This window comes from Paeniglutamicibacter sp. ZC-3, assembly GCF_025847175.2.
GTDB lineage: Bacteria > Actinomycetota > Actinomycetes > Actinomycetales > Micrococcaceae > Paeniglutamicibacter > Paeniglutamicibacter sulfureus.
In genome coordinates this window covers 1-41621 of sequence record NZ_JAOYTG010000023.1, presented here as the reverse complement: position 1 = coordinate 41621, position 41621 = coordinate 1, and the positions used below count along the sequence as shown (strand labels likewise).

Sequence of the window (41621 nt, the reverse complement as noted above, 5' to 3'; positions counted from 1 at the left end):
TTCAGTTTTGGGTTCACATACGAGACTTAGCACTCTCCGCCAGCGATTAACAGGGTCCGGGAACAAGTTCCCGGACCCTGTCTCGTTCCAAGCGTCAATTAGGACTGACTCATCTAGGCGTTGCGGAACCTTAGGTATGAGTCCATCCGGGCGGCGACCGCCCTGGCGCGGGCAGGAGTCGGTTCCCCGGCGAAAGGCACGAACCTGGCATAACGTGCCTTCCCGGAATTCTCCACTTCCCAGGTGCCAATGGTTTCCCCGCCTGCTACCACGGTGCGCAGGAAGATCCCGTTCTTCCCCGGCGTCACCACCTGCGTGTGTTCCTCCGGCAGGGTCACCGAGCGGTCCCGGTAACCGAGCAGGAACTCGTCAAACCCGGGCAGCGCGAGAACGCTGCGTGCCCCCGGCGGATGCTCCCAGCGTTCCCGGTGCCGAGCGGCAAAATGGAAGGTGTCCCCGCCCAGCTCCGCACTGCCCAGCACCGGGTCCAGCGCCGCCACGGCGGCACGCACCGGGGTCAGGGGCAGGCCGAGCCACCACGCACAGTCGGCAACGGTCGCGGGGCCGTGGGAATCGAAGTAGCCGCGCACCAGCATCGCCAGTGCCGCACCGGCGTCGGGATGTGGCTCTGTCTCCGGAAGCCAGGACCCGGCGGCCATGAACAACTGCCGGGTCTCGCTTCCGGGTTCCATGGGGCCCTGGACGATGACCCCGCGCAGGCTCACGGCCACGATCAGGTGGTAGCCGCGCTGCCCCTCGATGCTCGACCCGGCATCCTCGAAGGCACGGAGCAATTCGGCACGCGTGGCGCCGGTCCCTGCGCAGCGCTCACGGGCCACATCGGCCAGCCTGCCGAGCTCGGCCTCGGTGATGTCTTCCTGCGCCCGGGTGCCGGCCATCTTGGCGTTCATCCGCTGCGCGGTCACGGCCAGCAGCGAACCGTGCAGCCGCGGATCGATGAGCATCAGCGTACCGCGGGCGCCCCAGCAGCGGATGACCGACCCGTCGGCCAGGACCGCGTGGATCCGGCTCAGCCCGGCGCCGGGCAGGCGGACCCCCACGGCCCAGCAGGCCTGGGGCAGGTCTTGGGCCTGCATCATGCCCAGCGCGGCGACCACGTCCGCGGGCGTGGTTGCCGGGACCGGCAGGGTCGCGGCCGGGATTCCGGGCAGCAGCCCCTGGGCGGCCAGGCGCAGGCGCGCCACGGCGTTGCGTTGCACAGGGGTGGGGTGGTGCGGTGGGGCTGCCATGGTGAACCCAACGATTCCCTACAGGGCGCAGCCGATCAAGAGCGGCTCGTTGTGCAGCTCGATGCCGAAGCGTTCCTTCACGCCGGCGCGCACGGCGCGGGCGATGGCCAGGATGTCGGCGCTGGATGCCTCCCCGCGGTTGGTGATGGCCAGGGTGTGCTTGGTGGACAGGGCCGCCCGGCCGCCGGCCAGCTGCTCCCCGGCGGTGCCCTCCAGGCCGAAGCCCTTGGAGAATCCGGCCTTGTCGATGAGCCAGGCCGCCGAGAGCTTGACCATGCCGGGGGTGTCCACCGGGAAGTTCGGGGCTCCTTCGGGCAGCGATTCGAGCACAGCGGCCGGCACGATCGGGTTGGTGAAGAAGGAGCCGGTGGAGAAGGTGTCGCGATCCGCGGCGTCCAGCACCATGCCCTTGGAGGCACGCAGTTCCAGGACCGTGGCGCGCACCGCGGCGGCATCGGCGCGTTCGCCCACCGCGACGCCCAGGGTGCGGGCCAGCTCCTTGTAGCGGATCGGCGCGGAGTCGCTCCGGCGTTCCAGCGCGAAGGTCACCGCGAGCACCACGAATGCGGGCGAGCCGTTGACGGTGGTGCGCTTGAGCAGCGAGTCGCGGTAGCCGAACCCCAACCCGGCATTCCCGAAGTGGCTGGTGGTGCCGGTGGCGCGCTCGAAGACCTTGGCCTCGAGCAGCGTGTGGGCCACCTCGGATCCGTAGGCGCCGACGTTCTGCACCGGGGTGGCCCCGGCCGATCCGGGGATCCCGGACAGGGCCTCGAGCCCCGAGAGCCCGGCGGCCAGGGTCTGGGCGACCGCGTCGTCCCACGGGTGCCCGGCGGCGATGTCCACGCGGATGCGCCCGTCGGAGAGCTCCTTGCCGATCGAGACCCCCTGGTTGGCGATCTGCAGCACCGTGCCCCGATACCCGGCGTCGTCGATGACCAGGTTGGAGCCGCCGGCAATGATCAGCACCTCTTCCCCTGCCGCGTCAGCGGCGGACAGCGCGGCGGTGATCCCCGCCTCGGTGTCCGCACGGACGAAGGTGCCGGCGGGACCGCCGACGCCGGTGGTGGTCAGGGGTGCGAGCAGCTGGGTGTTCACGGTGGTTTGCGCCTTAGGGTTCGGTGGTGGTGGTTGCGGGTGCGGCCGCTTCGGCGGCCCTGCGGGGACCGGCGGCCGGGGCCAGGAAGAAGGAGATGACCACGAGGATGCCCACGTAGCCCAGGGCGTGCAGCAGCCCGACGCGGTCCGCCAGCAGGCCCAGCAGCGGCGGGCCGCCCAGGAAGGCGCCGTAGCCGATGGTGGAGACCACCGAGACCCGGGCCGCGGCGCGCATCGGGTCATCCGATGCCGCGGTCATGGCCACCGGGAAGCTCAGCGCCACCCCCAGGCCCCAGAACACCAGGGCCGCGAAGGCCGTGTGCAGGGACGGGCCGAAGACGAAGAGCAGCAGGCCGGCCAGCGTGGAAGCAGCGGAGATCCGGATGACCACCACGCGTCCCAGCCGGGCCAGGACGAGCCCGCCGCCGAGGCGGGCCAGGGTCATCGCGGTGACGAAGACCCCGTAGCCGATGGCGCCCACGGAGTTGATGGCCCCGTAGCCGTCGGACAGGGCCAGGGCCACCCAGTCCCCCGCGGCGCCCTCGGCCAGCGCCATGCCGAGGACCAGTACGCCGAGCACCAGCGTGCGCGGTTCGCGCCAGGCGTCGGCCAGCAGCGACCTGTTGGAATGCCCGGACCCGGCGTTGGTGGCGTCGGGCCTAAAGGCCCTGGTGCCGGTGAAGATGATGGCCAACACGGCCGCGGACATGACCGCGAAGTGCCAGGAAATGGACAGCTGCAGCGCCGCTCCCAGTGCCCCGGCCGCTGCGCCCAGCACGGTGCCCACGGAGAAGAAGCCGTGCAGCACCGGCATGATCGGCACGCCCAGGGCCCGTTCCATGGCGGCTCCCTGGACGTTGGAGGAGACGTTCCAGGCGGCGTTGCCGGCACCCAGGAGGCCCAGTGCCGTCCCGGTGAGCACCAGCGAGTGGAACCCGGCCGCCGCGACGCCCACCACGGCAAGCGCCACGGCGGTCAGCGAGGCGGCGAGCACCAAGGTCCTCTTGGACCCCAGGCGCATGACCACGAACCCGGAAACCGAGACCGAGGCGAAGGAGCCGGCCGTCATGCACAGCAGCAGCAGGCCCACCTCCCCGTGGCTCAGCCCCAGCGCGTCGCGCACCGAGGGCAGCCGGGAGACCAGCGTGGCGAGCATCAGCCCGGAGGCCAGGTACAGCGCCAGCACGCCGTTGCGCCAGGGCCGGACCTCGGGGTTGCCCCGACGCCCGGCGGGGGCGGGCGATGCGGGTTGGGGTGCTGGTTTCAGAGTTGCACCACGGCCTGGGCCTTGACCAGCACCTTGGTGCCATCGACGCTGACAGTCAGGTCCACGCGCGCGGTGCGGGCCTCGGCGTCAAGAGCGCCGATGGTGCCGGCGATCTCGATGGCGGTGCCCTCGAAGTCCGACGGGTTGGACCCTGCAGGGTCTGCCACGGGGACTGGCTTGGTGAAGCGGGTCTGGTAGTCGATGACGGCTCCGGGGTCCTGTGCCCAGTCGGAAACCAGCTGCACGGCCGATCCCATGGTGAACATGCCGTGGGCGATGACCCCCGGCAGCCCGACCTCGGTGGCGAAGCGCTCGTTCCAGTGGATGGGGTTGAAGTCCCCCGAGGCCCCGGCATAGCGCACCAGGTCGGCGCGGTTCACGAAGATGGTGGTGGTGCCGATGGGCTGGCCCTTTTCAAGGGTGTCAAAGTCTGGCATTACTGGTCCTCTCCGCGTACCAGGAGCGAGGAAACGGTGGTGGCGACCTTTTCGCCGGCCGCCGTGCTGATTTCGGAGCGGGTGGTGATCATGGCCCCGCCACCCATGGCGCGCACGGTGTCCACGTGCAGTTCGGCCAGCAGCTCGTCGCCGGCGACGATCGGGCGGTGGTGGGTGAAGCGCTGGTCGGCATGGACGACGCGGGAGAAGTCGATGCCGCTGGCGGGATCGGCGATGAGCTGGGCATCGGCCTGCTGCGCCACGATGATGGCGAAGGTCGGCGGGGCCAAAAGGTCCTTGTGGCCGAGTTTCGCCGCGGCGTCCAGGTCGTAGTGCGCCCGGTGGGTGGCCTTGACCGCTGCCGCGAATTCGCGGATCTTTTCGCGGCCCACCACGTAGGGGTCCTGGGCCGGGTAGATCCGGCCCGCCAGTTCGGGATTGATGCTCATCTGTTGTGCCGCTCCTGTGTGGGACGAATTGGGGCTTTGGTGTCTGTGGGGGACGCTAGGGGGTGTCCCGGGGTGCTTGCTTGTCGCGCTTGGGTCGCTTGGCCGGGACCAGCCCCTGCGACACGCGCCAGGCGCGGGCGTCGCGGGCCCGCACCACCAGCCCGATGACGTGGGTCACCAGTCCGATGCCGATGATGCCCAGTGCCGTGTACATCAGCGGGCGGTTGTGGGTGTTGGCCCCGATGACGGCCAGGATGATGCCCGTGCCGGAAACCGCCATCGATCCGAAGGTCAGCTTCTTGTAGAGTCCGGACGATGCTTCCCAGGGGGTATTGGTCATGAGTCAATCCTAATTCAGCACGGCAAATCGATTCAGAACAGGGCCCCTTGGACCGGCGGCGAATCGGTCACATGATCGCCCGGCACGAGCTTGAGCCCCTTGAGCAGTGCTGCATTGGCGACGAAGATTTCCGGTTGCCCGCCCAGCCTCACGCCCAGGGCCTGGCCGCAAACCGCGGCGACCTCGAAGCCGTGGGCGGCTTCGCCCAGGAAACCGGGATACGGCTGAAGGTCCTGGGCGTCGAAGCCGGCAAGCAGGACCCGTCCCTGTTCCGGGGCGTTCCAGGTTTCCTCCACGACGCGGGAGCCGGCCAGGATGCCAGGCGCGAGTCCGGCCACCAGCGCGCGAACCGTGGTGGCGGCCTCGTCGTTGAGCTCATCGAGGCGCCCGGTGGTGTCATGGTTTTCCAGCAGGCCGCGCACCTTGGAATTGGCCCGCACCTGTTGGGTGAACCCGAGCTCTGTGCTCACCAGGTCCTCGAGGTGCCGCACGCTGGCCCCGTCGGGGCTCCAGGCAACGTAGCGGGCGGTGATCGCGCCCTGTTCGGCCAGGCGCCGCCACTTGCTGGGATCTGCCGCCGTGCCGACCTTCGTGGTCCCCGTGGCGAAGGTCGCCACATAGAGCCAGTGCGGCTGGTCCAGGTAGTCGCGCAGGCCTGCGCCGGCGCGGCCGCTGCGGTGGAAGTCGTGCATGGCCCGGGACTGGTCGGCGGCCTCGCAGGCTGCGCACTGGGTGCCGTTGGCGATCAGGGCATCCTGCGGGCAGGGCACCAGCGTGCGGTGGTGCCGGTCGCGGATCAGCTGGTGGCCCAGGCACCAACGCCCGGGCAACACGTTGAAGCCCAGCCGCGTGCCCGGTTCCAGGGCGACATCGTGGCCGTGGTGCTCCGCGTCATCGAGCACCAGACGAGGGTTGCCCGGGGTGGAGGGCCACCGGATGCCGCGGCAGAGCAAGGCAGCGCTCTCCACCTCAGTCGTGCAGTGCCCCGGCCACCGCGGCGGTGGCGTGCAGCCAGGCGCGGCGCGTTGCCGGACGCAGTCCCTCGAAGCGGATCTGTCCCTTGACCAGTGCCGCGTCGTAGGGAACCGTCACCACGGAGCGGGCCAGGCGGCGGAATCCGTGGGCAATGCGGTCAAGCTGTTCGCGGTTGCCGTGCGGCTGGTGCTGGGACACGATCACGACGGCGTTTTGGGCCAGGTCGGCGTAGTGCCCGCCGCGCTTGGCCAGTGCCTCGAGCAGCAGGGCCCCGGCCTCGGCGTGTTCCTCCACCGTGGTGCTGGCGATGACCAGTTGGTCGGTGTGGTCGATCATGCGCATCCAGCGTTCGGCCGATTCGTCGTTCCCCGAGTCCACGATGGTCAGGGCGAAGAAGCGCGAAACGACTTCGTGCAGGTGGTCGAAGTCGGCGGCGTTGACGAATTGCTCGCTTGCCAGCAGCGTGGGGTCGGTGCGCAGCACGCTGTAGCAGTCTTCGGGCTGGTAGTGCGTGTAGTCGTGGATGATGGGGTCCCCGACCTTGATGTCCTTCAGCCGCGGGGCGGCCGAAAGCAGGTCCATGGAGTGGGACGCGTGGGGCCCCTGGACGGTGCGCCAGCCCAGGGTGCCGCGGGTTCCGTTGTTGTCCCAGACCAGGACCGGGTCCCCGGTGTTGCGCCCAAAGACCGCCGAAAGCAGGACCGCCGTCGGGGTCTTGTTGGCCCCGCCCTTGCCATTGACCACCGAGATGGTCTTGGGCTCGGTCAGGCGGGTGCCCACCGTGCGGCGCCAGTTGCGCTCTTCGACTTCCTCGGCGGAGGGTTCCATGTTGAAGCCCAGGCGGGAGAGGAAGCCGCGGAAGCCGCGCTCGGCACGGAACGTCGTTTCGTCCTCCGGGCGCAGGAACGTATCACGCGTTCCTGCCGCGGGGTTCATTTCGCGGAAGGCCTGGCGGCGGCCTTCAGGTGTCGACAGGTCTTCGGCAGCGGAATCGGCCGATGTTGCATCCGGTGCCGGTGCGGTTGCAGCGGGCTTGGGAGTTGCAGGCTTCGCGGTCTCTACTGCTGCGGCGGGCTTTGCCGGAGCCGCTGCGGCGGGCTTCGCGGCCGGAGCGGCTGCAGGTTTCGAGGCTTCCGGCTTGGCTGCGGGTGTGGGCTTGGCGCCAGCGGCAGCGGCCGGCTTGGCGGCCGGAGCGGCTGCAGGTTTCGAGGCTTCCGGCTTGGCTGCCGGTGTGGGCTTGGCGCCAGCGGCAGCGGCGGGCTTGGCCGGAGCCGCTGCGGCTGGCTTCGCGGCATCCGGCTTCGCAGCGGGTGCCGGCTTGGCCGTCGCGGCGGCGGGCGTCGCAGCGGGTGCCGGCTTGGCAGCCGACGTGGGCGTCCCGGTTTTGGCCGGTGCCGGGGTCGGAGCAGGCTTCGTTGCCGGTGCTGCCGCAACGGGCTTGGCAGGAGCCGTCGCAGCAGGCTTGGGGGCCGGAGTCGGAGTCACGGTTTTGGCTGCGGGGCTCGGAGCAGGCTTCGCCGCCGGTGTAGCCGCAGCAGGCTTCGCAGCAGGTGCCGCGGGCTTGACGGCTGGAGTCGAAGTGGCGGCAGGCTTGGCGGCCGGCGTGGTCGCAGGCTTGGAGGCGTTGCCTGGCACCGGGGTGGCGGTGGGCTTGGCCGACTGCTGCGGAGCGGGTTTTGCCGGTGCGGGAGCCGGCTTTGCGTGGCCCGGCACCGTTGGCGCCGGCTTGGCCGCTGCCTTGTTGGAGCCGTCTGCGACCGATGCGGCCGTGGGAGCGGTTTTCGCATTTGTTGCGGCCGTTGGCTTCACCGGGGTGGCCGAAGTCGCCGGGGCTTGTTTGCCCGGAGCCGCAGGGGTGCCGTCGGCTATGGTTTCGGGAACTTCATCGAATTCATCGACTGGTCCAGGCTTCGTGACAGCCTTCTTCGCTTCATCCTTGGTCGTTTGCTGCGCGTCCAGCTCGGCCTGGCGCGCGCGCCGCAATGAAGCACGGGTCGGGAACTCTTGGTTGAAGTCCGCTTTCGGCATGTGCTTCGTCCTCTCCTGAAGGTTCGTGGTCTTCGTGAGCGAATGACCTCAACGAGTCCCGCCCAGGAGGTCGGGCACACAGGATTGCGGCTTCGCACTTTATCCATCCTATCGGGCACCCCATGTGAACCGCCGGATTTGAGCCGGATTGATCACAACCGGCCCCGAAGTAGGAAATGCCCGATGTCGTCGTTAGCCTTGAACGAGGGCTCTTGGTTTCTCCCATCGGGGCCGAACATTGAACGAACAGGAACGCTCTTGGACTTTATTTCCACCGCTTTGGATGCGCTGAGCAACTTCATCCTGTCCGCTGCCGGAAACCCGCTTTCCTATTTGATGATTTTCCTCTTCTGCGCAATCGACGGTTTTTTTCCGCCGGTCCCCAGCGAATCGCTGGTCGTGGCGTTGGCCTCCTTGGTGCCCACCCAGGGAAATCCGAATCCCTGGATCCTGGGTGCGGTGGCCGGGATGGGCGCCTTCGTCGGTGACAACGTGGCTTACCTGATCGGGCGGGCCATCGGCACAGACAGGTTTGCCTGGATGCGCCGAAAACGGCTCCAGCATGCCTTTGCCTGGGCAGGCTATGAATTGCGGCTCCGCCCGGTCTCGCTGATCCTGGTTGCACGATTCGTTCCCATTGGCCGCGTTGCGGTGAACCTGGTGGCCGGGGCAACCGGTTTCCCCCACCGGACCTTCGTCATCCTGACCTGCTTTTCGAGCGTGGGATGGGCAACCTATTCGGTCCTGATCGGGGTACTGGCCGGACGCTGGTTCGAGGAAAATCATCTGCTGGGAATCGTGGTCGCCGTGGCAGTGGCCATCGGCCTGGGAATTCTCATCGACCGGATCGTTTCACGCGCCAGTGGAAACACGTCGCTGCGGAAGTAGTTGCCTGCACGGCAAATAAAAACCGCGGTTGCCCCCATTTTCTGGGGCAACCGCGGTTTTTTCTTCGAGCCCCCCACCGGAATCGATCCGGTGACCTCGTTCTTACCAAGAACGCGCTCTACCACTGAGCTAGGGGGGCAACGAGAAAATACTCTACCCAATAACCGCCATGAATTGCACATCGAACACCGCCGACATGACCAACGCCACACCCGCCCGCGTGCGCGAATCACCCGGCGCCCTTCGGCATCCGGCCCGGTGTTCAGCCCGTGGGCCGCGGATGCACGGGCCGAACAACGTTCCCGCAGCCCGCGCTAGTCGGCGGCCCTCCGTCGCCGTCCGCCCAGGAGGAGTTCAAGGCCGATGGGAATCACCGATAGAAGCACGATGACCAAGAAGATCAGGTCGATGTTTTCACCCACCCATTCATACTGCCCGAGCCAGAAGCCCAGCAGGGTGACACCGACGCCCCATAACAGGGCTCCGAGCAGGTTGTAGAGGACGAAGGTCCTGTAGGTCATGTGGGCGACCCCTGCAGTGACCGGCACGAACGTCCGCACAATGGGGATGAAGCGGGCCAGCACCACCGCCCTGCCGCCAAAGCGTTCAAAAAACGCATGCGCCTTTTCGACGTACTCCTGCCGGAAGAAGCGTGAGTCGGGCCTCTTGAAGATCGCGGGGCCGGCCTTGCGCCCAATCAGGTAGCCCGTCTGGTCCCCGACAAACGCTGATACAAATATCAGGGCAGCGAAGAGCGGCAGGTTGACATCCAGCGCCCCGGTGGCGATCAGCAGCCCGGCGGTGAAAAGCATGGAATCGCCCGGCAGGAAGAATCCGACGAGCAGGCCGGTTTCCGCAAAGACGATGCCGCAAATCAGCAGGATGATCCACGGGCCGAGTGCCGGATCGCGCAGGAAGACATCGGGATTCAGCCAGTCAGGCAGAAAGCTGGCGGTGGGTGGCCACACCAGTGCCGCGGCGAGCGTTGACGGCAGGTTTGCAAATGGACTCACCGCACAACCCTATGGCATCGTGTTTCAAATACGGCCGGGTCGGGCCCGGATCCACGTCCCGCCGGGAACAAGAAATCCCCGCCCTCACAAGGAAGACGGGGATCAATCTGTAGCGGCTCCGGGACTCGATCCCGGGACCTCACGATTATGAGTCGTGCGCTCTAACCAGCTGAGCTAAGCCGCCACGAATGGTAAAACCCGCGTCCGCGTCCGATTCTCTTTCGAGCCGACTAAGACGCGGGCCATTCCATTCAGAGCCCCCCACCGGAATCGATCCGGTGACCTCGTTCTTACCAAGAACGCGCTCTACCACTGAGCTAGGGGGGCAACGAGTAAGAACTCTACCAGCAATTTTCTGCGCTGTGAAATCGGAATGGCACTTTGTGACCGAGCACACAAAAACGGCCGGAAGGGGCAGGTCAGGCATCGATTGGCGCCCGCTTCCGGTGACCTAAATCACCGGGTGATTTTGGGTCTTCGGGCGGCCGGCTGCACCGCTCTTCAGGACAATGCCCGCAAAGGCCACGGGTGCCAGCCACCGGGCACTCGTTCCAGCATGGTCCTGGCCTCGTCAAGGTCCTTGTTCGGGTCGGCGGATCTTTCCCCGCCGCGGGACGAGTTCCCGTCGGGCGCCGTCAGCCGGAACTGGATCCACGGCTGGCCGCCGACGTCGTAAATGCGCTCGGCGAATCCCCCGGCCGCGACTCCGAGCACCAGGTTCTCCAGTTCGTCTCCGGCACTTTGCAGCGTTTCGTCGCAGGCATCGCAGCCGCATGGGGGGACGACGAGGTCGTGCGCGGCGCCGGCGAAGACCCGCACGGTCGGTTGCCCGCCTTCGGTTCTCGATTCGAGGCGCATGGTTGCGGCCAGGGGGTCTGCGGGAACCAGGGTGATGCGCGTGCCGTCCTCCAGTTGCGCATCCTCGCGCCGCACCTGGTAGTTGGCCTCGAGGTGTGCGGCCAGAGCCCGCACAAGCTGGCCAAGCCCGGCAAAGCGCTCGGGGTGGCTGATGCGTTCGTAGCTGTCCTCCGGGGTTTCCCCGCCCGCCCAACGGCGTCCGTAGTTGATGGGAACGTCGTCCTCGTCGCGGTAGACGGCTTCCTCCAGCAGCGGGCGCCGGTATGGGGCGGGCACGGCCTCGGAAGGGCGCGGAACCGGGTTCAGCGGCGCCAGCTTGGGCACCACCTGGGCAAGCCACTGCTCCAGCAGCGCCGCGGCCCGCTCCACCGCCTGGCCACCGCCACGGGTCACGGCATCGATCATCATCCGCGGGTCGTAGTAGCGGTCGAACGCGCCGACCATCATCTGCCCCGGAGCCGTTGATTCCCACCGGACATCCTCCCGAGCCTGGGCCACGGCGTTGCCCAGGAAGATCTCCGCGGCCAGCCGCAAGCCGCCCGCCGGCTCCAGTGCCCGCCGGTGGTCGTGGATGAAATGCAGCAGTGCCGCCATGTCGCGGGCCAGCCGCACAGGCTCCTCGCCGTGCTTCCGGGCATAGGCGGCGAAGTCGTCCCAGCCCGGATATTGCCTGATGCCCACCAGTTCGACATCCGCTGCAAGATCGGCTCCGGGGCCCGGGACCATGCGCGTACCGGGCCGGGACCTGGCCGGTGCATCGAAGATCGGCGGTTGCGTGTCCATGCCCGCATCCTACCAACGAGTGCGGTTTCCGGGGGGGAATGACAAAACCCCCGGCGGCGGCGTGCCCCCTGTCTCCAGGAACACGCCCCCACCGGGGGTCATTGTCTCTTTAGTGCTTAGTAGTCGCGACGACGCGGGCCACCGGTGCCACCGGCGGTGCGGGGCTTGCGCGAGGAGCCGCCGAAGCTGCGCTCACCGGCACCGGCACCGGCGTTGCCGCGGTAGCCACCGCTGCGCTCGCCACCGGCGTTGCGGTCGTAGCCGCCACGGCCGCCTTCGGAGGAGCCGCCTTCGGTGCGACGGTCGTTGCCACCGCGGTAGCCACCGCCGCCACCGCTGCGTGCGCCACCCTGGTAGCCGCCGCCACCGCCACGGCCTCCGCCGTAGCCGCCGCGTCCGCCACCCTGGTAACCGCCTTCGCGGCCACCTTCGCGGTCGGACTTCGGGCTGCGGCCGTTGTCCAGCTCGAGGTGGATCAGCTCGCCGCCGATGCGGGTGCGGGAGAGCGAGCGGAGCTGGTCCGCGGAAAGATCTGCCGGCAGCTCGACCAGGGTGTGGTCGGCACGGATGTCGATGCCGCCGATCTGGGCGGAGGTCAGGCCGCCTTCGTTGGCCAGTGCGCCAACGATGGAGCCGGGCATGACGCGCTGGCGACGTCCCACCGCGAGGCGGTAGGTGGCGTTGCCTTCGGTCAGGGCGCGGGACGGGCCGCGGGAGCCGAAGCCGTCCTTGCCGCCGCCTGCGAGGCGGGCCTGCTTGGCCGGGGCCACGGGCAGTTCCTGCATGAGCAGCGGGCGGCCGCCCTGTGCCATGTGTGCCAGGGCCGCGGCGATCTCGACCTCGGTGATGTCCTCGTGCTCGGCTGAGTACTTTTCCACCAGGTTGCGGAAGACGGTCAGGTCCTGCGAGGAGATGGTCTCACCGATCTGGTCGGCGAACTTGGCCAGGCGCTTGTCGTTGACGGCGTCGACGCTGGGCAGGTGCATGTGCTCAACCGTCTGGCGGGTGGCCTTCTCGATCGCACGCAGCAAGTACTTCTCGCGCGGGGTCATGAAAAGGATCGCGTCGCCCGAGCGGCCGGCACGGCCGGTGCGGCCGATGCGGTGGACGTAGGACTCGGTGTCGTGCGGGATATCGAAGTTGATCACGTGGGACACGCGCTCAACGTCGAGGCCGCGGGCCGCGACGTCGGTGGCGACCAGGATGTCGATCTTGCCATCGCGAAGGTTCTCGATGGTGCGCTCGCGCTGCTGCTGCGGGATGTCGCCGTTGATGGCAGCTGCGGTGAAGCCGCGGGACTTGAGCTTGTCGGCCAGGTCCTCGGTTGCCATCTTGGTGCGCACGAAGGCGATGACGCCTTCGGACTTTTCCGACTCAAGGATGCGGGTCATGGCATCGAGCTTGTGGGCTCCCATGACCTGCACGTAGCGCTGGCGGATGTTGGTGCCGGTCGAGGTGTTCGACTTGACCGAGACTTCCTGCGGGTTGCGCAGGTACTGCTTGGAGATGCGGCGGATCGAGGACGGCATGGTGGCCGAGAACAGCACCACCTGCTTCTCTTCCGGGGTGGCCTCGAGGATCTTGTCGACCTCTTCGGCGAAGCCCATGCGCAGCATCTCGTCGGCCTCGTCGAGCACGACGTACTGCAGGTCCGAGAGGTCCAGGGAACCCTTGTTGATGTGGTCGATGACGCGGCCCGGGGTGCCGACGACAACCTGGGCGCCGCGGCGCAGGCCTGCAAGCTGCGGGCCGTAGGCGGATCCGCCGTACACGGGCAGGACGGTGAAGTCGCCCATGTGCTTGGCGTAGGAGGTGAAGGCCTCGGCGACCTGGAGCGCGAGCTCGCGGGTCGGGGCCAGGACCAGGACCTGGGTGTTGCGGGCGGTGCCGTTGAGGTCGGCCAGTTCGGCCATCTTCGACAGGGCCGGAAGGGCGAACGCGGCGGTCTTGCCGGTGCCGGTCTGGGCAACGCCGACGACGTCGCGGCCTTCGAGCAGCAGCGGGATGGTGGCTGCCTGGATCGGGGAAGGCTTTTCGTAGCCCAGGTCGGAGACGGCGGCGAGAACGCGGCCGTCAAGACCCAGGTCGGTGAAGAGAATCGAATCTTCTTCGGTCTTGGCTTCGGCGGTGGGCTGGTTTTCGGACATGTCGGTAGACACGGAGAATTACCTCATTCATAGGGGCGGAATAGACCCCGTATCAACGAGGTTCCGCAGCACAATCGGACGCAATCACTTTGGTCCGGCGACTCCCCTATGAAAGCAACAACCCGCAAGTATTTGGCGGGCTCACACACGACGAGCTTCTGCCTCAAGAATTGGGCAGAATGCGAGGGAAGCCGGATACAGTGAACTCCCTAATACTATCGTCCTTCGCGTAACTTGGGGGACTTGATCCCGGTGAGGTTGCGCACACGGGCCTTCCCTGCCGGTCGATGATGTGCCTTGCATGGCCCCCCTTCGACTCCGCCGGTCACTGCCCCGGCTCTCTCCGTGGCAGTGCGCGCAAGACCTTGGCAGGCAGCTGTCTGCCGCTGGCCTGTTGGTGTTCCAACAGCCGCCGGGCCTGTTCCAGGGTGGGCCCGACGAAGATGTCGCGCACCCGCACCCCGTGTTCCGGACGCGAGATCACCGCGATGCCGTCCCCGGCGGCGATCTTCCCGGTCCTGACCACCTTCAGGAAACAGCCGACGTCGCCGCGATCGGTGAACCGGCGCACCCAGTTCTCCTCCCCCAGGTGCCGGGCGAATGTCGAGCAGGGAATCCGCGGGCTGGTCACTTCCAGCACCACGGCCTTGCCGATGGCCCAGCGCTCCCCCACCACCGCGTCGGTGGTGTCGATCCCCGAGACCCGCAGGTTCTCACCGAACAGGCCCGCGGGGATGTCCCGGCCCAGCTCGCCGCCCCAGCGTTCGGCCTCGGTGCGCGAGTAGGCGTAGACCGCCTGGTCATGGCCGCCGTGGTGTTCGCGGTCCACCTGCACATCCGCATACAGGCCCATCTTGCGCACCTTGACCGGGCCGTCGATCGGGCGCTTGTCGATGGCGGTGGTGCCCACCGGCCCGGCATCGGACTTCAGGGCATGGACAACGCACACCGCCTCAAGCGTGCCGTGGGCAACGGGGCCCGCTGCAAGGTCACCGGATTCGGGGGAAACACTCATGGCATGAATCCTATAAGAAGTGCGGGAGATGGCCGTGTGGACCTTGCGCCGCCCGGAAAGATGCGAGCCGCGAAATCCGCCGCGGGACAATCATCGGGTAACCTGCGGTGCATGGAGAAGCCTGAAAACCATTCCGTGGCCGCCGCGTGAAAAACACGAAACCCGTGCTCCCGCCCTCGTTGCGTGCCGCCCGCTGGTGGTGGAGCGCCGCGGCGATTTCCGCCCTGGCGTTCGCCGGCGGATTCTTCCTCAATGCCGCCACCCGCCCCGGGAACGAGGCCCCGGGCTTTTGGGGCGCGGGCATCGCCCTGGTGGGCCTGGGCCTGGTCATCGGCTATTGCACGCTCCAGCTCTGGCGCGGGAAGCTGTCCGGCCGGATGTCGCTGATCTGGTGCGGGGTCATTGTGGGCATCCCGCTGCTGACCCGCGGGGTGCGCGTGGGGATCTTCGGCGCGCTGCTGCTGGTGGGCGTGGCCCTGCTCTTCAGCCCGGGCACGGTCAAGTACTTTGCCCCGCAGTCCAAGGCAGCCCGCGCGCAGCGCAAGGCCGAACGCCAGCGCCGCAAGCGGGAAAACGCCGGCTGACACCACGCGGGTCGGCGCCCGGCATATGAGGCGGCGGCAAACCATGGAAGAGTGCCATCATGAGTACCTTTGCCATCGCCAATGCATTCATCGTGCCCATCGCCGGGGAGAAATTCACCGGCACCCTTCTGGTCCAGGACGGGTTGATCGCCGCCCTGGGTCCCGACCTGCCGGTCCCCGGGGACACCCCGGTCTTTGATGCCGAGGGCGCGTGGCTGCTGCCCGGCTTCATCGACGCGCATGTGCACCTGGGCATGCATCCCGAGGGCGAGCACGAGGCCGGGTCCGACGTGAACGAGATGACGGATCCGAACATGGCCGCGGTGCGTGCCATCGACGCCATCGACCCCTTCGACCCGGGCTTCGACGACGCGTTGGCCGGCGGGGTGACCACCGTGAACGTGAATCCCGGATCCGGGAACCCTATCGGCGGGCAGACCGTGGCGATCCACACGCACGGGCGCTACGTGGATGAGATGGTGCTGCGGGCCCCCAGCGGCATCAAGTCGGCCCTGGGTGAGAACCCCAAGCGCATTCACGGCGCCAAGGACAAGACCCCCTCGACCCGGTTGGGCAACGCCATGGTGATCCGCCAGGCGTTCATCGAGGCACAGAACTACCTGGCCGCCAACGACCCGGCCAAGCGCGACGCAAAGCTGGAGGCCCTGGGGATGGTGCTGCGCCGCGAGATCCCGTGGCGCCAGCACTGCCACCGCGCGGACGACGTGGCCACCGCCCTGCGCCTGGCCGCGGAGTTCGGCTACGACCTGGTCCTTGACCACGGCACCGAGGCCCACGTGATCGCCGACGTGGTGGCCGGGCGCAAGGTGCCGGTGCTCATCGGCCCGCTGTTCACCACCAAGTCGAAGGTGGAGCTGCGCGGTCGCTCACTGGCCAACCCGCGGCGGCTGGCCGAGGCAGGGGTCGAGATCTCGATCATCACCGACCACCCGGTGGTCCCGATCAACTTCCTCATCCACCAGTGCACGCTGGCGGTGAAGGAGGGACTGGATGCGGACACCGCCCTGCGGTCAGTGACCCTGAACCCCGCCAAGGTGCTGGGCCTGGAGGCGCGCATCGGCTCGCTGGAAGCCGGCAAGGACGCGGACCTGGTGCTGTGGAGCGGGGATCCGCTGGATGTCATGTCCCGGGCCGTGCGCGTGTGGATCGGCGGGAAACAGGTCATGGAGTACGACGCAGCCACCCGCACCCCGGTGGTGGCCTCCCGCAAGGTCGTGCCCGAGTAGGACCCAACAAAAACGGGCGGTGCCGCGGGGGAATCAATCCCTCCGCGGCACCGCCGGTCCGTTGTTGCCGTTCGGTTGCCGCCTAGAGCTTGGCGAAGGCCTGCTCGAGGTCGGCGATCAGGTCCTCGACGTCCTCAATGCCCACCGAGAGGCGCAGCAGGTTCACCGGAACCGCCAGCTCGGTGCCCTTCACCGAGGCGTGGGTCATTTCCGAGGGGTAGTTCATCAGCGATTCGATGCCGCCCAGCGACTCGGCCAGGGTGAACACGCGGGTGGCCTCTGCCACGGTGCGTGCCGCGTCCTCGCCGCCGGTGAACTGCACCGAGACCATGCCGCCGAAGTCGCGCATCTGCGCCTTGGCCAGCTCGTGGCCCGGGTGGGTGGGCAGGCCCGGGTAGTGCACCGCCTGAACCTCGGGGCGCTTTTCCAGCCACAGGGCCACGGCCATCGCGTTTTCCGAGTGGGTGCGCATGCGCACGCCCAAAGTCTTCAGCCCGCGGGTGGTCAGGAACGCGTCCATCGGGCCGGAGACCGCGCCGACGGCGAACTGGATGAAGCCGATGGCCTCGGCCAGCACCGGGTCCTTGACCACGATGGCGCCGCCAACCACGTCGGAGTGCCCGCCGATGTACTTGGTGGTGGAGTGCACCACCACGTCGGCACCCAGGTCCAGCGGCTGCTGCAGGAACGGGGAGGCGAAGGTGTTGTCGACCACCAGCAGGGCGCCGGCGGCGTGGGTGATCTCCGCGATGGCCTTGATGTCGGAGATGCGCATCATCGGGTTCGACGGCGTCTCCACCCAGACCAGCTTGGTCTTGTTGGCGGCGATGGCAGCCTTCAGCGCCGCGTGGTCGGACATGTCCACCGGGGTGTTGCCGATGCCCCAGCCGCCCAGGACTTTGGAAATCAGCCGGTAGGTTCCGCCGTAGGCGTCGTTGCCCAGCACGATGTGGTCACCGGGTTCGGCCAGCGCGCGGATCAGCGAATCCTCGGCGGCCAGGCCGGAGGAGAAGGAGTAGGCGTGGGTGCCGTTTTCCAGCGCGGCGAGCTGCTCCTGCAGGGCGTCGCGGGTGGGGTTGCCGCCGCGGCCGTACTCGTAGCCGGCGCGCAGGTTCCCGATGCCGTCCTGGGCGTAGGTGGAGGAGAAGTGCAGCGGCGGGACCACTGCCCCGGTGCGCGGCTCGAATTCCTGCCCGGCGTGCACGGCGCGGGTGTTGAATCCTTGGATGTTTTCAGTCATGTCTGGACGCAACTTTCTTAGTGGGTGAGGTAGGTCAGCAGGTCGTGCCGGGTGATGACCCCGACGGCCGCCCCGTCGTCGGTGACCAGCAGGGCGTCGTGCTCGGAGAGCCGTTCCTTGGCGCGGTCAATGGTTTCGTGGATGCCGATCAGCGGCAGCGCGGTGGTCACCAGCGGGCCCACCGGGTCGGTCAGGGAGATCTCGTTGCGGAACAGCTTCTCGGTCAGCGTGCGCTCGTCGATGTAGCCGCGCACCTCGCCCAGGCGGACCGGGGGCTCGGCCGAAAGCACCGGGAGTGCCGAGACGCCGTATTCGTTCATGACGCCGATGGCGTCGCGGACGGTTTCGTTCAGGTGCGTGTGCACCAGGTCGGGCAGGTCGCCGGGCTTGGCGGAGAGCAGCTGGCCCACGGTGTCGGCGGAGTCGTCGCGCAGGAAGCCGTAGGAGCGCATCCAGGAGTCGTTGAAGATCTTGCCCAGGTAGCCGCGGCCGCCGTCGGGCAGGATCACCACGACGATGGCTTCGGCGGGGAGGTCCTTCGCTGCCTGCAGCGCCGCGACCACTGCCATGCCGGAAGAGCCGCCGACCAGCAGGCCCTCTTCCTTGGCCAGGCGGCGGGTCATGGCGAACGCGTCGGCGTCGGTCACCGCGATGATCTCGTCGGGCACCGCCGGGTCGTAGTTGCCCGGCCACATGTCCTCCCCGACGCCCTCGACGAAGTAGGGGCGGCCGGTGCCGCCGGAATAGACCGAGCCGTCCGGGTCCGCGCCGATGATCCTGACCGGGCCGGAGGCGCGGTCGGCGGAAACTTCCTTCAGGTAGCGGCCGGTGCCGGTGATGGTGCCGCCGGTGCCGGCGCTGATGACCACGTGGCTCAGCATGCCGTCGGTGTCGTTCCAGATTTCCGGGCCGGTGGTCTCGTAGTGGCTCTCCGGGGCGGCGGGGTTGGAGAACTGGTCGGGCTTGTACGCCCCGTCGATCTCGCGCACCAGGCGGTCCGAGACGCCGTAGTAGGACTCCGGGGAATCGGGGGCGACTGCCGTGGGGGTGACCACCACCTCGGCGCCATAGGCGCGCAGCACGTCGCGCTTTTCCTCCCCGACCTTGTCGGGGGTGACAAAGATGGTCTTGTAGCCCTTCAGCTGGCCGACCATGGCCAGTCCGACGCCGGTGTTGCCGCTGGTGGGCTCAACGATCGTTCCGCCCGGGAGCAACTTCCCGTCGGCCTCCGCGTTTTCCACCATTTTCAAGGCAATGCGGTCCTTGATGGACCCGCCGGGGTTCAGGTATTCGAGCTTGACGAGGATGGTTGCCTCGATGCCGTCCGTGACCGAATTGAGCTTGACCAGCGGGGTGTTCCCAATCAGGTCCAGGATTGTGCGCGCATACTTCATGGCGATCACTCTACCGGCGGCGCGTCACATTCCGGACGCCGTTCGTAGTGAATCTTCATGCGTTGGAGGCGGGGGCAGCGATGAGAGTATTGAGGCATGCCCAATTCCCCTTCGACCCCGCTGCCGGCATGCGACGCACAGGCTTCATGGAAGCCGAACGGCCCGTATTCCCTGCGCCAGTCCCTGGGCATCCTGCAGCGCGGAGCCCGCGACCCCGCCACCCGGGTCTCGGAAACCGGCGCTTGGTTGTGCTTCCACACCCCGGTCGGTCCCGTTACCCTATTGGCCACCCGCACCGCCGGCATCGACGCCGAAGTCCTGCTCCGCGCCTGGGGACCGGGTGCCGCGCACGCGGTGGAGCGCGGACTGCATCTGTTGGGCGCGTACGACGACTGGAGTGCCTTCGACGCAGCGGAAACCCGGGACTTGCTGCACCCGATCGTGCTCCGGAGCCGAAAGTCGAATCCGGGGCTGCGGTTCCCGTCCACCGGGCGTATCTTCGATGCCCTGTTTCCGGCGATTCTCGAGCAAAAGGTCACGGTGATCGAGGCAAACTACGCCTGGCGCCACCTGTGCCTGGCCGTCGGCGACCTGCCGCCGGGTCCCGCGCCGGCGGGAATGCGCCTGCCGCCGACGCCGACTGCAGTCCGTTCGCTGCAGCCGTGGCAATGGCACCAGGCGCGAGTGGATTCGAAGCGCTCCGCGACAGCACGCCGGGCGGCGGCCGCGGCCAATGCCCTGGAGCGCTGGGCGTTGATGGATCTGGGTGCCAGGAGGGAGAACGCCATGGGCGCCGGGACCCTGCATGCCGCCCTTGAATCAATACCCGGAGTGGGTCCGTGGAGCATTGCCGAGGTTCTGCAGCGCACTCATGGAGCTGCCGACCATGTTTCGGTGGGTGATTTCCACCTGGCTGCCTTCGTCGGGCAGGTACTCACCGGTCGCCGGGTCGACGATGCCGGGATGCTCGAATTGCTGGCGCCCTTCACCGGGCATCGCCAGCGCGTGGTGCGCCTGATCGGGCTTTCCGGGCAACGCAAGCAGGCGTTTGGCCCGCGCCTGGCGCCGATGGACCACCGACGCCGCTAGGGCGCGGCGGAAGCCTACTGGGCCTGCGCCTCTTGCTCGGCGATCTGCGCGTGGACATGCTGCATGTCGATGCCCTTCACGGCCACGATGAGGTCGTCCAGCTGAGAGGCGTTCATCGCGCCGGGCTGCGAGAAGACCAGGACTTTGTCGCGGAACGCCATCAACGTGGGGATCGAGGTGATGTTCGCAGCGCGTGCCAGCCCCTGTTCGGCCTCGGTGTCCACCTTGGCGAACTTAACGTCGGGGTACTTCTCGGATATCTCGTCATAGACCGGGGCAAACTGGCGGCACGGTCCACACCACTCCGCCCAGAAATCTACGAAGACAATGTCATTCTCATCCAGCGTCGTCGTGAACTCAGACTCGGTGATATTGATAGTAGCCATATACCAACGGTACCGCGAGATGCCGAAGTCGCCGCAGTCGGCACCCCGTTTTTGGCTTTCCCTTGCTGTTTTCACGCCTCCGGATCCAGGTTATCCACAAGTTTGTCGGCCGGCGCCCGGCCGTGCGCACGCGGCCGTATGCTCGAGGTAAGGCCACGGCCAACCCAGGAGGCAGCCATCCACCAAAGCATCGGGCGAAAGGCGGGCAGCTGTACTCCCGCCCGGTTCGCCGGCCAGTCCCGGTGTCCCGATCGGCGCACCGGATTCCACGGATAACAGGAAGGATGCATCCTGACCCGGACCGCGTAGACGCGTTGCGGGTCGGCTGCCAACACGGACATGACACGCTGCACCTTGTTGCTGATAACGACCGGGGAATCCGGGCGCAAGGCACTCTCCGAAGGAATGCTGCTGGCGGAGCGCTACGTTGACGCACTGCCCATGGATTTGGCCATCGTTGAATCCACGCCCTTCGCAGTTGCACCCGCGCTGCGGATCCAGGAAAAGGTTTCCCTTCCCGTCCCCTTGGAAGACACCACCTCTGCGGCAACGGCCGTTGGACCGCTACAGGCCATCTGGAACGGCACGCGGTGGCTGACTCCCGGTTCGTGCCCTCCCAAGCCGCTGGAAGACCATGGAGCCACAGAATGGCAGTGGGCGCACTACCACGCGGTGCTGTCCGCCCCGAGGGATTCAATCATGTTGCTCTGGGACATCTACGTAGTCCCGATGAACGAAAAGATGGCCGCTTGAAACTTGGGCGGCGGGAAATTTGCGTTGGATGTTGAGTGGGTCACGTCCAGTAAGGAATTCCCGCCGCCCGACCTCTTGATACGCCTCGCCCAATAATGGTCCCACCTGCACCATCGGGGGTTCAGGGCACGAAAAAGCCCGTGTCCAAATCTCTTGGATTTGAACACGGGCTTCATTCATTCGGTGGCAGATACTGGATTCGAACCAGTGAAGGCGTTGCCAGCTGATTTACAGTCAGCCCCCTTTGGCCGCTCGGGTAATCTGCCGAATTGTTCCCTTCGGAACGAGTAGAAACTCTACATGACGTTTTCCCAAGAGTGCAAATCGAGGGTTTCCCGGCGCGTCAGACCCCGGGTTTTCCGGGGTTTTGCGGTGCCCCGGTAGTCTTGTAGGCAAAGCACAATCACCACCCAAGGAGGCTCACATGGCGAGCGATTCAACTTTTGATGTTGTCAGCAAGGTCGACAGCCAGGAAGTGTCCAATGCACTGAACCAGGCGCAGAAGGAAATTGTCCAGCGCTACGACTTCAAGGGCATTGGAGCCGAGATCGACTTCAGCGGCGAGAAGATCCTGATGAAGGCCAACTCCGAGGAACGCGTCAAGGCGGTTCTCGACGTGTTCCAGTCCAAGCTGGTCAAGCGCAACATCTCGCTCAAGTCCCTGGAAGCGGGCGAACCCTTCCCCTCGGGCAAGGAATACCGCATCGAGGCCTCCATTGTGGAGGGCATTGCCCAGGACGTGGCGAAAAAGATCAACAAGCTCATTCGTGACGAGGCACCCAAGGGCGTGAAGTCCACCATCCAGGGTGACGAGCTTCGCGTGTCTTCCAAGTCCCGCGACGACCTGCAGGCCACCATGACTCTGCTGCGCGGCTTTGAGGAAGCAGACCTGCAGTTTGTGAACTTCCGCTAAACGGACTTCACGGCGGCGAGATTCGGCCGCAGACAAAGGGAGGCTGTCATCACTCGCCGGTGATGACAGCCTCCCTTTGCGTTGACGCCCGGCATGGGAAAGGAAGCGGGCGATCGCCTAGTAGCCCAGCGAGCGGCCAGCCATCCTTTCCAGCCGGGCAACGCGGTCGTCCATCGGCGGGTGGGTGGCGAAGAGCTTCTTGGCCCCGCCAAGGAACGGGTTGGCGATCATGAGGTGCGAGGTGTTGACCAGGCGCTGGTCATCGGCCGGCAGCGGGGCGCGCTGCACCCCGCTCTCGAGCTTGCGCAATGCCGAGGCCAGCGCCAGCGGGTCGTTGGTCAGCTTGGCGCCGTCCTCGTCCGCGTCGTATTCGCGGGTTCGGCTGATGGCCATCTGGATGACGGTGGAGGCCAAGGGCGCCAGCAATGCCAGGGCGATCATGGCCAGGGGGTTGGCATTACGGCGGTCGCCGCCGCCGAAGAAGAGCATCATTTGGGCCACGGACGTAATGACTCCGGCGACGGCCGCGGCCACCGAAGAGGTGAGGATGTCGCGGTTGTACACGTGCATGAGCTCGTGGCCCAGCACCCCGCGCAACTCGCGTTCGTTCAGCAGCTGCAAGATGCCCTCGGTGCAGCACACCGCGGCATTTTCCGGGTTGCGCCCGGTGGCGAAGGCGTTTGGCGCTTGGGTCGGCGAAACATAGAGGCGCGGCATGGGCTGTTGGGCGGCAATGGAGAGCTCGCGCACGATCCGGTGCATCTCGGGCTGTTCTGCCTCGGTGACCGGGTAGGCCTGCATTGAGCGGATCGCCAGCTTGTCGCTGTTCCAGTATCCGTAGGCGGTGGTCGCCACGCCGATAAGGGCGAAGATCCAGATAAAACTGCTGCTTCCGGTCCCCGAAGCCAGCAGGGCGCCAATGGCCAGCAGCAGCGCGAACATGCCGCCGAGCAACCCCGCCGTCTTCAGGCCGTTGTTGTGATTGTGCACCGTGGTTCTCTCCTTGGGGTACGGTCCGGCCGCCGGGGGCCGGGTCTGGCATTCAGTCTAGTAAACGCACCTGAGAGCGTGCTTTGTTCCCGCCGGGGATTCGGTCTCAGGGAGCTGGGTGCCGCGCGTCGTACCGCAGGAATCCCGGCTCCCAGCGCATCAATGCGGCGGCTGCAACGATGCAGGCGATGCCGCCGGCCAGCAGGGTCCACCCCTCGCCGATGCCCCCTGCCACCGAACCGGAGAGCATTTCCCCCAGCCGTGGCCCGCCGGCGACCACGACGATGAATACACCCTGCAGGCGCCCGCGCAGGTGGTCGGGAGTGGCGGCCTGCAGGATGGTGGTGCGAAAGACCGAGGAAACGGCGTCCGCGACGCCGGCCAGCGCCATGCAGGCGGCCGCGGGCCAGAGCCAGGCTCCGGCCGAGCCGTCGGACGGGACCGGGCTGCGTGCGGCCAGGATGACGACCATGCCGAAAAGCCCGATGCTCGCACCCCACGCGCAGACGCAGAGAAACACTGCCGCGCCCTGGCGGTGGATCCGTCCCACGGGCCCGGAAAACAGTCCCGCCAGGAACGCGCCCATGGCGGTTGCAGCCAGGAGAACGCCCATGGTCAGTTCACCGCCGCCAATGAGCACTGCGCCAATGGCGGGAAGCAGTGCCCGGGGTGCGGCCAGGACCATGGCCGCGATGTCGATCAGGAAGGTCATGCGCACATTGGGCTGGGTGCCCAGGAATCTGAAGCCCTCGATGACCGAACGCAGCCCTGCCCTGGCCGGCGTGCCCTCCGGGGGCAGTGCCGGCAGCTTGTAGACGGACCACACCGCGGCGCCATAGGTCAGCACGTCGATGGTGTAGGTCCAGCCGAAGCCAATCTGGGCCACCAGCAGCCCGCCGAGCAACGGGCCGATCATCTGGGCGATGCCGAAGGTGACCATGTTCAGCGAATTGGCCGCCGGCAGGAGCTTGAGCCCGACGATCGCCGGGATGATGGCTCCGCGGGTCGACTGGTTGATGCCCCCGGCACCGGAGTGGATGGCCACCAGCCCGTAGAGCACCCAGACGTTGTCCACGCCCAGCCAGGCCTGGGCTGCAATGGCAGCGGTGGTTGCCCACAGGACCATGGCGGAGGCCAACGCGACCTTGCGGCGATCGTGGGCGTCGGCGACGGAGCCGCCATACAGCCCCGTCAGCACCAGCGGCACCAGCGCGAAGGCGCCCAGCAGGCCGACGTAGAGGCTGGAGCCCGTCAGCGCGTAGACCTCGAGGCTGACCGCCACGAGGGTGAGTTGTCCGCCGACCGCCGAAAGCGTGTTGCCGATCCACAACCGCTTGAAGGCCGGGCTTTGGCGCAAAGGTGTCAGGTCGGCAAGGAGTCGGGCCACGGATCGAGTCTAGCGACATGCTCGAGGACTCCAGCGACATGCGCGACGACACGCCCCTCTTATCTTGACATATTCAAAATAAGACGGTGGAATGGATCACATGGACTATTCGGCACAGATGCGCGAGCTGGGGCTGCGGGTTACCCGCGGACGCCTTGCCGTGCTCGATGCCGTGGAGAGCCACCCGCACTCCTCGGCGGAGAGAGTTGTCGCCGCGGTCCACCAGGCGTTGCCGGATGTTTCCATCCAGTCCGTCTACAACGTGCTTAATGATCTGACGGAACAAGGCATATTGCGGCGGTTCACTCCGCCGCACTCAGCGGCCCTCTATGAGACCCGCGTCAATGACAACCACCATCACGCCATTTGCACCAGTTGCGGCCGGATCGAAGACGTGGAATGCGCGGTGGGCCACGCCCCCTGCCTGACCCCTTCGGACAGCCACGGCATGGAAATCCAGATTGCCGATGTCCTTTACCAGGGCATCTGTGAAGACTGCAGGAAAACCGGCGCGGCCTAGCCGCCCGCCGGGGAAGCCGGCAGAAGAGTTACCAACCCACATGAAGAAGGAGAATCTCTTGAGCGAGAACTTCACCACCACCCAGAGCGGCGCCCCCGTTGCCAGCGATGCCCATTCGCTGACCTCCGGCCCGGACGGCATTACCGCCCTCCACGACCGCTACCTCGTCGAGAAGCTTGCCGCGTTCAACCGCGAGCGCGTGCCGGAGCGCAACCCGCATGCCAAGGGCGGCGGAGCCTTCGGTGAATTCACCGTCACCGAAGACGTCTCGAAGTACACCCGTGCAGCCGTCTTCCAGCCGGGCGCCAAGTCCGAGACGCTCTTGCGCTTCTCCTCGGTCGCCGGCGAACAGGGCTCCCCTGACACCTGGCGCGACGTGCGCGGCTTCGCACTTCGCTTCTACACCACCGAGGGCAACTACGACGTCGTGGGCAACAACACCCCGGTGTTCTTCATCCGCGACGGGCTCAAGTTCCCCGACTTCATCCACTCGCAGAAGCGCATGGGCGCCTCCGGGCTGCGCGATGCCGACATGCAGTGGGACTTCTGGACCCACTCCCCCGAGTCCGCACACCAGGTGACCTACCTGATGGGCGACCGCGGCCTGCCGACCTCCTGGCGCGAAATGAACGGCTACGGCTCGCACACCTACCAGTGGATCAACGCCGAGGGCGAGCGCTTCTGGGTGCAGTACCACTTCCACTCCCGCCAGGGCGTGCACAACATGTCCAACGAAGAGGCCGAGAAGCTTGCAGGCTCCGACGCCGACTTCTACCGCCGCGACCTGTTCGACAACATCGAGGCCGGCAACTTCCCGACCTGGGACGTCAAGGTCCAGATCATGCCGTACGAAGAAGGCAAGACCTACCGCTTCAACCCGTTCGACATGACCAAGGTCTGGCCGCACGCGGACTACCCGTTGATCCCGGTTGGCCACTTCACGCTGAACCGCAACCCGCGCAACTTCTTCGCCGAGATCGAGCAGGCAGCGTTCTCCCCGTCGAACCTGGTCCCGGGCATCGACATCAGCCCGGACAAGATGCTGATGGCCCGCGTGTTCTCCTACCCGGATGCACAGCGCAACCGCATCGGCACCAACTACAACCAGTTGCCGGTCAACCAGCCGCACGCGGCCACGGTCAACAACTACATGCATGAGGGCTCCATGCAGTACCACTTCAACGACGCAGACGCCCGCGTCTACACCCCGAACTCCTTCGGCGGCCCGGCTGCACAGCCCGAGCGCGCCGGCGAGGGCGGCTGGGAAACCGACGGCGAAATGGTCCGCTCCGCGCAGACCCTGCGCTCGGAGGACGACGACTTCGGCCAGGCAGGCACCCTGTACCGCGAGGTCTACGATGCAGCTGCCAAGGAGCGCTTCCACGCGACCCTGCTGGGCCAGTGCCAGGGCATCACCATCGAGTCCATCCGCGAAGGCTTCTTCCAGTACTGGACCAACGTCGATGCGAACCTCGGTTTGATCCTGCGCAACGCCTACGCTGCAGGCGTTGCCGGCTCCACCGACGGCGCCGCGGAAATGGCCGGCAAGGCCTAACCTGCCACCGTTGGCATCTCAACGACGACAAAGCGGCCCGTCCTCCTTCGGGAGGGCGGGCCGCTTTGTCGTCGATCCGGGACCGAAAGTTAAGAAGAACAGGGACCCGCCTTTTCCGCTACTTCGAAAAATACGGGTCCCTGCCCAGGTACAGCTTAGCCCGGCGAACTAGTCCCGGGAGATCCTGACCATTTCCTCGCGCTCCACGACCTTGATTCGGGCCCGGTCGACCGGTCCGTTGGAAGTCTGCGTGGGGGTCGCTGCGATGCCGAGGGAAATCTCGTGCGCGTCCAGCTTCTTCCAGCCCTCCCAGGTCGTGTATTCAACACCGCGCGACTCCAGCAACTTGATGATCGCGTCCTCGTCGGGGTTTGACGCAACCGGCAACGACAGTCGGTCCTCCAACAGGTTCCCGATGGTCTCCAGGGCATCGCCCTTGGTGTGGCCGATCAGGCCCACGGGGCCCCGCTTGATCCAACCCGTGGCGTAGAGCCCCGGCACGTGGGAGCCGGCGGCGTCCAGCACCCGTCCGCCCTCGTTGGGGATGACTCCGCGCTTGTCGTCGAACTCGATCTCCGCAAGTTCGGAGCCGAGGTAGCCGATGGCGCGGTAGACCGCCTGGACCGGGTACTCGACGATCTCGCCGGTGCCCCGCACGTTGCCGGTGCCGTCGAGTTCCTGGCGCTCGAACTTGATGCCGGCGACCTTGCCGTCCTGGCCCAGCACCTCGATCGGGTTGTGCAGGAAGTGCAGGTGCAGGCGGCGCGAGGCGCCGGTGTCCTGTTCCTCCACGATCCAGTTGGTCAGCGTGTTGACCATGGTCTTGACCTGGTTGTTGGACTTGATCAACGCATCGGAGGCCTCGTCGAACTCGAAATCCTCCGGGTAGAGCACGATATCGACATCCCGGCTGTGGCTCAGTTCGCGCAGCTCCAGCGGGGTGAACTTCACCTGGGCGGGCCCGCGGCGCCCGAAGATGTGCACGTCGGTGACCGGGGAATTCTTCAGGCCCGCGAAGACGTTCTCCGGGATCTCGGTGACCAGGAGGTCCTCGGCGTGCTTGGAGAGCACGCGGGCCACGTCCAGGGCCACGTTGCCGTTGCCCAGGACGGCGATTTCCTTGGCCTCCAGCGGCCAGGTGCGCGGCACGTCGGGCTGCCCGTCGTACCAGGAAACGAAGTCCGCGGCCCCGAAGGACCCCTCCAGGTCGATGCCCGGGATGTCCATGCGGGCATCCTTGATGGCACCGGTGGCGAAGATGACCGCGTCGTACATGTCGCGGATGTCGTGCAGCTTCAGGTCGCGTCCGTAGGTCACGTTCCCCAGGAAGCGGATGTCCCCGCGGTCCAGGACCTTGTGCAGCGCATTGACGATTCCCTTGATGCGCGGGTGGTCCGGGGCCACGCCGTAGCGGATCAGGCCGTAGGGCGCGGGGTAGGCATCGAGCAGGTCGATGCTCACCTCGAATTCGCGCTCCGCCTTGGTGAGAATGTCGGCAGCATAGACGCCAGCCGGCCCTGCCCCGATGATGGCGACACGGAGCGGGCGAACTGCTGAATCGGACACGAGGGGTTCCTTCCGGAGAATGTTCATGGGGCGCACAAATAGCGCACGCCACGCTAGTCTAATTGGCCACGACCCCTAAACGTGAACCGGTGTGCGCATGCTCACGCTCCCCGGGTCCGGATCCGCACGAAGCAGGCCCCCGGCATGCCGGGCCCGAGCGGCCCGTCATCCGGGGAGTTCGGTCCCGCGATAGGCTCGGTTCGGCGCACAGGCTGCGCACCGATCCCCGACCAGCGTGCACGCGCACCCGGAATGGAAACCATGCAATCCCGGTTGAAGAGACCATGACCCCTACGCCCTCCCCGGCCACCGCGGCTTCGAGCGCCCCCGCAAACGAACGCAACGCGGGATTGCTCCAGGGCCTGGGCGCCTACGGCCTGTGGGGAATGCTTCCGCTGTATTTCCTCACCATTGCCATCGCCTCCCCCGTGGAAATCGTTGCCGGGCGCATCGTCTTTTCGCTGGTCTTCTGCGCGGTCCTGCTGCTGGTGACCAGGAACTGGCGTCGGTTCATCGCGCTGGGCCGCGACCGCCGGGCCATGGCACGCCTGAGCGTGGCTTCGGTCCTCATCGCGGTGAACTGGCTGACGTACACCTACGCGGTGCTCAACGGTCACGCGGCGGAAGCCGCGCTGGGGTACTTCATCAATCCCCTCGTGTCGATCGCCCTGGGTGTGCTCTTCCTGAAGGAAAGGCTGCGCCGGATGCAGTGGGTGGCCATCGGGTTCGGCCTTGCCGCCGTCACGACGCTGTCGTTCGCCTACGGCAACGTGCCCTGGGTTGCGCTGGTGCTGGCGTTCTCCTTCGGCCTGTACGGCTTCGTGAAGAACCGGGTGGGCCGCACCGCCACCGCGCTGACCTCGCTGAGCATGGAGACCGCGATCCTGGCACTCCCGGCCCTCGGGTTCATGGCCTGGCTGGTTGCCACGAACACCGACACGGTGCTTTCCTCCGGACCTGCGCACTTCTGGCTGATGGCCTCCAGCGGGATCATCACCGCTGTTCCGTTGCTGCTCTTCGGGGCTGCCGCTCGCCGTCTGCCCCTGACCACCATCGGCACCCTGCAGTTCCTGGCCCCCATCCTGCAGTTCATCGTGGCGCTGGTGGTCTTCAAGGAACCCATGCCGCCGGAGCGCCTCATCGGCTTCTCGCTGGTCTGGGTCGCGGTGATCCTGCTGTGCATCGACATGGCGCGCTTGCCCCGTCGCATCGTGCCCGTCAAGGTGGCATAGGCAGTCCATTCCCGGGAGCATCGACGTCGCAAGACGTGCCGGGCGCCCCTCCGTTTCCCAGCCGCCTCGCTTGGTGCCCGCCGGGCCCGGGCACGAAGAAAGGAGCCGGTCGGCTGTCCCCATGAACTGGACAACCTTCCGGCTCCTTTCCCGGTCTTGCGCTAGCGCATGGGCTAGGCGCGCATGGGCTAGACGTTGGCGCGGATGGCCTTTTCGAGCACCTCGAACGCCTCGGCCAGCAACTCGTCGCCGATGACCAGTGGAGGAAGCAGGCGGATGACGTTGCCGTAGGTGCCGCAGGTCAGGATCAGCACGCCCTCGGCCAGGCAGTCGGCGGCAATCTTCTTGGTGATCTCCGCGTCCGGCTCGGTGCCTCCGGCCTTGACGAGCTCGATGGCCACCATGGCGCCGCGTCCGCGGACATCCCCGATGACCGATACCTCGGACTGGAGCTTGCGCATGCGGGTGAAGAACTGTTCCTCGATCTCGCGGGCACGGGAAGCCAGGTCATGCTCTTCCATGTAGCGGATGGTCTCCAGCGCCGCCGCCACGGCAACCGGGTTGCCGCCGTAGGTGCCGCCCAGGCCGCCCGGGTGGACCGAGTCCAGTAGGTCGGCGCGGCCCACGATTCCCGAGAGCGGCATGCCGCCGGCGATGCCCTTGGCCACGGTGATGATGTCCGGGACGATGCCCTCGATGTCCGAGGCGAACCAGGCGCCGGCGCGGCAGAAGCCTGCCTGCACCTCGTCGGCCACGAAGACGATGCCCTGCTCCCTGGCCCATTCGGCCAGACGGGGCAGGAAGCCCTCGGCCGGGACGATGAAGCCGCCCTCGCCCTGGATGGGCTCAATGATGATGGCGGCGATCTGGTCGCCGCCAATCTGCTTCTCCATGGCCAGGATGGCTCGTTCGGCGGCTTCCTTGCCGGAGATGTTCGGGTTTTCCTCGCGGAAGGGGTAGCTCATCGGCATGCGGTAGATTTCCGATGCCAGCGGGCCGAAGCCGCGCTTGTAGGGGGCTGCCTTGGCCGTCAGGCCCATCGTCAGGTTGGTGCGGCCATGGTACGCGTGGTCGAAGGCGACCACCGCGGTGCGGCCGGTGGCCACGCGGGCCACCTTGATGGCATTCTCCACGGCCTCGGAACCGGAGTTGAAGAAAACGGCCTTCTTGGCGTGGGTGCCCGGGCTGATCTCGGCAAGCTTCTCGGCCAGCTCCACGTAGCCCTCGTACGGGGTGACCATGAAGCAGGTGTGGGTGAAGCGGGCCGCCTGTGCGGCGACGGCTGCTGCGACCTTCTCGTTGGAGGCGCCGACGGACGTCACCGCGATGCCCGAACCCAGGTCGATGATCGCGTTGCCGTCGACGTCCACGATGATGCCGCCGTCGGCGTCCGCCACGTAAACGGGCATGGCCGATGCCACGCCCAGGGCGACGGCGTTGGTGCGGCGGGCCGCGAGCTCCACCGACTTGGGGCCGGGGAATGCGCCGTTGATGTGTCGCTTTTGCTCGATGCGGTAGGTGATGCCCATGAACGTTCGGTCCTTTCCCGGACCTGGCTCCCGGTGCCGGGACCGCTGCGGCCCCGGCACCGGGGGCACCATGGAACCCGGTGTCTTGGTGGTCTTTACTACCCAGTAGCCTATGCCGCGCGCAACAGCGCCCGCCAGTGAATTTGGCACAGTCGGAATCCCGGATTCCAGTGCAAGTGCACAGGCGGGATCGGGCTCTCCCCTTAAGCACGATCGGTCCGCTGCGGCTGCAGGAAAATCCTGCTGCCGCAACGGACCGATCAATGGATTGACGTATGGCTACACGTCGGAGCCCTTAGAGTTCCGGCGCGTTTTCCTGTGGCAGGTGACCCTCGTCCTCGGGGTGCCTGGCCAGGTTGACCAGGGCGAGCCCCAGCCCGCCCCACACTGTCAGGATGGAGATCACCAGAAAGGTGATTGCGATGGGAGTCATCGTCCTTCCTCCTTTTCTTCCGCGGCGATCAGGCCCGCGTATTCGGGGTCGTGGTGCAGCTTGGATTTGGGGCTCCACGGGATGAGCGTGAGCACCACGGCCACGACAACCAGAGCGGCGGCCATGCCCCAGCCAAAGACGCCGACAAACCATGCCGGGTAGTCCTCGTAGGTTGTCCCGATCTTCGAAATGAACTCGTTGATCAGGATGTAGCCCAGCACCACCGGCGCCACCACTGCGACCAGGCCGATCCAGACGGTGCGCATGCGCACCGAGGAGACCTTGTTCAGGTGGTCCGAGAGCATGGGCAGCTTGCGCAGGACCCAGGCAACTAGGATGACGGCAACCAGCGCGCCGGCCAGGATGCCGAAGCTGTTCACGAAGGCGTCAAAGGTGTCAAGCAGATACAGGCCGGTGGCGGTCGGGAAGAGCAGCAGCGAAATGAACGCCACCGGGATGCTGACCGCCAACGAGGCCTTCACTCGCGGCCAGCCCATTTTGTCCTGCACCGCGGCGACAATGACCTCGAGGATGGAGATCAGCGAGGTGATCCCGGCGAAGACCAGGGAACCGAAGAATAGTACGCCCATCAGCCCACCCAGCGGTGCCTCCGAGACGATCGTCGGGAAGGCGATGAAGGCGAGCCCGATGCCGGGCACCGCGACGTCGCCCACGGCAGAGCCGGCGGTGAACGCCATGAAGCCCAGCGCGGCGAAGACGCCGATGCCGGCGAGGATCTCAAAGCCGGAGTTGGCGAACGCGACGACCATGCCCGAACCGGTCAGGTCTGTCTTGCGCTTGAGGTAGGAGGAGTAGGTGACCATGATGCCGAAGGCCACCGAGAGCGAGAAGAAGATGTGGCCATAGGCTGCCGCCCACACGCCCGGGTCGCCCAGTGCGGCCCAGTTCGGGGTGAAGAAGGCGTTCAGTCCATCGATGGCACCAGGCAGGAACAGCGACTGGGCAACCAGCAACACGAACATCACGATGAGCAGCGGCAGGAAGAAGCCGTTGGCCCGAGAGATGCCTTTGCGCACGCCGGCGACCATGATGCCGATGACGGCGATCCAGGTGATCAGCAGCGGCCAGAAGACACCGGGCACGAAGTTGAAGCCGACGTTGACCGTCTCGGAGACCCCGAGGAATTCGCCGGTGAAGAAGGAGCCGGCATCGTCGCCCCAGGCCTGCGTCACCGAGAACCAGGTGTACATCGCGGCCCAGGCAATGATGACCGCGTAGTAGATGGCGATGATGAAGCAGACGAGTACCTGCCACCATCCCAGGACCTCGGCGCCGCGGTGCATGCGTCGGTAGGCCAGCGGCGCGGAACCGCGGAACTTGTGCCCGATCGCGTAGTCGAGGAAGAGCAGCGGGATGCCCGCGCTCAGCAGTGCGGCAAGGTACGGAATCAGGAAGGCGCCACCGCCGTTTTCGTAAGCGATGTACGGGAAGCGCCAGATGTTCCCGAGGCCGACGGCCGAGCCGATGGCGGAAAGAATGAAGAGTTTTCGCGAGGAGAAGGTTTCCCTGCCCACGGGTGCCGCCAGTGGCGTCCCGCCCGAAGATGCTGTGGTCATGCACCTACGTTAACCCAAAACTCGACCTGACTATAGGTGTTGGCCGTTTTCATATCCCGTTTCGGGTGCTGCCCGTCGTACTAATGCACAAAATGTTTCATAGTATTGGTGCATGGCCATCACGCTGCTGAAACTTCTTGAGTCCCAAAACCTGGGTCTCAGGGCCCACACGGACTTTTCCGGCGTGGGCCAAACCCCCATCGAATGGGCGGCCGTCACCGAATTGCGCGACCCCTCGCCGTTCCTGACCACCGGAGCCATCGTGCTCACCACCGGCCTGCGGCAAACCACGATCGCCAACCAGGAATCCTTCGTCCAGACGGTGCACGGCGCCGGGGCCCTCGCCCTGGGCTATGGCACCGGCCTGAGCCACCGCAGCGTGCCCGCGGCGGTGATCCGCAGGGCCACCGAGCTGGGGCTGCCGGTCTTTGAGGTTCCCTACGAAACCCCGTTCATGGCCATCACCAAGCTCATTGCCGATGCGCTGAACGAAGACCACCTACAGCGGCTGGAACAGCTCCTCAAGGGCCACCAGCGACTGGCTTCCACGCTGCTCACCGGCGGGTTGCGGGCCATGTTGCGCGAGCTCTCCCGCATGCTGGGCACCGCGGTGGCACTGACGCAATTCGCCGCCCGGATCCACGGGCCGGAGCTCGGTGGCGAATCCTGGCACGAAGTGCCCATCGCGACCGGCCTTCGGGACAAGTGCACCCTGCATCTGGCCGAGCCCTGCGAACACGACGGACTCGTGGATTACGCCCAGGGCCTGATCGGGCTGGAATTGGCCAACCAGGCGCGGCTGCGCGAATCCACCAGGCTGGTCGCGGGGCTGGCGTTCTCGGACCTTTTGGCCGGAACCCTCACGGGTTCCGAGGCCAACGCCCGGCTGCAGGGAATCGGCATCGATCCCGTCCAGCCTCACTCGGTGGTGCTGGTGGCCGCGGCCCCGGGACAGGAAAAGGCACTGCGCACCCTGCCCATTCCGCCGCAATTCCAGCATGTCGTCTCGGCCGTCGTCGATGGCCGCCTCGCGCTGGTGGTGGCACTGCAGGATGGCGCCGAGCTGGCCGACGGGATCGATAGGTACCTCCAAGGTGCGGGCATCGGGGCGCGCGTGGGCTTCGGCGGCGGTTACGCCCAACCCAACGGCCTGCGCTGGAGCTTTTTCGAGGCCATCGAGGCCCTGCGCCACGGAGACCGCATCAACACCCCCTCCAAGCTCTCGCTGACGTCCCTGCTGCTCGCTGCCCGCGACGTCCCGCTGCATGCCCTGGCGCAGGAAGCCCTGGAACCGCTGCAGATCTTCGACAAGAAGCACTCGGCCGAGTTGTTGGGCACATTGCGCAGCTACCTGGAACTCGACGGAAGCGTCGGAGCAGTGGCCGATGCCCTGGGTTTGCACCGCAATACCGTCCGATACCGGCTGCAGCAGATCAGTGAGCTCTCCGGCTACGATCCAACGACCACCGCCGACCGCGTGCAATTGTGGCTCGCGCTCACTGCCATGGACTTGAACTAGCGGACCGCCCGATAGGATGGATGGCATGGCTGAAATGTTCCTTGAGAAGTTCCGTTCGCTGGTTCCGCTGTACCTTGAGGACGAGTGGCAAGTTGAGGACGGACTCACCGAGTCCGAGCTCGATGACGCACTGTCCGGGGTCTCCTCCCCGATCCCCCTGGTGCTGCGCGAGTTTTACCTGGCGCTGGGCGGCTGCGAGGACCTCATGGAGGCCTACCACTACTTCTTTGACCCGGACGAGCTGGAGGTCGAGGACGGCTACCTCTTGTTCCTTGAGGACGAAGAGGAGAAATACGTGTGGGGCATCCGCGTGGACCAGCTCGAGGTCCCGGACCCGATCGTGTACCGCCGCCAGAACGCCCGCGGCATCTGGAAGTCCGAAGAAGGCACCTTCAGCGAATACGTCCTGGACATGTTCAGCTGGGTCTTTGACGAACTTTCCCCCGAGCTGAACAACTAACGCCGGTTTAATGGACGGGTTGTGGAAATCGCACGCTCCGCAGGACTACCTCTGCCCGTTTTGCGAGCTGCTTGCCGGCGGCGACCTCTCCCCCGGCAACCGCTGCGTTCCAAGTGACCTGATCTACCGCACCGAGGCCGTCGCCGTCATCATGGCGTGCGACGGTTTCGGGCCCTACGGGGGCCACGCGATGGTCATCCCGGCGGACCACCATGAGGCGCTCTACGACCTTCCCGACGAAGTTGCAGCGCAGATCATGTTGGAAACCAGGCGCATTGCCCTGGCCATGAAGCTGGCGTGGAACCCCGAGGGAACCAGCACCCGGCAGCACAACGAACCTGCAGGGAACCAGCATGTGTGGCACTACCACCAGCACGTCTTCCCGCGCTTCCCTGACGACAACCTCTACGGCCACCTGCGCCACGCCGTCCCTCCGGCCGAACGCGCACAAAAGGCCGCCCAGTTGCGGGCGGCCCTTGGCGAGGGAGACCTGTGGGGCCAGGGCCCCGAACGGTTCCGTTTCTAGGTTTTTAGTGCGCGTGCCCTAGAGCTCGCGCGTCACCACGGCATCGGCAAACGCTGCCAGGGATTCCTTGACGGTACCCTCGGGCAACGGGGCCAGGGCCTCGATGGCGGCATCCGCCCACTGCCGGGCCACGCCCCACGCCTGGTTCGTGGCCGGATTGCCGGCAACGGCTTCCACTGCACGGGCCAGGGCCGCGTCCTCGGCCAGGTCTCCGTCAACCAGCTCCAGCACGGCGGCGGCATCCTTGTCGCCGGCGGCTGCGGCATCCCGCATGAGCAGGATCGGCAACGTCGGCACGCCCTCGCGCAGGTCGGTTCCCGGCGTCTTGCCGGAACGGATCTGCGCGCCGGTGACATCGATGACGTCGTCCGCCACCTGGAAGGCCACGCCTACCTTCTCGCCGTAGGAACGCAGCACCTCCACGAAGTTCTCCACCCCGCCGAAGAGCGCGCCGAAGGCACCGGAGGTCGCCAGCAGCGAGGCGGTCTTGTCGGAAATCACGTTCAGGTGGTGTTCGATCGGGTCTTCACCCTCGCGCGGTCCCACTGACTCGTGCAACTGGCCCAGGCACAGGCGTTCGAAGGTGCGTGCCTGCATGTGCACGGCCTCGGGGCCAAGCTCCGCGCCGAGCACCGAGGCGCGGGCAAAGATCAGGTCGCCAGTGAGGATCGCCACCGAGTTGCCCCAGACCTCGTGGGCCGTGGGTGCCCCGCGGCGCAGCGGCGCCGAATCCATGACGTCGTCGTGGTAAAGCGTGGCCAGGTGGGTCAATTCCACGATGGCGGCGGCCTTGATGACGTCCTCTGTCACGCCCTCGCCCAGCAGGGACGTGAGGATCACCAGCAGGGGCCGGATGCGCTTCCCCCCGGCCTCGACCAGGTGGCGGCTGGTGGCATCGATCAGCGGATCGGAGTTGGCGATGGCATCGCGCAACAGCTTTTCAACCTTGGCCAGGCCGGTGGCGATGGCCGGGCCGAACTCGGGATCCTGGGCAATCAGCCCAAAGCCGCCGGGGAGGTTGACGGCCGCAGCCAGCACGCCCGTCTCGGGGTTCAAATCAAAGGAGTCGTGCACGCCGTGTCCGGCAGCTGTCCAGTTTGTCTGGGAATCGGTCACTGTTCTAAGACTTACTATCTCTCGACGGTCGGCTCCAGCCGCGGCATGTGGCCGAATCTGGGTGCTGGTCGGTTGGCACCAGCTGCTCTAGTACATGGATCACTCTATCGCCATTCACTGCCCGGACGGCCTTTGTGCCGGTGGTGGCAGGTCGGATGCCCCGTGCGGCGGCCCGGAGCGCGGGACTAGGCCAGTGGTTTGGTGGCCCGGTGCACTGCCACGATACCCCCGGAGAGGTTGCGGTAGCGGCATGCTTCCCAGCCGGCGTCCTCGATCCACGAAGCCAGCCCGTCCTGGGCTGGCCAGGCGCGAATGGATTCCGCCAGATAGACGTAGGCGGTGGGGTTCGAAGAGATCTTTTTGGCCACCGGCGGAAGCGCCCGCATCAGGTACTCGGTGTACACGGTGCGGAACGGGGCAAAGGTGGGGTGTGAGAACTCGGCAATGACCAGGGTCCCGCCCGGCTTGGTCACGCGCAGCATCTCCGCCAGGGCCTTCTTGGGCTCATTGACATTGCGCAGGCCAAAGCTGATGGTGGAGGCATCGAAGCTGTTGTCCGCGAAGGGGAGGTTGGTGGCGTCCCCTGCCACGAAGTCGATGTCGGGGCGGCGGCGCTTGCCGACCTTGAGCATGCCCTGGGAGAAGTCGCACGCGACCACGCCGATGCCGGCGTCCGCGTATGGTTCCGAGGAGGTGCCCGTTCCGGCAGCGAGGTCAAGAACTCGCTGGCCGCGCTTGGCACCCACCGCGTCTACGACGATTTTTCGCCAGCGGCGGGTCTGGCCCATGGACAGGATGTCGTTCATCACGTCATAACGTGCGGCAACATCATCAAACATGGCTTGGACTTCTTCGGGGCGCTTTTCCAGCGATGCACGGCTCACCGTTTCATTGTCGCAAAGTTCGGCGGATAGGGGAAAACGCTCCTTCGGGCGCCAGCCGCGTGAGCAGCGACACGGTGCCTGCATGGAGCTCGTTTCCCGGCGGTAAGCTAGGCAGATCATGACTTCCCAACTTTCCGCCGTTCTGGGGGCACCTGCCCCGGGCGCAGTCCCGCAGTTGCGCTCGATCACCATCCAGCGACCGGCCATGAGCGAACACGGCTTGCTCGACTACGTCATCCGCGACGATTCCCTGGTGTGGTCCCGCCGGGGCGAGGGAACCGTCGGCTTCGGCCAGGTCGCGCGTTTTGAGGCCTCCGGTCCCGAGCGCTTCGCCGAGGCACGTGCTTGGTGGGATGCCGTGGCAGCAGCCTCCGAGGTCGAGGACAATGTGAACCAGGCCGGCACCGGGTTAATCGCCTACGGCACCTTCGCCTTCTCGTTCAGCAGTTCCTACGTCTCCCGGCTGATCGTTCCCAGGATCGTGGTGGGCCGCAACGATGCCTGCAGCTGGATCACCTACACGGTTTCAGACCCGGCGGCCGAGCTGAGCGTGGAAGCGGCGGAGGCGGAACTGGCGGCGCTGTTGGAGGACTACTCCCCGGAACACGAACTGGGCACCGGCATCGACCGGCTCGTGGCCGGCCAGATTTCCGAGGAATCGTACCTGGAATCGGTGCGCAAGGGCGTCTCGGTCATCGAATCCGGCAGCATCACCAAGTTGGTCCTTGCCCGCGACGCCGTCGCCGAGCTTGGTTCGCCGATCGCCGTCGCCCAGGTATTGCGCCAACTGGCCCTTCGCTACAGCGATTGCTGGACCTATTCAGTGGACGGGCTCATTGGTGCGACACCGGAAATGCTGGTCCGGGTGCGCGGTGACATCGCCGAGGCCCGCGTGCTGGCCGGCACCCTGGATCGCGCCACCGCGCCGAGCGGAGACGCCGACTATGCCCACCGCATGCTCCTCGAGGACGAGAAACAGCGTCACGAGCACCAGCTCGCCATCGACTCGCTAACCGAGCAGCTTGGCCCGCTCTCCTCCGGCATGGACGCACCGGACGAGCCCTTCGTCCTACAGCTTCCCAACGTCTGGCACCTGGCCTCGGATGTGAAGGCGACCTTGGCCGCCCGGGCGGACGGTTCGGTGCCCAGCATGCTGGATCTGGCGGAGGTCTTCCATCCCACCGCGGCGGTGTGCGGCACCCCCACCAAGGCAGCCGGGGTGATCCTGCGTGAACTCGAGGGCATGGACCGCGGACCGTATGCCGGCCCCGTGGGCTGGATCGACACGCGCGGCAACGGTGAATTCGGCATCGCCCTGCGTGGCGGGGTGATTGAATCCCCGACTTCCATCCGTCTCTATGCGGGTTGCGGCATCGTGGCTGCCTCGGATCCGGCGGCCGAGCTTGCCGAGTCCTGGGCCAAGATGCGTCCGATGCGCGAGGCATTGGGTCTTTAGTGGGTCCAGGACGCCCAAGACAACAATTGCACAACGGCGCTTGTTTACCCAGAGAAATAGTCTGTAGCCTGTGAGGCACATCTCACGGGTCTGCGCTTGCGGTTAGAATGATCTCCAACGCAAACCCTGCGAGCGATCACCTAGAGAAGGATCACACTCCAATGCGGATTTCATCAACCGTACTCAAGTCCCTGGCCGTGGCGGCAGTGGGCGCACTTGCCCTGACCGCCTGCGGCGGCAGCGAGACCCCCGCTGCTTCATCGGACGCCAACGCCCTGACCGTCCTCAACGCCGGCAAGCTGACCGTTTGCTCGGACATCCCCTACGAGCCATTCGAGTTCGTCAAAGACGGCAAGAACGTCGGCTTCGACATGGATATTGCCGCGGAAATCGCCAAGGACATGGACCTCGAACTTAATGTGATCGATTCCGGCTTCGACGCCATTGAATCGGGACTCTTCAGGACGCAGTGCGATATCGCGATTTCCTCGGTCTCCATCACCGATGCCCGCAAGGGAAACATGGATTTCTCCACCCCCTACATGGATGACGATCTGACTCTCGTCGCCAAGGAAGGCTCCGGCGTCACCGACCTGGAGTCCGCCAAGGGCAAGCAGATCGGCGTGCAGCAGGCCACCACGGGCGCCAAGTTCGCCCAGGAAAACGGTCTTGATGCCATCGGCTACGAAGACTCGGGTCTCCAGCTCGCTTCCCTGAAGGCCGGAACGACGGTTGCGACCTTGGGAAACCAGTCGGTACTTGGCTACGCCATCAAGGACGATCCGACGCTCAAGCGCGTTGCAGACTTCAAGACCGGCGAACAGCTGGGCATTGCAGTACCGAAGGGCTCGGCTGCCATGCTGGAGCAAGTCAACACCTCGCTCAAGCGCCTGACCGATGACGGTTCGCTCGCCAAGTTCACCGAAACCTGGTTCGGCGCGACCAGCTAACGTAACCCTCATTTGATGCAAGCACTCAGGCGAGGCCCTGGCTCCCGATCGGAACCGGGGCCTCGCTCTCTTTCACGAAAGGCTTCAATCCCATGGCCATGACTACTCGTCAACGCGCCCGATTAAGCAAAATCATCCAGATCGTCATCTTCGTCGGCGTCATCATTGCGGTGGTGCTCCAGGTCGACTGGAAGATCCTCGGCGACAATTTCTTCGCGTTCGACAAGCTTGGCCCCATCTTCCCCGAACTGATCACCGTCGGACTGAAGAACACCCTGTACTACACCGTCATTTCCTTTGCCTTCGGGCTGGCCCTCGGTCTGCTCCTCGCGCTGATGAAGATGGCCAGCTTCGCACCGTATCGCTGGTTCGCCACCGGTTTCATTGAATTCTTCCGCGGCGTACCGGCAATCCTGGTCCTGATCGCCTTGGGCTTTGGCGTGCCCACCGCGTTCCCCGGCACCAGCTGGCCGCAACCAGTGGTGGTCATGGTTGCCCTCGGTTTGGTGTCATCGGCCTACATCGCCGAGACGTTGCGGGCGGGTCTGCAAGCCGTTCCCAAGGGGCAGATCGAGGCGGCCAGGTCGCTCGGCATGCCCGCGTGGCGCGCCATGGTCACCATCGTGATCCCCCAGGCGTTCAAGATCGTCCTCCCTCCGATGACCAACGAAGTCATCCTGTTGACCAAGGACTCGTCCTTGGCCTTTATCTTGGGTGCGAGCATGGCACAGTACGAAATGACCAAGATCGGGCGCGACGGCATCACGTCCCTCGGGGCCGGAATCACGCCGTTGATTGTGGCCGGCGCCCTGTACCTGGTGATCACCATTCCTTTGAGCCTGATCGCTCGAAAGTTTGAATCCCGTTCTGCACGGACGAAGCGATAGGGGAATTACCTCATGACTGACAACAACACCCAAACCGCGTTCAAGGCATCGGGCGTGGACATCCGCGGCCTGCGCAAGTCCTACGGCGACAACGAAGTCCTCAAGGGCATCGACCTCGAGGTCAAGCCCGGCGAGGTCGTGTGCCTCATCGGCCCCTCGGGCTCGGGGAAGTCGACCTTGCTGCGCTGTGTCAACCTCCTGGAGCAGCCCAACGCCGGGATCATCCACGTGGGCGGATTCGAGGCCACCGACCTGGACGTGGACCTTGACACGATGCGCCAAAAGGTCGGTATGGTTTTCCAGCAGTTCAATCTGTTCCCGCACCTGACCGTGATGCAGAACTGCACGGTGGCACAGACCAAAGTCCTCAAGCGTTCCGCTTCAAAGGCGAAGGAAACCGCCCAGAAGAACCTCACCCGTGTGGGTCTCGGGGACTATGGCGATCGTTACCCGGACCAGCTCTCCGGCGGCCAGCAGCAGCGCGTGGCCATAGCCCGGGCACTTTCCATGGACCCGACGCTGATGCTCTTTGACGAGCCCACATCGGCGCTTGACCCTGAGACGGTCGGCGAGGTGCTCGCCATCATGCGTTCGCTGGCCAAGGCCGGCATGACCATGCTGGTGGTGACCCACGAGATGTCCTTCGCCAAGGAGGTCGCCGACCGCGTGGTGTTCATGGACGGCGGGGTCGTCGTCGAAGAGGGCGCCGCCAAGGACGTCATCGGCAACCCGCAGCAGCCGCGCACCCAGGACTTCCTCAGGCGCGTACTTGATCCCACCCACGTGGAGATCGCAGAGTAGGTCCTGCAGCGTCCGGGGGGCGGTTGGCATCCATGTGGATGTCCCAGATGAATTCGATCTTCGGGTGGGCCAGGGCGCGATC

At 66.2% G+C, this 41621-nt stretch carries 39 protein-coding genes and 4 tRNA genes; 16 read left to right on the top strand and 27 right to left on the bottom strand.

Annotated features, from left to right (window positions below; all coding sequences use genetic code 11):
• Positions 1 to 113: 113 nt before the first annotated feature.
• From OIU93_RS18055 to OIU93_RS18020, 8 genes are all read right to left on the bottom strand, one after another.
• Positions 114 to 1250 carry a winged helix DNA-binding domain-containing protein gene (locus OIU93_RS18055; RefSeq protein ID WP_264271447.1) on the bottom strand — a complete coding sequence of 379 codons (1137 nt, stop codon included), beginning with the start codon at positions 1248 to 1250 and terminating at the stop codon, positions 114 to 116.
• Positions 1251 to 1268: 18 nt separating this feature from the next.
• Positions 1269 to 2345 (bottom strand): UDP-N-acetylmuramate dehydrogenase, encoded by a 1077-nt coding sequence (locus tag OIU93_RS18050; protein ID WP_264271446.1) that lies wholly within the window; start codon positions 2343 to 2345, stop codon positions 1269 to 1271.
• 13 nt (positions 2346 to 2358) lie between these two features.
• Positions 2359 to 3531 (bottom strand): MFS transporter, encoded by a 1173-nt coding sequence (locus tag OIU93_RS18045; RefSeq protein ID WP_372342961.1) that lies wholly within the window; start codon positions 3529 to 3531, stop codon positions 2359 to 2361.
• A gap of 77 nt (positions 3532 to 3608) precedes the next feature.
• Positions 3609 to 4049 carry a MaoC family dehydratase gene (locus OIU93_RS18040; protein ID WP_264271445.1) on the bottom strand — a complete coding sequence of 147 codons (441 nt, stop codon included), beginning with the start codon at positions 4047 to 4049 and terminating at the stop codon, positions 3609 to 3611.
• The gene (locus OIU93_RS18035; RefSeq protein ID WP_264271444.1) at positions 4049 to 4498 is read right to left on the bottom strand and encodes a MaoC family dehydratase N-terminal domain-containing protein; all 450 of its coding nucleotides are present in this window, start codon (positions 4496 to 4498) and stop codon (positions 4049 to 4051) included. The genes OIU93_RS18040 and OIU93_RS18035 overlap by 1 nt, the downstream gene beginning before the upstream one ends.
• A gap of 55 nt (positions 4499 to 4553) precedes the next feature.
• Positions 4554 to 4838 carry a hypothetical protein gene (locus OIU93_RS18030; protein WP_264271443.1) on the bottom strand — a complete coding sequence of 95 codons (285 nt, stop codon included), beginning with the start codon at positions 4836 to 4838 and terminating at the stop codon, positions 4554 to 4556.
• Positions 4839 to 4870: 32 nt separating this feature from the next.
• A complete protein-coding gene (locus tag OIU93_RS18025) occupies positions 4871 to 5806 on the bottom strand; it encodes a DUF2797 domain-containing protein (RefSeq protein WP_264271442.1) in 936 nt (311 codons plus the stop codon).
• Position 5807: 1 nt separating this feature from the next.
• A complete protein-coding gene (locus OIU93_RS18020; RefSeq protein ID WP_372342960.1) occupies positions 5808 to 7841 on the bottom strand; it encodes a hypothetical protein in 2034 nt (677 codons plus the stop codon).
• Positions 7842 to 8120: 279 nt separating this feature from the next.
• Here OIU93_RS18020 and OIU93_RS18015 point away from each other — a divergent pair, with 279 nt between their 5' ends.
• On the top strand, positions 8121 to 8729 hold the full coding sequence (locus OIU93_RS18015; RefSeq protein WP_264271449.1) for a DedA family protein: 609 nt from the start codon (positions 8121 to 8123) through the stop codon (positions 8727 to 8729).
• Positions 8730 to 8796: 67 nt separating this feature from the next.
• Here OIU93_RS18015 and OIU93_RS18010 read toward each other — a convergent pair.
• The 7 genes from OIU93_RS18010 to OIU93_RS17980 all read right to left on the bottom strand — a co-directional run bounded on the left by OIU93_RS18010 (position 8797) and on the right by OIU93_RS17980 (position 14545).
• Positions 8797 to 8868, bottom strand: a tRNA-Thr gene (locus tag OIU93_RS18010).
• Between the two features lie 175 nt (positions 8869 to 9043).
• Positions 9044 to 9742 (bottom strand): VTT domain-containing protein, encoded by a 699-nt coding sequence (locus tag OIU93_RS18005; RefSeq protein ID WP_264271441.1) that lies wholly within the window; start codon positions 9740 to 9742, stop codon positions 9044 to 9046.
• 110 nt (positions 9743 to 9852) lie between these two features.
• A tRNA-Met gene (locus tag OIU93_RS18000) sits at positions 9853 to 9926 on the bottom strand.
• 71 nt (positions 9927 to 9997) lie between these two features.
• Positions 9998 to 10069 (bottom strand) — tRNA-Thr (locus tag OIU93_RS17995).
• A 174-nt stretch (positions 10070 to 10243) separates the two neighbouring features.
• A complete protein-coding gene (locus OIU93_RS17990; protein ID WP_264271440.1) occupies positions 10244 to 11383 on the bottom strand; it encodes a DUF6226 family protein in 1140 nt (379 codons plus the stop codon).
• Between the two features lie 116 nt (positions 11384 to 11499).
• Positions 11500 to 13530: a DEAD/DEAH box helicase gene (locus OIU93_RS17985; protein ID WP_264271448.1), complete on the bottom strand. Its 2031-nt coding sequence runs from the start codon at positions 13528 to 13530 to the stop codon at positions 11500 to 11502.
• A gap of 325 nt (positions 13531 to 13855) precedes the next feature.
• Entirely contained in the window at positions 13856 to 14545 is a 690-nt protein-coding gene (locus OIU93_RS17980) for an MOSC domain-containing protein (RefSeq protein ID WP_264271439.1), read from the bottom strand.
• A gap of 146 nt (positions 14546 to 14691) precedes the next feature.
• Here OIU93_RS17980 and OIU93_RS17975 point away from each other — a divergent pair, with 146 nt between their 5' ends.
• Positions 14692 to 15129: a hypothetical protein gene (locus OIU93_RS17975; RefSeq protein ID WP_264271438.1), complete on the top strand. Its 438-nt coding sequence runs from the start codon at positions 14692 to 14694 to the stop codon at positions 15127 to 15129.
• 59 nt (positions 15130 to 15188) lie between these two features.
• Complete coding sequence (locus OIU93_RS17970; RefSeq protein WP_264271437.1) at positions 15189 to 16376, top strand: amidohydrolase; 1188 nt, start codon at positions 15189 to 15191, stop codon at positions 16374 to 16376.
• An 82-nt stretch (positions 16377 to 16458) separates the two neighbouring features.
• Here OIU93_RS17970 and OIU93_RS17965 read toward each other — a convergent pair whose 3' ends face one another.
• Together OIU93_RS17965 and OIU93_RS17960 are read right to left on the bottom strand one after the other, a co-directional pair.
• On the bottom strand, positions 16459 to 17616 hold the full coding sequence (locus tag OIU93_RS17965) for a cystathionine gamma-synthase (protein WP_264271436.1): 1158 nt from the start codon (positions 17614 to 17616) through the stop codon (positions 16459 to 16461).
• A 17-nt stretch (positions 17617 to 17633) separates the two neighbouring features.
• Positions 17634 to 19010, bottom strand: coding sequence for a cystathionine beta-synthase (locus OIU93_RS17960; protein ID WP_264271435.1), 1377 nt, complete (start codon positions 19008 to 19010; stop codon positions 17634 to 17636).
• 96 nt (positions 19011 to 19106) lie between these two features.
• Between OIU93_RS17960 and OIU93_RS17955 the strand changes: the two genes are divergently transcribed.
• A complete protein-coding gene (locus OIU93_RS17955; RefSeq protein ID WP_264271434.1) occupies positions 19107 to 20099 on the top strand; it encodes a DNA-3-methyladenine glycosylase in 993 nt (330 codons plus the stop codon).
• 14 nt (positions 20100 to 20113) lie between these two features.
• Here the strand turns inward: OIU93_RS17955 and trxA are convergent, their stop codons facing one another.
• Entirely contained in the window at positions 20114 to 20485 is a 372-nt protein-coding gene (trxA, locus tag OIU93_RS17950) for a thioredoxin (protein ID WP_264271433.1), read from the bottom strand.
• A 339-nt stretch (positions 20486 to 20824) separates the two neighbouring features.
• Between trxA and OIU93_RS17945 the strand changes: the two genes are divergently transcribed.
• Positions 20825 to 21238: a hypothetical protein gene (locus tag OIU93_RS17945; RefSeq protein ID WP_264271432.1), complete on the top strand. Its 414-nt coding sequence runs from the start codon at positions 20825 to 20827 to the stop codon at positions 21236 to 21238.
• Between the two features lie 184 nt (positions 21239 to 21422).
• On the opposite strand, the gene OIU93_RS17940 is transcribed toward OIU93_RS17945, so the two are convergent.
• Positions 21423 to 21504: transfer RNA gene (locus tag OIU93_RS17940), tRNA-Tyr, on the bottom strand.
• Positions 21505 to 21662: 158 nt separating this feature from the next.
• On the opposite strand from OIU93_RS17940, the gene OIU93_RS17935 reads away from it, so the two are divergent.
• The gene (locus OIU93_RS17935) at positions 21663 to 22151 is read left to right on the top strand and encodes a YajQ family cyclic di-GMP-binding protein (protein WP_264271431.1); all 489 of its coding nucleotides are present in this window, start codon (positions 21663 to 21665) and stop codon (positions 22149 to 22151) included.
• A gap of 117 nt (positions 22152 to 22268) precedes the next feature.
• Here OIU93_RS17935 and htpX read toward each other — a convergent pair whose 3' ends face one another.
• Positions 22269 to 23141, bottom strand: a complete 873-nt coding sequence (htpX, locus tag OIU93_RS17930; RefSeq protein ID WP_264271430.1) for a zinc metalloprotease HtpX — start codon at positions 23139 to 23141, stop codon at positions 22269 to 22271.
• Between the two features lie 106 nt (positions 23142 to 23247).
• A complete protein-coding gene (locus OIU93_RS17925; protein WP_264271429.1) occupies positions 23248 to 24528 on the bottom strand; it encodes an MFS transporter in 1281 nt (426 codons plus the stop codon).
• 91 nt (positions 24529 to 24619) lie between these two features.
• Here OIU93_RS17925 and OIU93_RS17920 point away from each other — a divergent pair, with 91 nt between their 5' ends.
• Both OIU93_RS17920 and OIU93_RS17915 read left to right on the top strand, forming a co-directional pair.
• A complete protein-coding gene (locus OIU93_RS17920) occupies positions 24620 to 25048 on the top strand; it encodes a Fur family transcriptional regulator (protein WP_264271428.1) in 429 nt (142 codons plus the stop codon).
• A 40-nt stretch (positions 25049 to 25088) separates the two neighbouring features.
• A complete protein-coding gene (locus tag OIU93_RS17915; protein WP_372342959.1) occupies positions 25089 to 26603 on the top strand; it encodes a catalase in 1515 nt (504 codons plus the stop codon).
• A 168-nt stretch (positions 26604 to 26771) separates the two neighbouring features.
• Here OIU93_RS17915 and OIU93_RS17910 read toward each other — a convergent pair whose 3' ends face one another.
• On the bottom strand, positions 26772 to 28169 hold the full coding sequence (locus OIU93_RS17910; protein WP_264271426.1) for an FAD-dependent oxidoreductase: 1398 nt from the start codon (positions 28167 to 28169) through the stop codon (positions 26772 to 26774).
• 284 nt (positions 28170 to 28453) lie between these two features.
• Between OIU93_RS17910 and rarD the strand changes: the two genes are divergently transcribed.
• Positions 28454 to 29401, top strand: coding sequence for an EamA family transporter RarD (gene rarD, locus OIU93_RS17905; protein WP_264271425.1), 948 nt, complete (start codon positions 28454 to 28456; stop codon positions 29399 to 29401).
• Positions 29402 to 29589: 188 nt separating this feature from the next.
• Here rarD and gabT read toward each other — a convergent pair whose 3' ends face one another.
• The 3 genes from gabT to OIU93_RS17890 all read right to left on the bottom strand — a co-directional run bounded on the left by gabT (position 29590) and on the right by OIU93_RS17890 (position 32940).
• Positions 29590 to 30930: a 4-aminobutyrate--2-oxoglutarate transaminase gene (gene gabT / locus OIU93_RS17900; RefSeq protein ID WP_264271424.1), complete on the bottom strand. Its 1341-nt coding sequence runs from the start codon at positions 30928 to 30930 to the stop codon at positions 29590 to 29592.
• Positions 30931 to 31225: 295 nt separating this feature from the next.
• Complete coding sequence (locus tag OIU93_RS17895; protein ID WP_264271423.1) at positions 31226 to 31363, bottom strand: methionine/alanine import family NSS transporter small subunit; 138 nt, start codon at positions 31361 to 31363, stop codon at positions 31226 to 31228.
• Positions 31360 to 32940, bottom strand: a complete 1581-nt coding sequence (locus OIU93_RS17890; RefSeq protein ID WP_264271422.1) for a sodium-dependent transporter — start codon at positions 32938 to 32940, stop codon at positions 31360 to 31362. Before OIU93_RS17890 ends, OIU93_RS17895 begins: the two co-directional genes overlap by 4 nt.
• Before the next feature lie 112 nt (positions 32941 to 33052).
• On the opposite strand from OIU93_RS17890, the gene OIU93_RS17885 reads away from it, so the two are divergent.
• From OIU93_RS17885 to OIU93_RS17875, 3 genes are read left to right on the top strand one after another with little or no spacing between them, the layout of a single operon-like run.
• A complete protein-coding gene (locus OIU93_RS17885; RefSeq protein WP_264271421.1) occupies positions 33053 to 34459 on the top strand; it encodes a PucR family transcriptional regulator in 1407 nt (468 codons plus the stop codon).
• A 25-nt stretch (positions 34460 to 34484) separates the two neighbouring features.
• Positions 34485 to 34919, top strand: a complete 435-nt coding sequence (locus OIU93_RS17880; protein WP_264271420.1) for a hypothetical protein — start codon at positions 34485 to 34487, stop codon at positions 34917 to 34919.
• A 10-nt stretch (positions 34920 to 34929) separates the two neighbouring features.
• Positions 34930 to 35445: an HIT family protein gene (locus tag OIU93_RS17875; RefSeq protein ID WP_264271419.1), complete on the top strand. Its 516-nt coding sequence runs from the start codon at positions 34930 to 34932 to the stop codon at positions 35443 to 35445.
• 18 nt (positions 35446 to 35463) lie between these two features.
• Here the strand turns inward: OIU93_RS17875 and OIU93_RS17870 are convergent, their stop codons facing one another.
• Together OIU93_RS17870 and OIU93_RS17865 are read right to left on the bottom strand one after the other, a co-directional pair.
• Positions 35464 to 36561: a polyprenyl synthetase family protein gene (locus OIU93_RS17870; RefSeq protein WP_264271418.1), complete on the bottom strand. Its 1098-nt coding sequence runs from the start codon at positions 36559 to 36561 to the stop codon at positions 35464 to 35466.
• A 185-nt stretch (positions 36562 to 36746) separates the two neighbouring features.
• Complete coding sequence (locus OIU93_RS17865; RefSeq protein WP_264271417.1) at positions 36747 to 37445, bottom strand: demethylmenaquinone methyltransferase; 699 nt, start codon at positions 37443 to 37445, stop codon at positions 36747 to 36749.
• Between the two features lie 118 nt (positions 37446 to 37563).
• Between OIU93_RS17865 and OIU93_RS17860 the strand changes: the two genes are divergently transcribed.
• The 4 genes from OIU93_RS17860 to OIU93_RS17845 all read left to right on the top strand — a co-directional run bounded on the left by OIU93_RS17860 (position 37564) and on the right by OIU93_RS17845 (position 41539).
• The gene (locus OIU93_RS17860; RefSeq protein WP_264271416.1) at positions 37564 to 38901 is read left to right on the top strand and encodes an isochorismate synthase MenF; all 1338 of its coding nucleotides are present in this window, start codon (positions 37564 to 37566) and stop codon (positions 38899 to 38901) included.
• A gap of 161 nt (positions 38902 to 39062) precedes the next feature.
• Positions 39063 to 39851: an ABC transporter substrate-binding protein gene (locus OIU93_RS17855; protein ID WP_264271415.1), complete on the top strand. Its 789-nt coding sequence runs from the start codon at positions 39063 to 39065 to the stop codon at positions 39849 to 39851.
• A 92-nt stretch (positions 39852 to 39943) separates the two neighbouring features.
• On the top strand, positions 39944 to 40738 hold the full coding sequence (locus OIU93_RS17850; protein WP_264271414.1) for an amino acid ABC transporter permease: 795 nt from the start codon (positions 39944 to 39946) through the stop codon (positions 40736 to 40738).
• 12 nt (positions 40739 to 40750) lie between these two features.
• Positions 40751 to 41539, top strand: a complete 789-nt coding sequence (locus OIU93_RS17845; protein WP_264271413.1) for an amino acid ABC transporter ATP-binding protein — start codon at positions 40751 to 40753, stop codon at positions 41537 to 41539.
• Positions 41540 to 41621 lie beyond the last annotated feature (82 nt).

Coding starts and splice junctions, on each gene's coding strand:
- OIU93_RS18055 (WP_264271447.1), bottom strand. CDS start 1,250: ATGGCAGCCCCACCGCACCACCCCACCCCTGTGCAACGCAACGCCGTG.
- OIU93_RS18040 (WP_264271445.1), bottom strand. CDS start 4,049: ATGCCAGACTTTGACACCCTTGAAAAGGGCCAGCCCATCGGCACCACC.
- OIU93_RS18035 (WP_264271444.1), bottom strand. CDS start 4,498: ATGAGCATCAATCCCGAACTGGCGGGCCGGATCTACCCGGCCCAGGAC.
- OIU93_RS18030 (WP_264271443.1), bottom strand. CDS start 4,838: ATGACCAATACCCCCTGGGAAGCATCGTCCGGACTCTACAAGAAGCTG.
- OIU93_RS18020 (WP_372342960.1), bottom strand. CDS start 7,841: ATGCCGAAAGCGGACTTCAACCAAGAGTTCCCGACCCGTGCTTCATTG.
- OIU93_RS17990 (WP_264271440.1), bottom strand. CDS start 11,383: ATGGACACGCAACCGCCGATCTTCGATGCACCGGCCAGGTCCCGGCCC.
- OIU93_RS17985 (WP_264271448.1), bottom strand. CDS start 13,530: ATGTCCGAAAACCAGCCCACCGCCGAAGCCAAGACCGAAGAAGATTCG.
- OIU93_RS17980 (WP_264271439.1), bottom strand. CDS start 14,545: ATGAGTGTTTCCCCCGAATCCGGTGACCTTGCAGCGGGCCCCGTTGCC.
- OIU93_RS17970 (WP_264271437.1), top strand. CDS start 15,189: ATGAGTACCTTTGCCATCGCCAATGCATTCATCGTGCCCATCGCCGGG.
- OIU93_RS17965 (WP_264271436.1), bottom strand. CDS start 17,616: ATGACTGAAAACATCCAAGGATTCAACACCCGCGCCGTGCACGCCGGG.
- OIU93_RS17960 (WP_264271435.1), bottom strand. CDS start 19,010: ATGAAGTATGCGCGCACAATCCTGGACCTGATTGGGAACACCCCGCTG.
- OIU93_RS17955 (WP_264271434.1), top strand. CDS start 19,107: ATGCCCAATTCCCCTTCGACCCCGCTGCCGGCATGCGACGCACAGGCT.
- trxA (WP_264271433.1), bottom strand. CDS start 20,485: ATGGCTACTATCAATATCACCGAGTCTGAGTTCACGACGACGCTGGAT.
- OIU93_RS17945 (WP_264271432.1), top strand. CDS start 20,825: ATGACACGCTGCACCTTGTTGCTGATAACGACCGGGGAATCCGGGCGC.
- OIU93_RS17935 (WP_264271431.1), top strand. CDS start 21,663: ATGGCGAGCGATTCAACTTTTGATGTTGTCAGCAAGGTCGACAGCCAG.
- OIU93_RS17920 (WP_264271428.1), top strand. CDS start 24,620: ATGGATCACATGGACTATTCGGCACAGATGCGCGAGCTGGGGCTGCGG.
- OIU93_RS17915 (WP_372342959.1), top strand. CDS start 25,089: ATGAAGAAGGAGAATCTCTTGAGCGAGAACTTCACCACCACCCAGAGC.
- rarD (WP_264271425.1), top strand. CDS start 28,454: ATGACCCCTACGCCCTCCCCGGCCACCGCGGCTTCGAGCGCCCCCGCA.
- gabT (WP_264271424.1), bottom strand. CDS start 30,930: ATGGGCATCACCTACCGCATCGAGCAAAAGCGACACATCAACGGCGCA.
- OIU93_RS17895 (WP_264271423.1), bottom strand. CDS start 31,363: ATGACTCCCATCGCAATCACCTTTCTGGTGATCTCCATCCTGACAGTG.
- OIU93_RS17890 (WP_264271422.1), bottom strand. CDS start 32,940: ATGACCACAGCATCTTCGGGCGGGACGCCACTGGCGGCACCCGTGGGC.
- OIU93_RS17885 (WP_264271421.1), top strand. CDS start 33,053: ATGGCCATCACGCTGCTGAAACTTCTTGAGTCCCAAAACCTGGGTCTC.
- OIU93_RS17880 (WP_264271420.1), top strand. CDS start 34,485: ATGGCTGAAATGTTCCTTGAGAAGTTCCGTTCGCTGGTTCCGCTGTAC.
- OIU93_RS17875 (WP_264271419.1), top strand. CDS start 34,930: ATGGACGGGTTGTGGAAATCGCACGCTCCGCAGGACTACCTCTGCCCG.
- OIU93_RS17860 (WP_264271416.1), top strand. CDS start 37,564: ATGACTTCCCAACTTTCCGCCGTTCTGGGGGCACCTGCCCCGGGCGCA.
- OIU93_RS17855 (WP_264271415.1), top strand. CDS start 39,063: ATGCGGATTTCATCAACCGTACTCAAGTCCCTGGCCGTGGCGGCAGTG.
- OIU93_RS17850 (WP_264271414.1), top strand. CDS start 39,944: ATGGCCATGACTACTCGTCAACGCGCCCGATTAAGCAAAATCATCCAG.
- OIU93_RS17845 (WP_264271413.1), top strand. CDS start 40,751: ATGACTGACAACAACACCCAAACCGCGTTCAAGGCATCGGGCGTGGAC.